This is a genomic window from Acinetobacter sp. CIP 53.82 (assembly GCF_000369465.1).
In the GTDB taxonomy this organism is placed as follows: domain Bacteria; phylum Pseudomonadota; class Gammaproteobacteria; order Pseudomonadales; family Moraxellaceae; genus Acinetobacter; species Acinetobacter indicus.
In genome coordinates this window covers 536446-594116 of sequence record NZ_KB850046.1, presented here as the reverse complement: position 1 = coordinate 594116, position 57671 = coordinate 536446, and the positions used below count along the sequence as shown (strand labels likewise).

Below are 57671 nucleotides of genomic sequence, written 5' to 3'. Positions count from 1 at the left end.
AGTGCCTGGGTACAACCAGATGGCCAGATCATGTTCATCTTGATTCTGACGCTGGCTGCGGCAGAGGCGTGTATCGGTCTTGCGATCGTCCTTCAGTTCTATCATCGCTTCCATCACCTGGATGTGGATGCTGCTAGTGAGATGCGCGGATGAGTTATTTATATTTAACAATTTTGTTCCCGCTAATCGGTTTTATTTTATTAGCGGCAGGGCGTCACAATCTTCCTGAGAAAGTTGCGGCGATTATCGGGGTAGGGGCAGTTGGTCTATCGGCATTATTTGCCCTGATTGCCGGCCTTGACTTTGTCAATAACGGTAAAGAACTTTACGTTCAGCATTTGTGGACGTGGTTTAGCGTGGGTGATTTTGCCCCAGGCATCAGTTTGCAGCTTGACGGCTTATCGTTGCTGATGATGGGCATGATTACCGGTGTTGGTTTCCTGATTCATATCTTCGCATCTTGGTATATGCGTGGTGAGGAAGACTTTGCACGTTTCTTCTCTTACTTCAACCTGTTCGTGGCCAGCATGTTACTGCTGGTACTGGGCGATAACCTAGCGTTATTGTTCCTGGGTTGGGAAGGTGTAGGTCTGTGTTCTTACCTGTTAATCGGTTATTACTACCAGAACCCGGCCAACGGTTTTGCTGCCATTAAAGCATTTACCGTAACGCGTGTGGGTGACGTATTCCTGCTGATTGCACTGTTCTTGCTGTACCAACAGTTCGGTACCCTGAATACACAGTATATCGTTGAGAATGCTGCTGCGGTTATGACCCAAAGCTCATCAATTACCATCTGGACTGCCTTAATGTTGTTCTTGGGTGCTGCTGGTAAATCTGCGCAAATCCCGTTACAAACCTGGTTGGCAGATGCGATGGCAGGTCCGACGCCAGTATCTGCGTTAATCCACGCGGCAACCATGGTGACTGCGGGTGTTTATCTATGCTGCCGTATGTTCAGCGTATTTGAACTTGCACCAGAAGTGATGATCTTCATTTCTATTACCGGTGCGGTAACCTTGCTGGTGGCTGGTTTTGCAGCGCTGGTTCAAACCGACATCAAACGTATTCTGGCTTACTCAACCATGAGTCAGCTCGGTTATATGTTTATGGCCGTAGGTGCTGAAGCGTACCAGGCGGGTCTGTTCCACATGCTGACTCACGCATTCTTCAAGGCATTATTATTCTTGTCTTCAGGTGCGGTGATTCTGGCTTACCATCATGAACAAAACATCTTCAAGATGGGTGGTCTGTTCTACAAGAACAAATTCCTGTTTGCATGTTTCGCGATTGGTGGCGGTGCCTTGGCAGCCATTCCATTCCTGACCATCGGCTTCTTCTCTAAAGATGCGATTCTGGCCGCGGTGTGGACACAAAGCCATTTAGCTGGCGTACCAGTCTTCAATACACTGTATTGGGTGGGTGTTGCAGGTGCGTTCTTAACGTCTATTTATACTTTCCGTTTAATCTGGGTAGTATTCTTCGGCAAAGAAAACACGCCTTATCATGAAATCAAAGGCATTACTTACTGGGCTCCACTGGCAATTCTGGCAGTGCTTTCAACGGGTCTGGCGATTGTGCTGAAAGCACCAGTGATGAGCATTCTGGATGCTGCACAAATTCCAGCCTTCATTATTCCTGAAGCGCTTGAAGCCGGTGCACATGGTGCTGAATACATCGCGATTGGGGTTGCTTTGGCAGGTCTTGCTGTTGGCGTGGTGCTGTTTGCGTTTGCTTACAATGCCGTAAAAGGCTTTGCTCAGACTTCTCTGGGTTCAGGTCTGGCCAATATCTGCCGTAATGCACTTGGTTTCGATGCGTTGTATGACATCGTATTCGTGAAGCCTTACCTGCTTATCGCTAAAATTTTAGGTCGCGATCCGATTGATGGCTTGTGGCTGGTGCTTCCTGCAATTGTTAAAGCAGGCAACAGCTTTACCAGTTCACGTCAAACCGGTTCATTGCGCGAATACGCCTCTAGTATGGCCCTCGGTGTTGTTGTTTTACTGCTGGTCGTGGTCGTGACTCAGGTCGTGGGGAAATAAGATGGAAGCTCCAAACAATATCATTTTACCCGCACTGATCCTCGTTCCGTTCATTGCAGGTTTTATTTGTTGGATCGTCGACAAGCTCGACGACAAACTGCCGCGCTATATTGCGCTGGTGGGTATGCTGGTAACGCTGGGTCTGACCCTGGCGTTATGGCAATCAGGTACGTATCAATATGAATTGGGTGCACAGGTTCCAAGCTGGGCTGCCCAATTCCAGTTGCCTTGGATTCAAACCCTGGGCATTAACATTCACTTGGCGGTAGATGGCTTATCATTACTCATGGTTGGCCTGACAGCGCTGCTGGGTATTTTGGCCGTCGGCTGTTCTTGGGGTGAAATCCAGAAGAACGTGGGCTTCTTCCACCTGAACCTGTTATGGTCTTTAGGTGGCGTAATTGGTGTATTCCTGGCGATTGACCTGTTCCTGTTCTTCTTCTTCTGGGAGATGATGCTGGTTCCAATCTACTTCCTGATTGCGCTTTGGGGGCATAAAGGGGCAGATGGTAAATCGCGTGTTTACGCAGCAACCAAGTTCTTCATCTATACACAGGTTGCAGGTCTGATCATGCTGATCGGTATCCTGGGGCTGGTGATTTACGGTTACATGCTGTCAGGTACCATCTCGTTCAACTACCACTATCTGTTAGCGGTGGCGAATACGCTTGATGCACAGTTACCAGCAGTGGCTTATGCCTTCATGATCTGTATGTTCATCGGCTTTGCGGTAAAACTTCCAGTTTTCCCGTTACACGGCTGGTTACCAGATGCCCACGCACAGGCACCAACAGCAGGTTCTGTTGACCTTGCAGGTATCTTGATTAAGACTGCAGCGTACGGTTTACTCCGTTTTGTGATTCCATTCTTCCCGGCGGCTTCTGCACAGTTTGCAGACATCGCGATTATTTTCGGTTTAATTGGTATTTTCTACGGCGCTTGGTGTGCCTTCCAGCAAACCGATATGAAACGCCTGTTGGCTTATACCTCTATTTCGCACATGGGCTTTGTGTTACTGGCGATTTACGCAGGTAATATCCTGACTTACCAAGGCTTAATGATCATGATGCTGGCACATGGCTTGTCATCTGCTGCATTGTTCATTATGTGTGGTCAGGTCTATGAACGTGTGCATACCCGTGACATGCGTCTGATGGGTGGTATTCGTGGTCAATTCCCGTATCTGGCCTTCTTCCTGATGTTCTTCGTGGCAGCATTGGTCGGTATCCCGGGTCTGGGTAACTTTATTGGTGAATTCCTGATTCTGATGGGTTCATTCAACCAGTTCCCTGTATTTACAATCATTGCTGCAGTGAGTCTGGTGTTTGCAGGTCTTTATGGTCTGATCCTGATTCACAAAGCATTATTTGGTACACCAAACGAAGAGCAAAAACAGCATTACAGCAATCCGTTAAAAGATCTGGATGTGCGTGAAATTGTGATTCTGTTAATTTGTGCCGTTGGTCTGTTATGGCTTGGTCTGTATCCACAAAGCTTCCTTGATATTTCCAATTCAAGCATGGCGTGGTTAGCAAACAGCTACATTCCAGTTCAAGAGCTAGTTGAAGTGACCGAACAGGTAAGCACTCAACTCGAAAATGTGGAGATCCAATAAGTCATGAACTTCACAATGTCATTTTCCGAGCTTATGCCATTAGCTCCTGTGATGATCGTGGCTTTAACTGCGATCGTCGTGATGATTCTCACCGCAATCAAGCGTAACCATAACCTGATTGCGACAGCATCTGTAGTGGGCTTAAACCTTGCTGCAGCGTATATTCTGCTCTCATTATTCGGTGGTGCTTTTGCACCAGCGAATGTCATGGGCATGTTTATGATTGATCAGTTCACACTGGTTTATCAGTTACTGATCCTGGTTGCTGCACTGGCTTGCTGTACCTTGTCACATGCTTATATTGAAAGCTATAAAGACAATCGTGAAGAGCTGTACATTCTGATGTTGTCCTCAGTTGCAGGCGCAATGCTCATGGTGGCAAGCTCGCACTATGCTTCATTCTTCATCAGCCTGGAATTGATGTCGATTCCGGTATATGGCTTGTTGGCCTATACACATCAGCGTTCGAAGTCTTTAGAAGCAGGGGTGAAATACCTGGTACTTTCAGCAACCGCATCTGCGATGTTGCTGATGGGTATGGCGTATATTTATGCCTACACTGGTTCACTGTCATTCTATGACTCTGTACAGGCGCTTATGCAGAACCTGCACCAGCCACTGGTCATTTTAGGTATTGCCTTAATTATCTTTGCGGTTGCATTCAAACTGTCTTTGGCACCATTCCACAAATGGACACCAGATGTGTATGCGGGTGCTCCAGCACCAATCGCGACCTTCCTGGCAACGGCTGCCAAAGTGGCGACCATTGGTTTGTTCGTACGTTACTTGCTGACTTCAGGTGCCATCCTGCAAGAATCAGTTATTACACTGCTGACCATTATTGCCGTACTGTCGATTGTGGTCGGTAACTTCCTGGCGGTACGCCAAGTGAACTTGAAGCGTGTCCTGGCATACTCTTCAATCGCACACTTCGGTTATCTGCTGATTGGTCTGATCAGTCTGACTTATGCCAGCTTGGGTAATGTGACTGTTTATGTAATTACCTATGTATTAACCACGATTGGTGCTTTCGGTGCCGTAGCGTTAATGTCGAGTCCATATAACAACACTTCAGAAGCAGAAAGTCTGGCTGAATACCGTGGTCTGTTCTGGCGTCGTCCAGTGCTGACTGCTGTATTAACCGTGATGATGCTGTCTCTGGCCGGTATTCCACTGACTGCAGGCTTTATTGGTAAGTTCCTGATTGTCATGGCTGCGGTAACAACCCAGCACTGGTTCCTGGCAGCGATGATTATTGTCGGTTCGGGTATTGGTCTGTATTACTATTTACGTGTGATGGTGGTGATGTATATGACTCCGCCAGAAACACCAAAAATGGATGCAGTCGATCACTGGGGTCAACGTGTTGGCGGGATCATGGTTCTGCTGGCTGCACTGGCGGTATTGGTGATTGGTGTTTATCCGGATCCAATTATCCAGATGGCGCTTGAAGCCGAGATTTTATCTCCAATTCACTTCATGCTGTCTCAGCAATAATCTTGAAAAAGAGAATTGTCTAGCAAAAAGCCCTCAATATTTGAGGGCTTTTTTGTTTTTATCAGGGTCAAAAAATGATTATAATAGACGGAATTTTATCTTAACCTTTTAGGTGTTCTCCCGTGGCTATCCATGAAATTCGTCATCCGCTCATTCGTCATAAACTCGGTTTACTGCGTCGTGCAGATATCAGCACTAAAAACTTCCGCGAGCTGGCGCAAGAAGTGACCATGCTGTTGACCTATGAGGCGACCAAAGATTTGCCAATGGTCGAGCATGAAATTGACGGCTGGAATGGTGCGGTCACGGTAGACCGTATTGCCGGTAAAAAAATTACGGTGGTACCAATTTTACGTGCTGGTATTGGCATGCTGGATGGTTTCCTGAACCTGATTCCAAGTGCCAAAGTTTCTGTACTGGGCTTAGAACGTGATGAAGAAACGCTGGAAGCGCGTACCTACTATAAAAAACTGGTGCCAGATGTACAAAACCGTATTGCCATGATCATTGATCCAATGCTGGCCACCGGTTCATCTTTAGTGGCGGCGATTGATGTGTTAAAAGCCAGCGGCTGTAAAGATATTCGCGTGATGGTGCTGGTGGCTGCGCCAGAAGGCATTCAGCGTGTAGAGGAAGCGCACCCGGATGTGGTAATTTTCACTGCCTCTGTTGATCAGGGCCTGAATGAAAATGGCTATATCGTACCGGGCCTGGGTGATGCCGGTGACAAAATTTTCGGTTCCGTGCAAAAAGACTGATTTTGCCAGTGAACAGAGAAGGGGCTTTTATAGCCTCTTTTTTATATACTAAGCTTGAAGCGCAAATGGGGGACAGGTCGATGAGCAACGAACAATATCAGGGTAAAGTTAAGCAATACAACGCAGACAAGGGTTACGGCTTTATTGCCTGTCCGGAAGGCGAAGTGTTTTTTCATATTTCCGATTTCCCGGCCGATGGGATAGAACCGAAGCGAAATGACCGGGTGAAATTTAATGTGGTCAAAAACGGCAACAAGTTTAAAGCAGTGAAAATTGAGCGGGTTGAAGACCAGTCGGCCAAAGCCAAAAAATCCAAAGTGGCCGCCCATAACCAGTCGATTACTTCTTCCCTGCTGTCCAATTTCCGACGTTAATCCATCAAACCGTATTTTCATCCTCGATACAGGATTTGTATCGTAGAGCATAAAAAGCGCCTATTGGCGCTTTTTATAGTTGAAATTGCAGCCTTATTTGCTGTCACAGAATTTCATAAAGGCTTTCAGACCCGGGCCCTGGTATTTTTGACGATGCACCAGCATAAATAAAGGCCGCGCCAGTTGCCAGAATGGAGTGTCTAAAATCACCAGCTGGCCTTTTTCGCGTAAAGGTTCAATGGCCAGTTTTGAAATACAGGACATGCCTAAGCCGCCGGCCACAATTTTCAGAATCGCTTCATTATGACCCAGGGTTAAACGGATTTTGGCATCTGGCACATCTTTTAAAATGGCGTTATCAAATACTTCACGGGTGCCTGAACCTTCTTCACGTAAAATCCATTCCACCTGTTTAAAGTCTTCTGCGGTTAAGGCACGGTCTAGCTGCGCCAGCGGATGATTCGGTGAACAGCAGACCGCCAGTTCATCATCACGCCAGTGGATACATTGCAGCTGCGGCAAATGACAGGAACCTTCAATCAGGGCTAAATCGAGCTGGAACTGGTTGACTGCTTCAATCATTTGACGGGTATTGCCGACCTGCAGCTGTAAATGCGCCTGTGGCTGAATTTGTAGGAAGTTGGCCATTAAATCTGGCATCAGATAATCGGAAATGGTCAGGGTCGCGCCCAGGCGCAAATCAATGCTTTGCAGCTCGCCTTTGGCGGCCTGTTCAAAGGCTTCACAGCGGCCTAGAATTTCAAGCGCCTGCGGGAGTAAAAAACGGCCCAGATCATTCAATTGCAGGCGTTTACCTAAACGGTCAAACAGGGGTGCGCCTAAACCATCTTCCAGATCTGCTAAAGCCATACTCGCCGCACTTTGCGTCAGTTTGACGGCATCACTGGCCTTGGTTACTGTGCCTTCTTGAGCGACTGCTACAAAAACAGCCAATTGGCGTAAAGTCATGCGCATGAATATAGCCTTAACATTTAAAAAATATTAATAAATTATGCTGCCATGCTACCATGAGCGCAGTCTTTCATGCCACGTACAAATTATGTCAATTGAAAAATTTAGCCTAGAAACGGTGTTATCTGTACATCGCTGGACCGATACCTTGTTCAGCTTTACCATGACGCGTCCAGCCCACTTTAAATTTACTGCCGGGCAATTTGCGCGTATTGGCCTTAAAGTCGGCGATGAACTGGTGGTGCGGGCCTATTCAGTGGTGTCCTCACCTTTTGATGAAACCCTGGAATTCTTTTCAATTGTCGTACCCGATGGGGCCTTTACTTCCAATCTGCAACATCTGCAGGTTGGCGATGAGCTGTATTTGGAAAAAGTACCGTATGGCTTTTTAACCTTGGCGCGCTATCAGTTGCCTTTGCCACAAGACTTATGGCTTTTGGGTACCGGCACCGGACTGGCGCCATTCCTGTCGATGCTGCAAGATTTTGACACCTGGAATAAATACCAGCATATTCATCTGGTCTATAGTGTCCGGACTGCAGCGGAACTGGCCTATGTCGAGCGGATTGAAGAAATTGCAGCGACTTTTGGCGAAGGACATACAGGTTTTAAATTTGTGCCAATTATTACCCGTGATCCGAACGCACCTTTGCATGACCGTCTGCCGGTGTTAATCGCCAATGGCGAGCTGGAAAAAGCCGTGGGCCTGTCTTTTAATCCGGACAGCAGTCATGTGATGCTATGTGGTAACCCGCAAATGGTGGAAGATACCAAAGAAGCCCTAAAAGCGCGTGGCCTGAGCATGAATCGCCGTGGAGAAGGCAATATTGCAGTAGAAAACTACTGGTAAGCTTGAGTGCTACAGGCTTACTTCAATGGTCTGCTGTTCTCAGCCTGGTTTATTGTTCTGTGAGGATGTGATGCAAGTGTTTCAATCCATGCTTATGGCCAGCGTCGCGCTGGTGGCCGCAACTACGCTGCAGGCAAATATCACAGGCACGGAAACAGAAGTGACGGTACAAGAAAATGTGCTGATCTATGCTGGCCCGCTCAGCCAAGATGCCAATACCCGTGCAGCTGCTTTGTTAAAGCAGTTCCCGCAAGTACAGACCCTGAAAATCACCAGTCAAGGGGGTGAAATTGGTCTGGGAATGGATTTGGGTGATCTGGTCTATGCGCATCAGCTGAATGTAGAAGTCGGGCAATACTGTTTTTCCTCCTGCGCCAATTATGTGTTTCCGGCCGGAAATATCAAATATCTGAACTGGCGCAGTCAGCTGGGCTGGCATGGCGGCGCCATGTAACCAATGCAGTTTGATGATGCAGACATGGAGCAGGCCTATCAGCAGTATATTGGCCCGATGCGCGCCAGAGAAACCGCGTTTTTCCAGAAAATTCAGGTCCAGCAGGCATCGACTACAGCAGGGCAAGCGCCTGAATATGCGCGCTATCAAGATTGTATTGGCTGGCGCTATACACGCCAGAAAATGCAAAGTCTGGGAATAGATCAGGTGCGCTATAAACAGCTGATCTGGCTACCCAAATCCAGTTTTAAGCAGCAGTGTATTTTTACCATTCGCTAGCGGATTAAATGAAACGTATATTCTATTAAAAAACCTCATCTGTATGATTCAGATGAGGTTTTTTTGATGAAGTGTCAGTGCCGCTTGAATATACTTAATGCACAAACATATCCATAAAATGACGGATTTCCTGAATCGCTGTTTCTGTATCAGTAGTCAGCCAAGTTGGTTCAAAAAAGCCGGCATAGTGTTCGACACGGTCTGCAGGGACCACCAGACGCACTGGACATTCTTCTTCCAGTAAGCGCCATGGAATAATCGGCACTTCATTATCGAGCCAGGCCGCGACATTACGCACATCAATCACCATGGCATTAATGCAGTCTGGAAACGGCATCACTGAAAACTCTTCAGTACGACGGCGGAAATATTCCAGATCGCCCCATTTCAGAAGAAAGCTCGGTTTACTGAACTCAATAATCCCGATTAAATGCTGATCACGCGTGTAGTGCAAAGCACATTGATGTGTGACGTCAGTGTCAAGATCAAGCGTTACACTTTGTTGACGATACGCCATAAAATTCTGGAGCATGAAAAAAAGAGTGACATATTATAGCGCATTTGTATGCGTTAAGGCAGCGCTTGTGGTGGGCGAGCTGAAGCAAATTGTTACCTGGCATTTTGCTGTATCAAGCAAGGAGGGGCTGATCAGCACTGGAGAATGCTCAGGCTGCTGAATTTTTTCTCTCATCTAGGCGATTCTATATTCCTTTTCATGTGCTTATTCTTCTAATTTTGCATCAGTTATTCATCTGCTTATTGCGACTAAAAAGTATACAAGTCCTGTCAGCTGCTAAATCCAGTTTACGTCAAAATTTTGAATAAAATGAAAGCAGTAAAAAACTTCATTTTTTGTAATTACATTTTTCACCATCTCACAATGCTTTGTCACACAACACAACAATGCTTCTTGTTAGTATAAAAATTCGACAAGCGAATAGAAAAGAAGTGAGGGAAACATGAGCCATGATTTTAACAAGCCACCTCATGTCACAAGCGCAGAAGAAGTACAAAAGAAAAAACGTATGCCAGTTTTTATCTTGATTGCTGTGGGTGTTTTTCTGCTGGCACTGGTGGTGTACATGTTTGCGGATCGTGATCCTAAACCGAGTGAGGCACCACCTGGGCATCCGAATGCCAATGTAGAACAGGCTACACCCAATAACAGTACGCCTGCAATGGCTGAAGAAGGTGTGGCGACCACAGGTGTGGATGGCGATATTGGCACCGCTGTAGATGGTGATTCAGCCACTGCCACTGATGGCGATACCGCTACGGCCACTGCTCAATAAGTCTGAAGATTGCATAAACCCTGACCATCAGTTCAGGGTTTTTTGCGATAGCCGTGCATTTTTACACGCTTGGTACTTCATAAAAACACGGTACTTAAAAACACAAAGTACTTAAACCTTTCATTTTTACCATGATCAAGATGCGCATCTTTTGCCATGAACAACGAATGTAGAAAGTCATAACAAGAGGGCAAGACATATGAATGATTATTTTGATGGAAACCCGAGAGGTGCAGGCTTCGATGCCATGTACTACTGGGAACAGTTTCATCCCATTTTATCGGCGATTGCCATACTTATTATTGGTTGGATTATTGCATTAATTGTCGGTGCAGCCATTAAAAAAGGCTTAGAAAAGCTGGGCATCAACCAGAAGCTGTCGCATGCCACCGGGCACCGTCCCAATGTAGAAAGTATTCTGTCCAGAGTTGCCTTCTGGATCATCATGATTATCGCGATTATCGCGGCGCTGAATGTGCTGAATCTGACCAGTGTCAGTGGGCCGTTTAGCAATATGATTCAAAGCTTCCTGGTCTTTATTCCCCAGTTGTTGGCAGCCATTGCGGTCGGTTTTATTGCCTGGATTGTCGCAACGCTGGTCAAAATGGGCCTGCAGCGCGTACTGAATCGTACCCAGCTGGATGAAAAGCTCAGTGCCGATGTCGGGGTTAGCCCGATTAGCCGCAATATCAGTGATATTGTGTACTGGTTAATCCTGCTACTGTTCTTGCCAATTGTGCTGTCGATTCTGGGCTTAAACGGCCTGTTGTATCCAGTACAAAACATGGTGACTGAAGCCATTTCTTATCTGCCGAATATCTTTATTGCCGGCGTGATTATTTTTGTCGGTTATATTCTGGCTAAAATTGTCCGTGGTATTGTCGAAGGTTTAATTGGCAGTCTGAATCTGCAACAGCAGGCGCAAAAAATTGGCCTGTTCAAGAACTCTAACTTGCCGAAGCTGGTCGGTTCTTTTATTTTTGCCCTGATCATCATTACTGCATTAATCATTGCATTTGAAGCCTTGGGTATTGAGGCGATTTCTCAGCCGGCAACCGCCATGCTGCATGAAATCATGTATGCAATTCCGCATATTATTGCCGCCGGTTTAATCCTGATCATTGCCTATGTGGTGTCACGTTTCGTGGCCAATCTGGTGGTTGAAATTATTTCAGGTACGGGTGTCGATGAAATTCCGGCCAAACTGGGCGTACAACGTTTCCTCGGTACCACCAAAGTATCGACCATGGTTGGTTGTCTGATCGTGTTCTTTACCATGCTGTTTGCCGTGTCTGAAGCGGCCAATCGTCTTGGTTTCGAGCAGGTAAGTGGTCTGATTTCGATGTTCATTTACTTCGGTGCCAATATTCTGCTGGGCGCGGTCATTCTGGTGGTCGGTTTCTGGCTGGCGAATGTGGTGGCCAAAGTGGTCGAGCGTGGTGAATACAACAGTTCACGCTGGTTAGCGACGCTGGTACGCGTACTGATTATGGGTCTGGTCGTAGCAATGGGCTTACGTGCCATGGGCATTGCCGATTCTATTGTGAACCTGGCCTTCGGTCTAACCTTGGGTGCAGTTGCGGTGGCCTTTGCTCTGGCCTTTGGTCTGGGTGGCCGTCAACCGGCAGAACGTGTTTTAACCGATCTGATTGATAAAGCCAAACGCGAAGCCAAGCAGCCGAATCCGTTGAAACAGGAGCAGGACAGTGCGGCCAATAGTGGCTTTACGACCCCAGGAGTGAATCCAATGAACAAACAGGACCCGTCACAAGGGACAAATACCCCCATGACTACGGATTTGTCGAATACCACACCGGCAACGCTGACCACTGCACCACAGGAAGATGAAGCATCCGGTGCAGATCAGGTTACACCTGATACGCTGAAGGTAGACCCGGCGCATCCGGCCAGCAATAATCCGTTTGGTTCAACTGGTGAAAAAGAACCGGATGTCGATGCACATCAACCACGAAAAGATGATCCGAAATAACCTGTCATCTATCTACAAGGTCGATCAAACTGAGTGTTGATCGACCTCGTTTTTTGTTGAAAACTGGAGAAGCAGAGTGACGAAAAAGAAAGCGCCTTCCAATCTTTTTGCACCCGTAGTGATTGCAGGGATTACCCTTGGCTTTTTGGCCAGCGCCTATAAATTTATTTTTGCCAAAACTCAAAACCAAAATCAAAACCAACCCGCCCAGAGCGCTGATGATTCGGGCGATACCGGGCAAGCTGCGACCAAAGTCGATGATGTTGTATAAATGAACAATTTTTTGTTATAGTAAAGCTTCATAAAAAAGGAATAAATATTTCATATATTTTAGATGCTTATATTTAATCTGTATGAAATATTCAGGGAATAAAATCGACGAAAGTCTATTTGGGGAAGACCTTATGTTAAAAATTAGCTTAAAACAATCAGAACAGCCGGCAGTACTACCAAAGCATGTTCAGTGCGCCGTGGTGAAAATGCAGCAGACTATTTTACGTGTACAACGCCAGAATCATCTGTGCTTATTGCGCACAGATTATCTGGAATAATTCATCCACCAGTTTTATAAACCATCAGACATATTGGGCGGCGGCATGCGCTGACGCCCAGGCCCACTGGAAGTTATAGCCACCTAAATGGCCCGTCACATCCAGCACCTCACCGACAAAATACAAGCCTTTCTGCTTTTTACTTTCCATGGTTTTGGAAGAAACTTCAGTGGTATCGACGCCACCTAAAGTCACTTCTGCGGTACGGTAGCCTTCGGTCCCTGACGGTTTGACTTCAAAGCTGTGCAGGCGCGCTGCAATCTGCTCCAGTTTTTCATCACTCAGCTGTCCGATGGCGCTTTCCGCCTGTTCCGGCCAGATCAGCTGTTGCAGCTCTGCCACCACACTTTTCGGTAAATGTTCGGCCAGTAAGGTACGTAACAGCACTTTCGGCTGGCTGGATTTTTTGGCTTTAAAAAACTCGGCTAAATCCACGGCCGGCAGGAAGTCGATATGAAAACTTTGGCCGACATCCCAGTAATTGGACAGCTGCAGCGAACTTGGTCCGCTTAAACCGCGGTGAGTAAACAGCAAAGCTTCGGTAAAGCTGTTTAGCGTATTGGAAAGTGTGGCCTCTACGGCATTACCACTGAGGCGGGTAGTGACTTCTTTAAAACTGTCGGAAAAGGTAAACGGCACCAAGCCAGCACGGGTTGGATAGACATGATGACCAAACTGCTTGGCAATTTCATAACCGATTCCGGAACCCCCTAGCGTCGGAATGGACAGGCCGCCACTGGCGACGACCACAGATTCCGCCTGAAAATAACCTAAAGTGGTTGCGACCTGAAAACCCAAATCATCTATGGCGGTCATGGCTTTGACTTCACAGCTGGTTTTAATCTCGACCAGACCGGTTTTGTCACACTCGGCCAGCAGCATATTCAGAATGTCTTTGGCGCCATTTAAGGTAAACAGCTGCCCATGTTTACGTTCTTCATAGTCAATGCCATATTCGCAGACCAGCCCGATAAAATCCCAATTGGTATAGCGGCTGAGCGCGGAAATCACAAAATGCGGATTATGTGAAATATAGTTGCTTGGCTCGACATAGAGGTTGGTGAAATTGCATTTACCACCGCCCGACATCAGGATTTTCTTGCCAACTTTATTGGCTTTTTCCAGCACCAATACTTTGCGTCCGCGCTGGGCAGCCATATAGGCGGTCATTAAACCAGACGCACCGGCACCCAAAACTAGAACATCGTATTGATTTGCTGTTGCCATGTTGCACCGAGAGAAAATGAAAGCGGACTATTATAGACTTTATCGTTTGATGATGCCGCATTTTCCAGATTGAAATGTGCGCAGAATATTTACTTTTCCTATAAAGCAGGAATGGTCTATCAATAAACCAAATCATCGTTAGCAAGGCCACATTTTACTGTTTCAAGGTGATTTTTTACGCGGCAAAGTCGTGTTTATTTGATCTGGTTTTATTTTAAAGTAGTTTTAAATCAATAGTTTAATATTTATTAAAGGGGCATTGTTGTTCAGAATAAATAGCAATTTTTAGACATATTTTTTATGTCATGACTTTGTCTCTTGGGGAACACAATGAATAAAACATTATTAAGCCTGGCGGTAATTTTGAGTATGGCTCTCACTGGCTGCGGTGGCGGCGGTGGCAGTGACAGCAATACGGCAGCATCTTCAAATCCATCTGCACCGGCTCCTGTGACGCCAACTTCACCTGGTTCAACACCTGATACCACGCCTGTCACTGCCAGCTTGATCAATGACGTTCGCTTTGCAGATCTGGCCACCGAATTTAGTGCCCAGACTTTTGGTCTGGACAGCTGGAATCCGAAAGCGATGGTGGTGCATCAGGATATTTTGTATGTGGCCAATGACAGCGCCGAGGCAAGCATTTTGAGTTATGACCTGAAAGCCAAGCGAGTCTTGAGTTCGATCCATGCCCAGAATATTTCCGGCATTGGTCGGCCGTGGAATCGGCTGTTTGATTTAAGTGTACATAACGACCGCTTATATGCGGCTTCTTATTCGTCTAACCGGGTCGATGTCTTTGATTTAGGCTCAGGCGAACCACAATTTCTGATGTCGTTGGGAACCGGCAGTTGGTCGGGTGATCAGCACAATACCGTGGTGGTGCATCCCATGTCGGTGGCAGCGAATGATCAATATGTATTTGCCACAGATACGCATAGCCGGATTAATGTCTGGAAGCAAAGTGAGATCAGTAGCACCAATCATTTAAAAGCCAAAAAATATGCACGTTTGTCCTTGCCGAACTGTGGTTATAACTGTAGTGCGCGTTTGGAAGCTGTCGGTAATTTGCTGTATGCCAGTTTTAATAATGGCATGAGCTATGTATATGACCTGACTCATCTTGAAGAAGGCGCAACAAACGTGGCGGCGACACGACAGGAAAATGTGGGAACACGGGTATTTCATGCCGCGGATGACCAGCGTTTTTATGCAGCCCATACTTCAGGCCGGATCGACAGTTCAGCTTTACCAAATACGCAAAATCTACAGAATATTTTTCCAGCCGTAGAAGAAAGTTTTTATAAATATCGTACGGCAGGGGCGAGTACCGATCAGCAACTGGCCGGTGCCTTAGATATTCAGGTTAGTCAGGAACATTTATTCAGCCTGTTTAACGGCAAAATTGTCATGATGCCGCTTAAGCGATTGCAGCAGTTCCAGTCCAATACTGCTGCCACAGTCACGGCATTCAAGCAGCAGCAGGCCCAAAGCCGCAGTTATGTGCTGCAAGATGGGGAAAGCTGGGAAACCCTGACCAATGAAAACCTGCGCCATTTTTATATGGATAATATTTTATCGGCAAATTTACAGCATCAGCTTCTGGCCTTGCAAAGCTATAGTGCGGCACCGGTCCGTGATCTGGAAATTCACGCCAGACTGAAAGATACCGAGCAATGGTTTGTGTTGGCCCGCTTGGACCATCTGGATGCTTTTAGCCAGGTCAAACTCAAACTGAATATCAATGAAAATATGCATTTCCCATTGCTGCAGGGCACAGGTTCGGTTCAGCTAAGAAATTTAGGCAACTTCCAGCAGTTACCGGCAGATTTACTCGAGTTAAAAATCAGCTCCGCAACCGATCCGCATGTACAAAAGCTCATGAGTTTAAAGCCGAAATGGAAAATTCATTTTGGCAACTTTGCCCCTGAAACGCATGGCAATTGGGGCAAAATTACTCCAGCCTATGCGCGTGAATGGGTGATTATGATTACCAATTTTGCCTATCTGGTGAATAGCCCTGAGTTTAAACACATTTGGTTTAACCATAAAGCGGTCATGGGGCATGACTTCTTTGGCAACAAGGGCCAAGTGGTCGGAGATGGCGGTTACTTTACCGCAGCGGAGTATCAAAAATATTATGATGAGATTATGAACCGTGGCAAAGTGACGCTCGGGGTGACCACCGTGGGCGGCGGTTTAGGCGGACGAAATGTGCTGGGAGTCGATACCTGGCTGTTCTATGCGCATTATTTCAATACCAGTATTGGCATTGTGGGCCATGAGTTCGGCCATCACTGGGGCAGCCACGACAGCGCCTGGGCCAAAGGTGGCTATGGTTTACAGGAAATTAATCAGCAATTGCATCAATATTTACAGCGTAAACAGCGCTTGCCGTATATGGACCCAGAGCTGAATAAATTCCACTTAACGCCACGGGCTGAGCTCTATAACGGGGTCGCAGAAAATATGCGCCGGCCACGTCCGGATTCACATGTGAATCATCTGGAGCGCTATTTTGCCGCCAATCCATTGCCAGAGACCAATCAGCCTTAAGTTTTGATTTTCCTTCCATCCAGTTGAAACTGTATCCGCTGGATGGAAGCCCGATTGAGGACGTCACAACAGATGAACTTTGAATTTCACAGCACATACAGATCATCAACAAAACTTTCATCAGACTTTTTTATGATCTGTTTATATTAAGGTGTCGAGCTTCAACTTGACGCAGTTACACTTTGATTGGCTTAACAATAAACAGAAATGTCGGCTAGGCATCTACATCTGGTATCGGACTTTATAAAAAAGGAAAAAATCAATGAATCAAACCGCGGGGCTGGATCAGCTCAAACAATACAACCTGATCACCTATATTCTGTATATCGCCGGCTTTTTTGTCGGTGTTACGCCAATTATTGCCATTATCATGAATTATTTAAAACGTGCAGAAATGCGTGGCACCTGGCTGGAAAGTCATGTGAACTGGCAAATCAAAACTTTTTGGGTGACGCTGATTGCCTATCTGGTCGGTGCGGTTCTGACCACCATTCTGATTGGTTTTATTGTGCTGTTGCTGGCCTTTATCTGGCATATCTACCGTTTGGTGAAAGGCCTGATGGCGCTAAACAATAACCAGTCGGTATCATAAATAGACTGCACTTGAAGCTGATGCTTTAAAACGCACGTCCCTGTAGCCCGCCAGTATGGATCAGTAAAATTTTCTGGTCTGGTCCAATTTTATCTTGGTCAATCAGATCAAAGATGCCGCGCAGCATTTTGCCGGTATAAACCTGCTCCAGCGGAATATTATAACGCTGCTCAAACGTCTGAATAAACTGGATTAATTCGGGTGTGGTTTTGGCATAACCGCCACAGCAATAATTATCCAGAATACGCCAGTTGCGTTTGGACGTGAGCTGCGCGACCTCATGAGTTAAAAAATCACCTTTTAAGGCCGAAAATCCCAGCAATTGCTGATGTTGCTGGCTGGCCTCAATCAACCCGGCAAACGTGCCACCCGTACCGACGGCACAGCAGATTAGATCGAATTGCGCATCTTCCGCTGTCAGAATTTCCCGACAACCTTGAATAGCCAGCGCATTGGTGCCACCTTCCGGAATCAGATAAAAATCGGGATATTGCTGTTGCAGGTGCTGCAAAAAATCGGGCTGATCTTTCTGGCGATAGGCATTGCGGGAGATAAACTCCAGCTGCATGCCAAATTGCTGCGCCGTAGCCAAGGTTGGGTTTAGAGGACGCTGCGCCAGTTCTTCACCGCGAATCATCCCTAAGCTCTGAAAACCAAACTTATGCGAGGCAAAAGCGGTTGCAGCAATATGATTGGAATAGGCTCCGCCAAAGGTCAGCACTTTTTCAAACCCCTGTTGCCGGGCGGCCAGCAGGTTGTATTTCAGTTTAAAAAACTTGTTGCCCGAAATCTGCGGATGAATCAGATCCAGCCGCTTGATGCTGATGCGCTGGTGGCGATATTCAATGTGCTGATAAGGCACTTGCTGGGCAATAGAATCAAACATAGACAGAACGGAACGTTTTTGACAATTCTAACTGAAAACGGGGCGCGGTCAGTAAAGACATTTAAATAATCTCTCACGATAAAAGCCGGATCGGGCTTGCATAAAAATAGTAACTGTGTAAAAAATAAACATATAGACCTTGCAGAAAGGGAGAATAATGATGAAAAGAATCATCTTCCTGCTTATTTTAATCCAGGGCGCTTTACTGGCGGCTTGTGACCCGACCAAAGATTTAAACCAGCCCAAAACGGAAGAAACACGCAGCATGATTATTGGCGGTGTGCCGGTGCATGATCAGGATTATCTGCTGCCCAAGCAAGAAGCGAGTGTGAGGCCAGAGCAGACCGATCCATCACAGATTTATTAATATTGTATTTAATTGATGATCTTGAAAAGCGCTCAGGCCATGCTGGTATCTGGGCGCTTTTTTATGGCAAGCAAATTTCAGCAGATTGATTAAAATACGGAGTGAATTTTATAAGGTCAGTATAAAGATCTATAGTGAAAAATATCGTGAAAATCAAAACAACTGGTAAAAAATAGGAAGATATTCAAAGCACTTGCTTGTAAAATGCCGGCAGATCATTGTATTGGATAGGACTGTGGAATCCGTTTTTATTTTGGGATCAATTGCGCTGGCATTGATGTTGGGGGCCATGAGTCCGGGGCCAACATCAATTTATGTGGCGAAAAACTCGATTGCGATTTCACGTCAGCATGGTCTGTTTACCGCGCTGGGCACCGGTTTGGGCGCAGCCATCTTTGGTTTGCTTGCGGTGCTGGGCTTACAGGCCTTTTTACTGGCTGTGCCATCGGCTTATCTGGCCTTAAAAATTTGTGGCGGTTTATACCTGCTGTGGCTGGCATTTAAAATTATTAAACATGCCAAAGACCCAATTCAGGCTGAGCATGCTGCTGGTACGCAAATGTCCTTACGCCGTGCTTTTATGACCGGTCTGATTACTCAATTGTCGAATCCTAAAATTGCTATTGTGCTGGCCAGTATTTTTACCGCGCTATTACCCAAAGAGATTCCACTGTATTTTTATTTTGTCCTGCCTATTCTGTGTTTCTTTATTGATGCCGGCTGGTGTTCCTTGCTGGCGGTGGCACTATCGGCGGAAAAACCGCGCGCAGTCTATTTAAAGTTTAAAAAAGTATTTGATCGTGCGGCCGGTGTGGTGATGACGGTGCTGGGTCTAAAACTGATTTTTGGTATGAAATAGATGGCTTAAATTGTGTTGATCGTTGATTAACATATCTCAAAAAAGCCTCCGTTTTGTCGGAGGCTTTTTTATCTTAGAACATATTTTCTTCAGAATTGGCAGAAATCCGGTGAATGGATAAATCCGCGCCATTAAATTCTTCTTCCTGACTTAAACGGATCCCCATCAGCAGTTTCAGTACGCCGTAAATCAGGAAACCACCGGCCAGTGCAATCAGAATCGCCAGCGCTGTGCCGAATAGCTGGGAGATCAGGGATACGCCCCCCATACCACCGAGCCATTGCTGCCCAAAGATACCGACTGCCAGTCCACCAAAAGCACCACATACGCCATGCAAGGGCCAGACACCAAGCACATCATCAATCTTGAGTTTATTCTGGGTATAGGTGAAGAGTTTGACAAACATAATCCCGGCGATGCCGCCAATCACAAAGGCACCGAGTGGATGTACCACATCGGAGCCGGCGCAGATGGCCACCAGACCGGCAAGTGGACCATTATGTAAAAAGCCCGGGTCATCTTTGCCTGCAATTTTAGCGGCTATTGTGCCCCCGACCATCGCCATTAAAGAATTGATTGCCACCAGTCCGGAAATGGCATCCAGACGCTGTGCGCTCATGACATTAAAGCCAAACCAGCCGACAATTAAAATCCAGGAACCCAAAGCCAGAAAAGGAATCGACGAAGGCGGATGCGCACTGATACGACCATCTTTTTTATAGCGCCCATAACGCGCGCCCAGCAGAATCACCGCGGCCAGTGCAATCCAGCCCCCCATGGCATGTACCACCACCGAACCGGCAAAATCATGGAAACTGGCACCAAAGCTGTGTGCTAGCCAGAGTTGCAGACCAAAGTTGCCATTCCAGATCATCCCTTCAAAAAATGGATAAATCAGCGCCACCAGAAATAAGGTCGCCAAGGCCTGCGAACGCATTTTGGCACGTTCGGCAATCCCACCAGAAATAATGGCCGGAATCGCCGCTGCAAAGGTCAGCAGGAAAAAACAGCGCATCAGGTTATAGCCATGATCGGCCGCCAGAGTGGTCGAGCTATGGAAAAAATGCTGGCCATAGGCAATGTAATAGCCCACCAGAAAATAGGCCACTGCAGAAATAGCAAAGTCTGTGAGAATCTTGCTTAGGGCATTGACCTGATTTTTATGCCGAACGGTGCCGAGCTCTAAAAATGCAAATCCGGCATGCATGGCCAGCACCAGCACTGCACCAAGAAGGAGAAATAATAAGTCGATATTTGGCATTGTGCGTTCCAATTGAGTGCACGGGATCAGGAAAAGAAACTCAGTATATCGAGGCGAATAGATTGTAAAAGAGGGGCAGACTGCGGAAATTTTGATGAAGAATTTCGTGAAATGAATAAGACTCGATATAAAGCACAGTGCGGTTTTTTGCACCAAATCCAGTCTTTTTTGAACGCTGTAAAATTCAATATTATTGGCTATTTTTGAAGGATTTAAATTGATTGATACAAAGATGTGCAGCAGTTTGTATGTTTACGGTGCATTTTGAAACAGGCTGGACTGTTTAGAAAATTTTAAAAATTAAGGCGAAAATTGCTGCGAGGGCTAATGTGGTTGCGTGTAGGAACAGAAAAAGTGCGAAAGAATAGCAAGGAATACTGGATGTAAAACAGCAGAACCCCATTAGCGGGGTTCTGTTTATAAAACTGACTTAGCTCAAGAGAACTGAGTTAATCGGTAAAATGCACAGGGATCCATTGATAGGTGTCATCATCTTCTGCATAGATATGACCAAGACCAGGGTAAGGTAAATGTGGTGCCGCAATTAGTTGTCCGTTTTGGGCATATTCAGCAAAGTGTTTTAGACGAGTTTGTACTGCTGTTGCAGGATCAAAATCGAACTCAACGGCTGTTTCTGGTTCATCAAACTGCAAAGTATGTGAATGGACAATATCACCTATAAAGACAACCTCTTGACCATTGGTTTTCAGCTTAAAGCTGTAATGACCAGGGGTATGACCAAAAGATGGTTTGAATTCGATATCGCCAAAACGCAATGATTTATCTGAAAAGACTTTAACTTGCTTAGCTTTTTCATAAGGGGCAAGCGCAGCTTTAATTTTCTCGACTGTACCTAAAAATGCGGCTTGTTTATCTTTCGGTAATTTTTTAACTGTGTTTGGACTTAGCCAATAATCGTATTCCGTTTTTGAAATATGTAATGTCGCATTTGGATAATTTGCTACCCCATTATTAGAAATACCGCAGACATGGTCTGGGTGTAAGTGTGTCAGGAAAATACCATTCACTTGGGTAGGTTCATATCCTGATGCTTTTAGATTGTTATAGATTGAGCCTAAGTGTGTGCCAAAACAGCTTGCAGCGCCGCTATCGACCATGAGCAGTTGGTTGCCTGTATTAATAACAAAGGCATTGACTGAGGTTTGAATGCCTTTTTCATTAATGGCTGCATATTTCTTTAAAATTTCAGTTTTTTGACTGTCGCTTAAGCTTTTAAATAAAGATGGATTTAAGTAGTTTGTGCCATCAAGTAGGGCGGTGATTTGGGTATTGCCGATTTGGTGGTGGTAGTAGCCAGCGACTTGTTTTTGTTGGGCAATAGTCGGTTCAGTAGCGTAAGTGGTGATGGTTGTGGTGCTGAGAGCGAATGCGAGTAGTATAGGTTTTAAAGTTTTCATAGGGTTCTTTTAGGTTTTAAAGGATTCGTACTTTTTTATCATATTTATTAAACAAGTTTAAAATTAATTGGAAGCTCGTTCTCCCTCTGGGAGAAGGTTGGGATGAGGGCTATGACCACTATTTTTTTATCCGTCTTACTTTTGTCGGGGCAAAAGTAACAAAACCCCTTTGTTCGTTAGAGGGCACGTCCGTGTGCCCCTAACGAACGGGCGACATCCATGTCGCCCTTCTTGAGGTGTAATACTTTTAATTAATATTCGTCCTCTTCAAATTTGATAGATGGAAAGTAATGTTTTGGGTCATATCCATCACAATATTCAAATGGAATATTTTTGATAAAATCATATTTATTAATGAAATCACTTTGGAGCCATTTTTTTCCAAAGCGTGATAGCACATTGAAAAAAATTACATAAAGCTCAGGATTTGAGAGTTGAGCACGGTAGATTTTGATTAATTCATATTTTTCAAAATCATTTAGAATTTTTGATTCATCCACCATTTTTATAGCATTGTACATATTTCTGAAATAAGAGCTTAGATATGTTTGATTTGCTCTTAAGAATTTATTGGTTCCATTTGATTTGGTCTTTAGCTCACTTTGAATATCTTTGATTATTTCTAAAGTTAGAGTGTTATATCTACCTAATTTATTATGAATAAAATTAGTCCAAGAACCTTCGAGTCCGTAATAAAAAATAATATAGCTAATATCTGCTAACTCTTGTTCTGAAAATTCTAAAGTATGCTTTGAAAATATATAATTTACTGTTTCTAGGATTTTTTTAAATTGAATTTTAAATTGTATGAAAGCTCTTTTACCTTCCACCATACCTTTTTCAGGATTAAGGTGAGGAATACAGATGTAGTTTAAATGCTGATTATGACAATCAAGCATCTTAAAAAAATTATTCTCTAAATTGTTTTTTTGAGATTCAATTTTTTGTTGAAATATTGTATAGATTAAAAGGAAAACACTTGATGCACTAAGTATAGTGCCAATGAGTCCCCCATATAGATTTCCAAATTGTGCTGATAAATTAGCGTCTATTATCTTAGAGCTACCAATATTAAAAGTCTGATTTGAGAAAATAAATATGCTTCCTACAAAACTAAGTATAATAAGTATTAAAGGAACATATAAGCCTAAGTATTTAATAAATTTATTCATATTGTTAAGTTTTGAAATTTAATAAAAATATACCAATTTTTTGATTTGTTGTCTAAAGAGTAGGTGAATTAAAACAATAAAAAAGCCCCTACAATGTAGAGGCTTTTTCTTATCTCAATTCAAAAATTAAGACACTTTATCACCCGGTTTAGCACCAGTTTCAGGTGAAATCACCCAAACACCGTCGCCATTACCCGCAGCCAAAACCATACCGTTAGAAATACCAAAACGCATCTTACGTGGTGCAAGGTTCGCCACCATCACCACCAATTTGCCTTTTAGGTCTTCAGGCTGGTAGAACTCACGAATACCGCTAAATACGTTACGTGGTTCAGCTTCACCGACATTTAAAGTCAATTGAAGAAGTTTATCTGAACCTTCAACCGTTGCAGCGTCTAAAACTTCCGCTACACGCAAATCAACTTTCATAAAGTCGTCAATGCCAATGATCTCAGCTTCACCGACTTTAGGTTCAGGTTTCTTTTCAGCCTTCTTCTCTTTTTTCTTTTCCGCTTTTGGTGCTTCTGCAGGTGCAGATAAAGAATCTTTAGATGCATCGACCATTGCAGCAACCGCTTTCGGGTCAACACGTTGCATTAAAGGTTGGAACAATGCAATTTCATGACCCACTAATACTTGCTTACGAGATTCAAAGTTAAAGCTGTCGAGTTGTAAGAACGCTTGAACTTGCTCTGCCAATGTTGGTAATACAGGTGCAAGGTAAATCGCCAATTGACGGAACAGGTTGATCCCGACAGAACACACATCATGCACTTGCTGTTCTTCGCCTTCAATTTTCGCAAGCGCCCAAGGCTTTTTCTCATCAATGTATTGATTGGCTTTATCAGCAAGCGCCATGATTTCACGAATCGCTGTTGAGAATTCACGTGCTTCGTATGCTTGCGCGATTGAATCACCAGCGTCAATAAAGCTTTGCACCAGTTCAGGCTCGGCACAGGTTGCGCTTAATGTATTATCAAACTTGGTGTTAATAAATTTGGCACAACGGCTGGCAATATTCACTACTTTACCCACCAAGTCAGAGTTTACTTTCTGCACGAAATCATCCAGATTCAAATCAGAATCTTCAACTTTATCAGACAGTTTAGAGGCAAAGTAGTAACGTAAGTATTCCGGATTCAAGTGCTGTAAATACGTTTCCGCTTTAATAAACGTACCGCGAGATTTCGACATCTTCTGGCCGTTTACAGTCAAGAAACCGTTTACAAATAAACCGGTTGGGGTGCGGTAGTTGGCACCTTCCAACATTGCTGGCCAGAACAGCGCGTGGAAATAGACAATATCTTTACCAATGAAGTGATAGACCTCATTGTCAGAATCTTTTTTCCAGTAATCATCAAAATTCAGGTCTGGACGTTTGGTTTTGACGTAGTTTTCAAAGCTCGACATATAGCCGATAGGTGCATCGACCCAAACGTAGAAATATTTATTTGGCGCATCTGGAATTTCAAAGCCGAAGTAAGGTGCATCACGAGAGATGTCCCAATCGTTCAGGCCATTGTCAAACCATTCATCTAACTTGTTGGCAATTGATACCGGCAAACGGCCTTCATCACGGGTCCATTTTTGCAGGTATTCACCAAAGTTTGGCAATTTAAAGAAGTAGTGATCCGATGATTTTTCAATCGGCGTGGCACCGCTTAACGTCGATTTCGGATTTAACAGTTCAGTGGCGTTATACGTGGTTCCGCAGACTTCACATGAGTCGCCGTACTGATCTTCGGCTTTACATTTCGGGCAGGTGCCTTTAATGAAACGGTCCGACAGGAACATGCCTTTTTCCGGGTCGAACAGTTGTGTCACAGGACGAACGGCAATATTGCCAGCATCACGGTTCTTGAGATAAATTTCTTGCGCGCGCGCCTTGTTGGTGTCGCTATGGGTGGAATCATAATGATCAAAATCGACCTTAAAGCCGGCAAAATCACGCATATGTTCGGCCTGAACATTGGCAATCTGCTGTTCTGGTGAAATACCGTTGGCTTCAGCACGTAGCATGATGGCGGTACCGTGAGCATCATCCGCACAGACATAAGTCACTTCATGGCCCATTGCACGCATGGCACGAACCCAGATATCTGCCTGGATATAACCGAGTAAGTGGCCCATATGGATTGGACCATTGGCGTATGGAAGGGCGTTGGTGACTAAAATTTTACGCACGGATTAACTCTCTCATTCGTATTCATTATGCAATGTCCGCGATTTTACCTTAGATGATGCAGGCTTGCACAAGGGAATCGGTGAATTCTTTTCAGGACCGGATAAAATCTGCATTTCTGTGCCGAAAAAACAGAAAAAACCAAGTCTTTGACTAAGATTTATAATTCCTGTGGCTGTGCTGGCTTAACCTTCGTTTAAATACCCGTTAAACTAGGGCATTCGGTTGTATATCCAGATTTGGAGTAACTTTATGTCGTGGCTTTCTTCACTAAAATCGGTCTTTGCTCCTGCACAGGAGGTGAAAGAGGAAGAAATCCAGAAGGTACTGCAAAACTATGTACTTCCTGCTTCCCAAAACGCACTCAAAGAGCGTATTTCTCAGGTCAATGTACAGGGACAAATCCTGCAATTAACCATCAATACTTATCCGGAAGAAAAACAGTATTTGCAGCAGATTCATGATGAACTAGCCGATGCACTCGAGCAATGCGGCATCAAGGAACTGAATCTGCATGTGGTGCAGCAAAAAACCGGGGCGAAAAAAGAGGGCGGCTGTGGTCATAACCATGCCGAAGGTGAAAGCTGTTCCAGCAAGCCACAAGTTGCAGCAAAATCCAGTCTGCCACCTGTGGTCGATGCTTCGGCAAGTTCAGATGCGCTCAAGCAAGCCAATGCCAACTATCAACCCCAGCAAGAAGAAGCGCCAATTCAAAAAGCTGCACCGCAGCAGCGTGATGTGCCAAAACATCCACGTATTCAAAACGTAATTCTGGTGTCATCCGGTAAAGGTGGGGTTGGAAAATCAACCACTACCGTTAATCTGGCCTTGGCGATGCAACAGCTGGGTCTGAAAGTGGGTGTATTGGATGCCGATATTTATGGCCCGAGTATTCCAACCATGCTCGGCAATGCCGGCCAAACCCCGATGATTGAAGCCGAGCATTTTGTGCCTTTAGATGCTTATGGGATGGCGGTGCTGTCGATTGGTCATTTAACTGGTGATCATAATACCCCGGTGGCTTGGCGTGGACCAAAAGCTACGGGTGCCCTGATGCAGTTATTCAATCAGACCTTGTGGCCAGATTTAGATGTACTGGTGATTGATATGCCGCCGGGAACCGGTGATATCCAGTTAACCCTGGCGCAGCGTATTCCGGTCACGGGTGCCGTAATTGTCACTACACCGCAAAACGTAGCCTTAATGGATGCGACCAAAGGCATTGAGCTGTTTAACCGTGTACAGATTCCGGTGATAGGTGTGATTGAAAATATGTCGACGCACATCTGTTCTAACTGTGGTTTTGAAGAGCAAATTTTTGGGACCGGTGGTGGCGATCAACTGGCCGAGCAATACGATATTCCATTACTGGGCCGTTTGCCGCTGAATGTACAGATTCGTGAAAATGCCGATGCCGGTAAACCGTCTGTGATTGCCGAAGATGATGCAGCCGACAGCTATCGGGAAATTGCCCAGAAAATCATGGATAAACTGCCAAAAGCAGACAAAGACCAGAACCGGATTTTTTAATTCTGTAATGTAGTGAATAGAAAAAAGCCCAATCTTCAGATTGGGCTTTTGTTTTAGGCAGATGATGAACCGGATGGCGTCGATTTTTGCTTTCTGGCTTGCAGCACATTAACAGCCACTGCAATCACCACCATGATGGTACCGGCAATATCGGTATAGGTTTCCGGAATAATCATCATTAAGGCACCCACCCCCATGAAAATTCGCCAGAACCAGTTTAAACCGGTTTTGAAATAGCCCTCGACCGCCGCGCCCAAGGCTAGAATCCCAATAACCGAAGTCACGGTAATGCTGACAATGGTGGTCCAGGCCGGGAAGGCAAATTCACGCGCATTAACGGCCACATTGGTGGTATCAATCATCAGCATGGCCGGGTTATATACAAACAGGAACGGCACAATAAAACCGGCCAGTGACAGTTTCAGTGCCTGAAAACCGGTCCGCATCGGGTCGCCGCCAGCAATCCCGGCACCGGCAAAGGCGGCCAGCGCCACTGGCGGGGTGATATTGGCAAACAGACCAAAATAGAACACAAACATGTGCGCTACCAAGGTCGGAATATCAAAATGGGCCAAGGCTGGTGCAGCCATGGTCGCGGTAATGATGTAGGCCGGAATCGAAGGCAGGCCCATGCCCAGAATCATGGAGGCCAGCATGGTAAAGAACAGCGTCAGGAACAGGCTGCCCGCACCAATACTCATAATGGATGAAGTCATGACAGTACCAAAACTGGTCAGGCTGACCACCCCAATAATAATTCCGACCACCGCACAGGCCGCCATCACCGATAAGGACTGCCGGGCACCATCGGCCAGGGCATCCAGAATCTCCCGAATTCCCATGCGGGTAGATTTTCTAAAGGCTGCCACAATAACCGTAAGCACAATGGTATACACCGCGGCATAACTGACCGGAATTGACTGGAACAGGAAAAACACCAGCGCCACAATCGGAATCAGCAAATGCCCGCGCTCTTTCAGCACTTCTTTAACCCGGGGCAAATCTGCTTTGGGTACTCCTTTTAGGTTGTCTTTCCCGGCACGAAAATGGACTTGGGCCATCACGCCTAAATAATACAACAGCGCCGGCAGGGTCGCGGCTAGGGCGATGGTGCCATAACTGACGCCGGTAGTTTCCGCCATAATAAAGGCACTGGCGCCCATCACCGGCGGTAAAATCTGTCCACCGACCGAAGCACTGGCTTCCACCGCGCCGGCAAAATTTTTGTGATAGCCAATCTTTTTCATCAGCGGGATGGTAAAGGAACCGGTGCCGACCACATTCGCCACTGCTGTACCATTAATACTGCCCATAAAGCCACTGGAAATAACCGCCACCTTGGCCGGGCCACCCTGTTTATGTCCGGCCAGTGCCATGGCCAGATCATTAAATAATTTGCCCATCCCCGATTTGGCCAGAAAAGCGCCAAATAAAATAAACAGGAAAATGAAAGTCACCGATGCGCCAATCGCCGATGAATACAGGCCTTCGGTTTTCAGATACATCTGCCCGAAAATATCACTCACGGTATAAGGCCGGGTCAGTAGCCGTTCCGGCATCCAGTTAAAATGACTGATAAAAGGATAAGCTAGGAAAATCAGCCCGAGAATCGGCAGCATCCAGCCCATGACCCGTCGTGCTGCTTCCACTACCAGCACCACGGTCATAATTGAAAACACAATATCCAGTACATTGGGAATCCCGCCGCGGGTGGTCATAATGGCCTGATATTCTTTCCATAAATATAAAAATGAAGCGAGAGAGGCGAGGGCCAGAATCCAGTCGAACCAGACCACATGCTGGCGGGAACTGGACTGTCGTGCGGGATAAAGCAAAAATACCAGCACCAGACCAATGGCCACGTGCGCCGAGCGTTGTAGCAGCTCTGGAAGCGGGTTAAAGGTAATAAACAGATGAAACAGCGAATAGCTGATGGCAATCGCGGCAATAAACCAGCTGACCGATTTGCTGCGAGGCTGACGCGTGACCGATTCCCGGTCAAATTTTTCCAGCAGGGCCTGCTGTTCTTTTTCATCCAGCTGTTCAATGGTTACTTTTTCTTGTTGTGTCATACGCAGTCTCCTTGACCCCACCATTTCCAGAACGGTCGTTGCTGTACCGAAAAATGCACCACCGTGTAATCAGGAAAATCTTCGGCAATGGGCCAGCGTTTCTGATTGATCTGGAGCTGTCCTTGCATACGGCGTGAAATGGTCCAATGTAATTCTTTTAAATGATGATTGACCTGCATACGTACCTGGCCATTGGCTTGGCGCAGCACAGGATAATGATCCGGTGTACCGGCACCAAAGGACACCAGGTCGGTATGCGTTAAAATAAAATGCTGATCTTCACGCTGATAATGTTCCTGCCAGCGGGTTTTTTCTACCGAATGTTGCCACTGCAACTGAAACTGTTGCGGGCGAATCACACAGCTGGTGTTAGGACCTTTGTGACTCTCTTCAATCTTGACTAAGGTATAACTTTGCGGAAACCACAGGCCGAGCAGGATGACCAGCATCAACAGAAAAAGTGCAGCCCAAACTGCACTTTTGTAGCTGAACATTAAGGTGCTGCCACCTCATCATAATAACGTTTCGCCCCCGGATGCAGCGGTGCAACCAGACCTTGCTGGGCTTTTTCCAGAGTAATATCGGTAGCGGCCTGATGGGCATTGGCCAAATTGCCTAAATTATCAAAGAAGGTTTTGGTCAGCTTATACACATCATCTTCAGACAGGTCGGAACGTACCACCAAGGCATTCATAATGGCTGCGGTCTGCACATCTTCTGCATTGCCATAAGTGCCTTTTGGAATTGCCATTGGCAGGAAGTAAGACTGGTTCTGGGCAATCTGTTTGACTTTATCTGCATTAATACTCACCAGTTGCAGATCAAAACTCTGTTGTAGTTCCATCAATGATGAATTTGGAATACCACTGGTCAGGAAGGCCGCATCCAGTTTGCCACCTTTTAAGGCATCGGCGGCTTCGGCATAACCTAGGTAATCGACTTTGACATCGTCATAGCTAATCCCAAAACCATTCAGCAGGGTACGCGCATTAACTTCCACCCCGGAGTTTTGTGCACCCACGGCAATACGTTTGCCTTTTAAATCTTCAATAGAGCGAATCCCGGATTTTTTTGAAGCCACAATCTGCACATAGTTAGGATATAAAGCCGCAATTTGCTGCACATTGCCAATTTTATCTTTAAAGCTGCCTGTACCCTGAATGGCTTCGGTCAGACTATCACTCATCACAAAAGCCATTTCGACTTTATTCTGTTTTAGCAGGTTCAGGTTTTCAACCGAAGCGCCGGTGGTCTGGGTTTTGGAGTTAACGCCGTAGGTTTTGTTATACAGTTCGGCCAGACTGGTCCCGATCACGTTATAGGGACCGGAGGCGCCACCCGTGGCAATACTGACAAAACGGGTTTGCAGTTTGTCGGCAGCAGCGGCACTGCTTTGTGGATCGGCCTGGGTGTTGTTCTGGCCCGGATCATTGGAACAAGCACTTACACCAGCTAAGGCCAGCGTCAGTAAGGTCAGTTGCGTCCATTTTTTCATTGACTTCTCCTGTGATTATTATCGTCATCCATTGTTGAAATATTGAAAGATTTCAAACTTAAAGCTGGTTCTGGTTATTCTGATTAAGGCAGCTTGTTGAGTTAAAAATTAACCGAATAATTTGAACTTGAACAGTTTTTTTACGCATTTATACAATTAGAGGTGGGTAAAAATGGACTAAAAACTCTTGATTTATTGGAGATGAACGGCCCAGTTTTGATGACTGTTATATATTCTTTAATATGTTTTTAAGTTTATGATAATTAATAATAAATATATTGTAATTGACTGTGTTTTTAGTTGAGGAATTCCTCTGTTTTGCTGCACAATGAGGCCAGTTACAATTTATTTTTTGCCTATGCCTTGCAACTCCATTACATTTGCAGCATTCGCGCATGAGGCTGGCTATGATTTCATGGTTTTTTATTGGTTTGGTGATCACCATCTTGTTGACACCTGGTCCAACCAACACCTTGCTGGCCTCTTCCGGAATTCAGGTCGGCATCCGTAAATCTTTTCATTTAATTCCCGCTGAAGCCTTTGGTTATCTGATTTCCATTACTCTATGGGGCATGCTAATCGGGCAGGTGTCGAGCCAGTTACCGTTATTGCCCACTGTGCTAAAACTGTTTAGTGCGGTTTATATCATTTATCTGGCCATCAAGTTGTGGCGTACTGCCAATGTCGAACAGCAGTTTCAGCAGCCGACCATTCGTGCACGTGAACTGTTTGTGGCCACTTTACTAAATCCGAAGGCCTTGCTGTTTGCTTCTGCAATTTTTCCGGCCATCGCCTGGACCAGCGCCGCACATTATGTGGCACATATTCTGATGTTCCTGATCCTGATTATTCCCATTGCTTTTTTCTGGACCCTGATTGGTTCCTTTTTGGCCAGCAATAAAATCCGCTGGCTTAATCCGGCCAATCTGCAAAAAACAGCATCCTTGCTGCTGTTCAGCTTTTCAATTCCGTTAAGTTATTCGGCGCTTTTAAGGCTTTAAATGACCCATCTACAGCAGGCAGAAAAGTCGACTTCATGCCTGCTTATTTCCATTGGTGCCGATTTCAGTTAAAGTACAGCGCAGTAAAACATTCGCTTTTGGATAGAAATAAATGGCAATTAAGTCTGATCGTTGGATTCGCGAAATGAGCGAAAAACACGGCATGATTGAACCGTATGCACATAATCAGGTTCGATTTGATGAAAATGGCAACAAACTGATTTCCTATGGCGTTTCAAGTTATGGTTATGACGTCCGTTGTGCGCGTGAATTTAAAGTATTCACCAATGTCCATTCTGCCATTGTTGATCCAAAAAACTTTGATGAAAAAAGCTTTATTGATATTGAATCGGATGTCTGCATTATTCCACCAAACTCGTTTGCCTTGGCGCGTACAGTTGAATATTTCCGTATTCCACGTAATGTTTTAACCGTGTGTCTGGGCAAATCGACCTATGCGCGCTGCGGTATTATTGTCAATGTCACGCCGCTCGAACCAGAGTGGGAAGGGCATGTGACCTTGGAATTCTCTAATACCACCAACCTGCCTGCACGTATTTACGCGGGTGAAGGCGTTGCACAGATGCTGTTCTTTGAATCAGATGAAGTATGTGAAACCTCCTATAAAGATCGTGGTGGTAAATATCAGGGCCAAACCGGGGTAACCTTACCGAAAGCCTGATAGTGGAAACTTAAAATAAAAACAAGCGAGCCGTTGTGCTCGCTTGTTTTTTCTCCAATTCATTCATCGGAAAAACGGGCTTTTTGGCCCGTATTTTTTTGCAATTGATAAATTATTACGCATAATGAACAACAATTATGACTTGGTAATCGCATGTTTTTAAGGATAAAAACACATAAATAAATAGCCAAGTTCTGGATAAATAAAAGAATGATGCGGAGCATCTGGGAATAGGATGGTCGAGATGACTGAATATGGAATTGGCCTAAATTTTAGAAAAAGTTGCTTAGCTGCCTTGGTCGGGATGTTGCTAAATTCTCCTGCATATGCTTTACAGAATCTATCCGATGAACATCTGGCAAATACCACAGGTGAAGGGATTGCCTTGCTTCCTGAAAATTTCAAAATGGTATTTCAGCGCCCGAATGATGTGTCTGCGGCATCAAGTTATACCCGTAATCTTGATAATCCGGAACAATATGACACCGGTTTTATTCGCATCATTCCGGTAGGTGAAAATTACGATAATTTAACCCTCAGTCAGACTGATGCTGCCAATCAGAGAACCAAAGCGGATATTTTTATTTATGGTCTGGCGCTCTCTGAAACCAATAACAATATGAACCAGCGCTATAGTAATCAGGGGTTTGATTGGGGCAGTGCTGCGAATCCCTGGTTATTTCGCGCTGGTACAGCCGAAAATATCCGTCAATTTGACAGTACGAATGCAGCGGCCGATATCAGTTATATTTCTTTAGAAGCTCCTTTGGCCAAAGTGGATGCTGATGATCAGGACAATAATATTAAACTTGGGCTTTGGTTAGATGCTTTTTCACGCAGCTGGAACTCAAGTAACAAGGTGGACCCAATTACGGGGGCACCTGTCACGACCGATGCGGTCAATGATCCTGACTTATTAAAAAATCAGCGAATTCGTTTGCAATTGGTGGCCAATGGTCTAAGCCTGAGTGGTTCACAGGTTCGACTGTTTCAAACCATGCCTTCTACCAATGCGGTAGAAAGTCAGACTTTAGGTATGGCCAGTCTTATCCGTCTGAATACCAATGATAATCCTGAAGCTCTAATTTATGAAAATACCCAGGCCAATAAAGAACTGCTCAATGCCAGAGGTTTGCGTATAAGTACAGCAACCCTCAATGATGGTACCGCGGTTACGCCTGCACTCGACCGTTCTTTAGCCCCAATTTTCCATGCTGAAGAGGGTTTGTATTTGTATAGCCCTAACATCAATTTAGTGCTCGGCAATATGCACCAACCGTTTATTTTGGGCTCGGAAGGCCAGAATATTATTTTAGAAGTGACCCGCATTCCGAATGTCCCTGAAATTTATAAACAGATTTATACCTATTATGCCGATATTGATGGTGATAACACCGAGATCAACCCTGCTGACTATAAAGGCTCAACCTGTAATGTTGCTTATTGTGGCTCTAATATTTCCCAAGTACTTTCAGGGGCAGGAACCACCAACTATCAGGGAACCAATGCAACACATAGCAGTATTTCAATTGGTAGTGTGACACGTGATCCGACCACGAATCTGTTAAAAGTCAACACTGCGAGTAATTCTACCGGTGTGGTATTTAGAAGTCCGCATGCAACTACCGCACCTGTAAACTTGGGCTCGGTGGCAATTGATGGTGTGCTGATCCAGCACTTGAAGTTTAAGACCACGGGACTATAAGAGGGAATTTGAGATGCTGAAAAAAATCTGCTTTCCACTGGCTCTTTGTGTCAGCACATTCAGTTCTGCTCAACTGGTCAGTTTAAATCAAGATGAACTGTTAAATACGGTCGGGCAGGGCGGTGCCGATTTAAGCTGGACGCTTTCTTTAAACCATAAATATGCCAATGACATGAGTCTCAAGAATATTTCCGAACTCAGTAATGGTGAGGTCACTACGGCAAATTATCAGTATGAATGTAGCAATGATGTGTTATGCCGTTTTGCTTTTTCTCCCAATAATCATCGTGATGAAAATGGTCAGAAGTGGCTGGTGTTTAAACAGATTCAAGGCACGATTCAGATTGATAAATTCTCCTTGGAAGGCACCACCATTATTAATAAGGATAAAAATCCACAAACAGCGATGCTGCTTAAATTTTATGATCAGCATCCTCTGAAAATCAGGAATCTAGGTTTTGCGAGTCTGGCGGTTGAGTCAGGTAATGAAGGTTATTTAAACAATACCCGATATACCACCTATAACAATGGTTCTCAGGTTCCTTCATTTGATCAGGGACAGGAACAGGGATTTATGGGACTGAATGTTCATGGCAACTTGCATCTGTCAGGAGATATCAAAATTTTCAGTTATAACTGCTCAGGAGCTGCAACCAGCCGCTGTTAAGCGTTGGGATTTCAAAAGGACATTGAAATGAATAAAACAATAAAATTAAATGTACTTGCCTTATCTATCTGTTTAGCTCAGCAGGCATACGCACTACAGCCTATTTCTGATCATAGTCTCAGTCAGGTGACCGGGCAGGATGGTATTTCCATTACCCATGAAGTTTCGAAGGTGACAATTGATCAATTGAACTGGGTGGACTATCACAATACCGGCAGTATGAAACTGGGGATGCATGATGTTGAAGTGCTCAGCTCAGGGGGGCAGAATATTAAAAGTACCCTTGATGTTGACGTTGGTACCACAGCAAATGGTGTCGGCATGCATATTCAGGCGAGTATTTCACCATTTAAATCTACGGTTCAGAACATCATGCACATTTGTGAGCCGAACTGTGGTGATAACCAAACGGATCAGAACCTGGGGTCTTTAAGCTTTCATACTATTTCACCGCTACGTTTTAACCTAATTACCAGTAATGGATTATTTAACCGGAATGATCTGGCTCATTTAGATTTTGAGCTTAAAAATGCCAGTATTTCTTATGGTCTAAATGGCCAGAACCTGACCTTAAAAGATTTTAACTTTAACCTGTCTGCAGATGGGTATATGTATTTGGATCAGGATGAAGGGATTGTGCTGGCAACTAAAAACAGTCCTACTGGCCAAGACCATATTGTAAATTTAGGACGGGTAGAAGATCTGACTAATGTATCCGATAACCGGTCAGGAGCAACCAATCCAGGGGTGAATATCGATTTACGTTATGGTCCAGAGGGAAGCCAGAATAACCTGATTCGTATGGGAGCTTCTGGAGCAGTGACCAATGGTAAGCTCTTTATTAATGCCAACCAGGCTGGAATTGGGAAGTTTAATACGGTTAGTCGTAATTCAGGCGATTTGACTGAAACAACACGGCAAGCCGGTGGTTATGATATAGCCGGTCCGGGTGGTTTACATCTGGGTATGTCTGCCGAATTTACCCGAGAAGGCAACCCGCTACTCAATGGCAGGGCTCCGACTACACTCGAGATTGGGCATACAGGTACAGGCAGCTATGCAATTGAATTTTCTAACTTATCGCCACTTGCAGTACGTGATAGTAATAATGTTGATGACTTGACTAAACGAAACGCCTATATTGATTTTGGTGATATTTTTATTAATACCGTTCAGGCCAAATCTTTAAACTTTATTATTAATGAGAACATGCAAAAGGTGCTGGGCAGTAATACTCTAGAATTGATTTATAACATTAGCCCTGATCAGAATGCACAGAATTTAGCGCTTATTGCGGTGCGAGGCATGGACTTTCAGGCCATCGCGCGTAAGGCCAGATTCATTTCAGATAACTCGATTGATGCCATTACTGCAACTTCTGGTGAGTGGGGGATTGGTATTCCAATCTTTAACTTAAATACCAACCTGGCTTTGTATGCAAAAAATTATAGTCGTAATGGTGTTGACCGTTCTGGTTTAGGCTATAACCTGGCACTTTCGACGGAAGGCTATGGTATTGACCAGAAAACAGGCGCACCAAGTACAACCTCTATTCTGATTATTGATGGTGCGACCGGTAAATACAGTGGTGAAGAAGTCAACTATTATGCGGGCCTAAGAAATATAGATGCGTACCTGAAATCGGATGGGGTGATTGGTTTTGAAGAAGATGGCATTTATGTCAAGGCAGATAACTTGCTGCTGGCTGCAAAAGCTGAAATTGCAATTGGTCAGTTGCCAGGCTCTTTATATAACTGTGCTGAAGTAGAGTGTCAGAACCGAGTAGTTCCTATCGATAACTTTGCCAGAAAAGATGACATCTTGGCTTCTTTAGCCTTCAAGCTTGATGGTAAAGGTGAACTTATGATTATTCCTGGTCTTGAGTCCACGAATGCCACACCCGATACTAATTTTTTATCTTTAAAAGCAAATTTTGAATTTAATCCGATTGCAGAGGCAGATAAAGATAATCCAAGTGTTTTGGGCAGTTATATCAGCCTGATTAATGAAGACCGGAATGGCGTTGGGACTAAAACATCTAGTGTAAATTTAAACAAAATGCAAGGTCATGTTGGTTTAGATGCCCGTGTTCTAGTGAAACAAGATACGGTGGTCTTAGATAATCAGGTGAACTTTAATTATAAAGCGACAATGCAGTCTGGATTGGGACAAGCTTTTAAAGCAGAAATGGCGATGTCTCCATCTGGAACGATGCAAAAAATTGCTGATTTTGCCATTCCTGGTGGCAATATGCGTAGCACTTTAGGGATCACACCACGCTAAGTAGATGAAATTGGCTTAAGGATTTGAGTATGAAAAAAACAATAATGTGGGCTCTTATAGGTTCAGCTTTATCCATGACGAACACAAGTCATGCCTTATCTGTGCTTGAAGATGCTGAATTATCGGATGTGACAGGACAGGCTCTATTTTCTGTCGTGAAAGAAACAGATGCTAGTCAAGGTTTAGATTTTTTTAAACTGGGAATTGATGCTGAGTTATCACTAAATGCCAATATTAAATCCTTGCAACTTGGCTGTGGCGGTGAAAATGGTGCGGGTGCTTGTGATATTGATATCTCTGCATTGTCATTGGGCTGTGTGGTGGGCGCGAGTGGAAATTGTATTACCTTACCTACCAATATTGCAGGACAGCCCAAAGGCCAAGATTTTGATAACAGTTTAAGTAATCAAAAAGAGTTAAGAGATTTTGTCTTAACGAATCCCTTTTTCCAATTTGCGATCAAAGGAGGCGACCAAGCTGCAACTCGTGAAGTGGTCGGGGTAAGAGTGGGTGCGGATAAAGCCCAAGGCCCGATGAGCATTGGTGCTATGAATAATTTTAGTGGTTATTTAACCGGAATCAATAATTTATATATTCAGGCACAAACCAATGTGGCGGTTACCTGTAAGCAGGGAACAGCAAACTGTTCCGATGCAGATGCTTCAAAGTATTCTCAAGATTTCGTTGGTGATTATGGCCTTGCTGGTGGGGAAAAGCAACAATATGAAGCAAGTGCATATTTAGGGGTTAAAAATGCTGAAATCCTTAATCTTTTTTTTGGTGCTGTAACTGTGGAATATCGTGACCAGACGATTAATACAACAGCAGCTCAACGGGAAAACTTAGGTATTGTCGCAAACGGAAATCGTATGACCCAAGTACAAATCCATGGTTTGCAATTAGGAAGCTTGGTCGATGAAGTTGTACAAAATCTGACAATTAACCAAATGTGTACCGGTCATGATCCTGGCAAGTGTAGTGCTATTGGTACAGAAACGATTGGAAATACGTTATTGCCTTTATTACGTACAGGAATTCAAATTTATATGAAACAGGAAACATTAAAAGGTTTAAATCTTCCTGTTCCTGAGCAAGGTACTTTGGAGCTGGATGGTGCTTATAGTACTAAACTCACCAATTTATTAAATGCCTATGTCTTGCCTTATAATTTAGGCAATGTACATCAAATTGATGTTGACTCTAACTTGTTTGGTATTGCCTTAACTTCTTTAGGGAATGGTATTCGTTTCCCTGGTTTTGCTGAGGATGCAAAAGCAACCAAGGGATGGTCAATGTATTTAGAAGATGCTTTTACGATTAATATTAATCAGCCTTTAACTACCTTAATGTCCAATATTGTACAAACCGGTTTGGCTGCTCAAGGGAATATTACAATGCTTGAGCAACCATACCGTAATTGCTATGGCAGTATGAAATTCTGCTAAGCCTTAAAACTAAAAAATCCCGCCGAAGCGGGATTTTTTATATACCAAGACTTATTATTTTGCGAGCTTCGCCAATAACTCATCTTTGCTTAAGTTGGTTGATTCAGCATCACGGCGACCTTTATATTCAAAAGTACCCGCATCTAAGCCTTTTTCACCAATCACAATACGGTGTGGAATACCAGTTAACTCCAGATCAGAGAATTTCACTCCTGGGCGTTCATTACGGTCATCCAGTAGTACATCATAACCGGCAGCACTTAATTCTGCATATAAGGCTTCTGCAGCTTCTAATGTGCGCGGTGACTTGTGTGCATTCATTGGTACAATTGCGACTTCAAATGGAGCAATGGCAGCTGGCCAGATAATCCCTTTCTCATCGTAATTCTGTTCAATTGCAGAAGCCACGACACGGGTCACACCAATACCATAACAGCCCATGGTTACTACAAATGGTTTGCCATCTTCGCCTAACACTTTACAGTTCAGTGCTTCAGAATATTTTTGGCCCAGCTGGAAAATATGGCCCACTTCAATTCCGCGTTTAATTTGAAGTACACCTTTACCATCTGGAGATGGATCGCCTTCTACCACATTACGCAGGTCATAAACTTCAGTAAACTGAGCATCACGTTCCCAGTTCACACCTGTTGCGTGTTGATCTGCGGCGTTGGCACCTGCAACAAAATCAGACAAGACAGAAGCAGCACGATCGACAATCACGGTCATGCCTTTTTCAACCAAGCCTTGTGGACCTACAAAACCAGCGGTCAGACCAAGCGCAGCAATTTGCTCTTCAGTAGCGAAGGTTAATGGCGCTGCAATTAAAGGATGTTTTTCAGCTTTAATTTCATTCAGTTCATGGTCACCGCGCAGGAACAGGGCAATCACCGGAACAGTGCCATTTTCATCGGCAATGCCTTGTACCAGTAAAGCTTTAACAGAATGCGCAGGATCAGTACCGAGGAAGCTTGATACATCCGCGATGGTCTTTTGATTTGGAGTATCTACAACAGTTAAGGCTTGGCTTGGCGCTGCACGCTCACCGACCAGAATCGCTTCCGCCATTTCAATATTGGCTGCGTAATCTGATTCAGTCGAGAAGGCGATATCATCTTCACCGCTGTCTGCCAGAACGTGGAATTCATGGGAACCTGAACCACCAATTGAGCCGGTATCGGCCTGTACCGGACGGAAATCCAGACCAAGACGGCTAAAGATCCGGCAGTAGGTGTCATACATGACATCATAGGTTTCTTGCAAAGAAGCCTGATCAACGTGGAAAGAATAGGCATCTTTCATGATGAATTCACGTGAACGCATCACCCCGAAACGTGGACGGATTTCGTCACGGAATTTGGTCTGAATCTGGTAGAAGTTCATTGGCAGCTGTTTGTAACTTTTCAGTTCAGTGCGTGCCAGATCGGTAATCACTTCTTCATGGGTTGGGCCCAGCACAAATGGGTTGTTGTGACGGTCGGTAAAACGCAGTAATTCCGGACCATATTGCACATAACGGCCCGATTCTTCCCACAAAGATGCAGGTTGAGTCACTGGCATAAAGGTTTCTAAAGCGCCGGCGCGGTTCATTTCTTCACGGACAATCGCTTCGACTTTATTTAATACGCGTACCCCAATCGGCAACCAGGTATACAGACCTGAAGCCAATTTACGGATCATCCCCGCACGTAACATGAGCTGATGTGAAATCACTTCAGCATCATTTGGGGTTTCTCTTAACGTAGCAAACAAAAAGCGACTCGCGCGCATGGAAACTGTCCTGATAATTAATCGTGAAAGCAGAGATTATACGATAAAAAAATGAGGTGAACATTCGGAATGTCACCTCATTGTGTTTTCTTCTGACTCAAGACATCAGTTTGCGGCTTTGGCGCAGCATGAAATTCTTGAAATCATCCAGATAGGTGAAGATGACGGGCACCACCACCAGCGTGAGCAGGGTCGAGGTAATCACCCCGCCAATTACCGCATGGGCCATGGGGGCACTCTGTTCGCCGCCTTCACCCAGACCGAGTGCCAGCGGGACCATGCCCATTACCATGGCAGACGTGGTCATTAGAATCGGGCGTAAACGGGTTTTACCGGCCTGAATAATCGCCTCATAACGCGGCTCACCTCTGTCCATGGCCTTTTTAATAAAGTCGATCAGCAGGATGGCGTTCTTGGTGACCAGTCCCATCAGCATGATAATCCCGATAATCGAGAACAGGTTCATGGTGGAGTTCAGCAGGAACAGCGCCAAAAACACCCCAATCAGCGACAGTGGCAACGAGGCCATAATCGCGGCTGGGTGAATAAAGCTGTTAAATTGCGAGCCCAGCACAATGTAAATAAACACAATCGACAGGGTGATGGCGGTCAGTGCATAACCCGCAGATTCAGCCATATCGGCATTGGAACCTTGGGTATCGAAGCTGTAACCCGGCGGCAATTCAAAGTTATTTTGAATGGCTTCAATGTCCCGGCCAATATCACCAGCTGGGCGACCTGCGGTATTGGCTTCGACCAGAACCTCACGGGCCAGATCACGACGGTTAATCTGTGAAGCGCCGAGGTTTTCTTCAAAGCTGGCCACACTGGCCAACGGCACCAGAATGGCTTGACCATTGGCATCGGTTTTTTGTGAGGTCAGCGACATTTGCTGGACATCACCCGGCAGGCTGCGGCGGTCTTCAGTCAGACGGACATTTACATCATAGGTTTCGCCGTTTTCATCTTGCCAGGTGGTGACGTCATCGCCGGCAATCAGCGGACGAATCACGTTGGCAATCTGGTTCACAGAGAGGCCTAAATCACTGGCCAGTACCCGGTTGATTTGCACTTCCAGTGTTGGTTTCGGTTCTTTCAGGGAGCTTTCCAGATCGACAATACCGTCTACTTTGGCAATTTCCAGCATAAAGCGGTCGGAAATCTGTTGTAGCTGGTTTAAATCCGGCCCTTTAATCGAAATCATCACAGGTTTTTGCCCGCCTGATACGGTTTCATCCGCCGAGGCCACCGAAGTAACGCGAATGCCAGCCACGGTTTGCAGGCGTTCACGGAATTCATTGTTCAGCTCGGTCAGGGTTTGTTCACGCTCATTTCGCGGTGTAACCCGCACGCGTAAATTGACATGGTTTTTACCGCGGTCAGTCAGGCTGTTGACCGAACCATAGGTAGAAATGACCTGTGGATGCTGGCGAATAATCTGATCGACCTGTTTCAGTTTGGCTTGTGAATATTCCAGCGAGGCATCCACCGGAGTTTCAAACTTAATCCGGATTTCACCTTTGTCCGGTACCGGTACAAATTCGGTACCAATCAGTTTGGATAAACCGAGTGCGCCAAATAAAGAGGCCACCGCAATCAGTAGGGTAATCAGGCGGAAGCGTAAGGCCAGTTTCAGCAGCTTTTCATAGACATGACTGAGATTGTCCAGTTTGTTGGAAATCCAGTTCAGGAAACGTTTCACCCGGCCTGGCTGTTTGTTGGGGTTTTTACGCTCGGCCCAGTGTGCCGACAGCATCGGGTCCAGGGTAAAGCTGACAAACATGGAAATTAAAACTGCGGTACTGACCGTGACCCCAAACTGATAGAAGAAACGGCCAATAATCCCGCCCATAAAGGCCACGGGCAGGAATACCGCAACAATGGTCAGGGTGGTGGCCAGAACTGCCAGACCAATTTCTTTGGTACCATCCAGCGCTGCGGTAACGTGGTCTTTGCCCATATCGGCATGGCGGACAATATTTTCCCGCACCACAATCGCGTCATCAATTAGCAGACCAATACTTAAAGACAGGGCCAGTAAGGTCATCATGTTGATGGTAAAACCAAAGGCCCAGATAAAGGTCAGTGTGCCGAGCAGGGCAATTGGCAGGGTCAGGCCGGTAATGGCGGTGGAGCGGAACGAGCCTAAAAACAGCAGGACGATCAGAACCGCCAGTGCCGCACCTTCAATAATGGTCCGGGCCACATCACGGATACTGCCGCGAATGCCTTTGGAACTGTCGACCACCACTTTGGCTGTGGTGCCCTCAGGCAATTGTTGCTGAAGGTCATCCAACACTTTATAGGTATTATCGACCACCTCGATGACATTAGAATCTGAACTGCGCAGGATATCCACCGCAACTGCAGTTTTGCCATCCAAAAAGGCGCTGGACTCCAGTTCGGCCTGGCTGTCCTGAATGTCAGCGACCTGTTTCAGATAAATCGGTGCGCCATTTTTATTGGCAATAATCAGGTCCCCAAAGGCCAGCGGATGGATGACCTTGGAATTAATTTCAACCACTAGCTCGCTATTGGCCTGTTTCAGGGTGCCGCCCGGCACTTCAACATTTTCTGCTTTTAGGGTGTTGATGACCTGATCTACGCCAATCCCGAAACTTTGCAGTTTTTCTGGTTGTACTTCAATCCGGATCTGGCGCTGTGCATCACCGAGTAAATTGACTGTTCCCACTCCCGGTACGGTGCGCAGTTGCGGCACAATGCGCTGGTCCAGATAAGCACTTAAATCACGCAGTGACATCTGCTCGGATTCAAACACAATCGACATAATCGCGTTGGCCGTCGGGTCGTAGCGCTCCACCACCGGGTCCTGGATTTCATCGCGGAATTCGGCAGTGACACTGGCAATTTTATCGCGTACATCCTGCGCTGCTACGGCAGAAGATACATCCAGATTGAACTCGGCAATAATGGTGGAAAGGCCCTCACTGGACTGGGAAATCACCTGTTTGAGACCGGAAATGGTGTTGATCTGATCTTCCATTTTCTTGGTAATTTCAGATTCAACCGTTTCCGGCGAGGCGCCCGGATAGTTGGTATAGACCACCACAAACGGGAAATCGACATCCGGAAATTCTTCAACGCCCATACGCTGCCAGGAAGCCAGACCCAGCACCATCAGACACAGCATCATCATGACCGTAAAAACGGGATATTTGACACTAATTCGGGTAAACCACATAGTTTTCTATCCTGAGGCGTTTTCGGCGGTCTGGCTGATGCTGACCGGTTGCTGTTCATTCTGCGGACTAAACTTGACCCGACTCACTAAATCGCCGGCCTGCAATCCGCTTACAATGGCGGTATTGTCACTATAGCGCTGCTCGAGCACGTGAATATCGACCCGGACAATCTTGTTCTGGCGAATGGCCCAGACATAAGGTTTGTTTTGTATATCCTGAATGGTGTCTAAAGGAATCAGCTGACCAGAAATCGAGTTGGATGAAACAATATTGCCTTCAACAAAGGCACCGATGCTGAGCGAGTTGATGGATTCATTGGGTGTGGCAAAAAACTCGATCTGACGGCTGGCCAGATCGGCAATCGGGGATACCCGGCTTAAGGTGGCGGTCAGTTGGGCCGGATTGCCCTGAATTTTATATTCAATCTTTTGGCCGACCTTGAGTGCAGACTGCTGGTCACTTGGCAGTTTGGCCTGAATTTCCAGCCGGTCCGGATTGACTATTTCAAACAGGGTCTGGCCGGCAGAAACCGTCTGGCCAGGTTCGACCTGACGCTGGGTAATCACCCCGCTAATCGGGCTGAGAATGGTGCCATCGCGATCGGCTTTTTCGGCAATATCGACGTTGGCCTGCTGGGCACGGACATTTTCCAGCTGGGCACGATAATCGACCTGACTTTGTTCATATTCAACTTTGGAAATAAAGCCCTGATTCAGCAGGCGACGTTTACGCTCCATCATCACCCGGGCCTGATTGGCTTGTGCCTGCGTGGAGGCAAGGTTGGCGCGTGCTTGCGCCAGACGCGCGGCATTATCCTGATTGTTTAAACGGACCAGCACCTGACCTTTGCTAACCCGCTGACCCACTTGCGCATTGACTGCACTGGCGGTGGCAGTGACCTGTGCCTGAATGCTACTGTGTTGTACGGCACGAATAGTGCCGGTAAAGGCAGATTTGGACACCGAGTCGCCGGTTTGCACGGCCACCACATCATCCTGAATCAGTTCAATGGTTTCTGGTTCGCTACGGGCCTGTTCCGGTTCTGAGTTCTGGCAGGCGGTCAGCAGCAGGCACAGGCAAAGGGTACTGAGGCTCAGCAGGGGCGTGCGAAAACGGGTAGAAGTATGTGATATACGCGGTGCTGGTCGCATGCATATTTATCCTTATTTTTCTTGTCACATGACAATTCAATCAAAAACTTCACTTTATTCAAGTGCTTTTAAGCGAGTAATAATTCTGTCGTATTCTGCCTGTGTTTTTCGATAGCTCGTTTGTAACGATTGAATCTGCTGTCTTTTCTGATTTAAGTTGGTCAGGTTGTTGTTTAAATTATTTTTCAGCTGTTCCGGGACCGGTTTGACTTTGCGCAGATATTCCATTTCCTGACGTTTAAACACAATCCGGTCATTCTGTAATTGTTTTAACTGTTCCTGCTGAAAGGCAATCTGCTTTTTAATATGTGCCAGCGCATTGTCACGTTGCTGGGTAGCAATATGACTGTTGGTATAGGCCTGTTTTAGTTTTAAATCCTGCTCGCGCTGACGGGCCTGCGCGGCACGTTGTGGCGCCTGACGGGCATCGGTTTCGCTATTATAGGGACGCGCACGCTGAATCACCTGCATGTTGCGGTCCAGTGCTTCATAGCCATAGCGGATATGGTTTGGCGTAACATTGCTGCTGATATTGGCCACGCCGTTTTTATCGTAGTAGCGATACCACGCCGGCTTGTTGTCGGTATTGGCAGACAGCTGTCCTATCTGTAAAGCCAGCAGCAGGCCCAGCAACGATTTACTGAACAATGATGTATGCGCCCTTTTTGTGAGAGCTTTTTGAAAAAAAGTACGCACAAGCTTCCCCGAGATAAAGTTGACTAATTTACTTATTTTTAAGTCTTTAAACTGTTATATTAGACCAGAATCAGAAATTTAAAAAATACAATAGACAAAAAAAAATCAATGGTCATGGAAAAGTGTGAAGCAGTTATACAAAGTTTCTATAAAGTGTAGGTTTGGGCAAAAACTGTTCATTGAAACCTAAAGTAAAGATATGTTAAAAATAACCATAATTATGTAAATAAAATTCTACTACACCGAATTGCTTGTACAAACAAAATGGGAAGGGTCATTAAATGGACGATAAACTCCAAAATCTAAAAGTCATGGTGATTGATGATTCAAAAACCATTCGTCGTACAGCTGAAACTTTATTACAGCGTGAAGGCTATGAAGTGGTCACTGCCGTCGACGGTTTTGAAGCATTATCTAAAATTGCCGATGCAAATCCGGATATCGTTTTTGTTGACATCATGATGCCACGTCTAGATGGCTATCAAACCTGCGCATTAATTAAAAACTCGCAAAACTACCAGAATATTCCAGTCATCATGCTGTCCAGTAAAGATGGTCTGTTCGATCAGGCCAAAGGCCGCGTGGTGGGTTCAGATGAATATTTAACCAAACCTTTTAGTAAAGATGAGCTTTTAAACGCGATTCGTAATCACGTAAGCGCATAACTCGGGGAATATAAAGATGGCACGTATTTTAATTGTAGATGATTCTCCAACAGAAACATTCCGCTTCAAAGAAATTCTGACTAAGCATGGTTTTGAAGTGCTTGAAGCAGCCAATGGTGCAGACGGAGTGACCATGGCACAGGCCGAGCTTCCTGACTTGGTGCTGATGGATGTGGTGATGCCGGGTGTAAACGGTTTCCAGGCGACCCGTCAAATTGCCCGTGGGGATACCACCAAGCATATTCCAATTGTGATCGTGAGTACCAAAGACCAAGCCACTGACCGCGTTTGGGGGAAACGTCAGGGTGCCAGCGATTATCTGACTAAACCTGTAGATGAACAACAATTAATAGATGTTATTAATCAACACCTGAATGCAGGATAACTTATGGCCGCAAATGGATTTATCGAATTACTTCGGTTGTCTAAACGGGGAAATAAAAACTACGTTACAACTGAAAATGAAGTAAACCGATGGTCTGGCATTGCGTTTGAGATGATGGGGCAATATTTCGTTGCCCCGTTGGGGGAAGTCACTGAGGTTATCTATCCGCCAAAATATACGCCGGTACCTAACACCCAGAACTGGGTGATGGGACTGGCCAATATCCGGGGCCGATTACTCTCAGTTTCAGACTTGGCACATTATGTTTCTGGACATAGCAGTGCTTATTCACCGACTCAAAAAGTGATGTGTATTAGTCATCAAGACCATTATGTCGGTTTGGTTGTAGATCAAGTTTTGGGAATCCAACACTTTAATAAGAAAAGTTTCTTTTCTAAACACAATGATTTAGATAGTAATTTACAAGAATATTGTCAGGGGTATTTCCACCAGCATAACCAGCAATGGCATATTTTCTTATTTAGTCGTTTATTGCAAAACCCAAAATTTATGAACGCATCTATAAAATTTATAAATTAACTATCGCGTACGCATATATAAAGGCGAAAATCGGGGAGAAGCTGCATGGGCTTTAAACTTAAAAAGAAAAACTCAGGCGATGGAACCAACCGCAAAAGCGGTTCGGCATCAGTCGCAAAATTATAGACGCAAATTGACCAGTTTGCGCGTGTATTCGGTGATACCAATAAATCAAAGCCACTTATTTTCATTGCCGCAGTTGCGCTGTTGGTCTCGATTATCAGTCTTTTGTCTTTATTCTATAGCGTACCGCGTACCAACCAGTTAACCCAGAGTCTGGGTGAATTGCGTTTGTTATCGCAGACCATTTCACGTCAGGCCACTGAAGCCACTGCTTCAGGCACCAAAGAATCGATCCAGAAGCTGACCCAGTCACAACAAAGCTTTAAAGACAACCTGGAAACGGTAAAAGATATTGGCAGTAACTCGGCCGAGCTGCAAAAAGTCGAAGCCGACTGGGCCAAAGTTTCTCAGAATATTGATGCGATCAGCTCGCAACAGGCCATTATTAGCAAACTGTATGACACCAACATCGCGATCAGTGAAACCATTCCGGGGATTCAGGCCGAATATAACCTGATGGTTGACCAGATGGCACGTCAGGACATGCCAAGTAGCCAGGTGGTTATTGCCAAGAACCAGGTGTTTATTGCAGAACGTATCCTGCGTTCAATCAGCTCGGTATTAACCGGTTCAGAAAACTCGCGTGAATCTGCTGATGACTTCAGTGCCGATACCGAAACATTCGGTGCTTACTTAAATGCCCAGCTGAACGGTAGTGCAGAGCTCGGTGTACAGCGTATTGCTGACCCAGGCCTACGTGAAGCTTTAGAAGGCATCCAGTTTGAATATGATGACGTTTTAAAATCTGCATCGGCAACGGTATTAAATAACTCGGCGCAGATTGTACGTGTACGTCAGGCTGCATCGGACATTTTCAGTCAGTCAGATGAGCTGTTAAACCAGTTAAACAAATTATCCAGCGGTGCAGGCCCGGCAGTCATTATTCCGGCCGTACTGTTAATTGCCAGCTTATTGGTCTTCCTGGTACTGGTATTCAAATTACTGACGTTACGTGGTCAATCCGATAAACAACGTGTAACCCGTCTGCAAGACGAATATGACCGTAACCAGAACGCGATTTTACGTTTACTGGATGAAATTGCCGACCTGGCGGATGGTGACTTGCGTTCATACGCGACCGTATCGGAAGACTTTACCGGTGCGATTGCCGACTCGATTAACTTCGCAATTGACCAGTTACGTGACCTGGTATCGCGTATTCATGAAACTTCTCACGAAGTAGCGCGTTATACCGCCAATACTCAGGAAATTACCAACCAGCTGGCCGAAGCATCTGAACACCAGGCGCAGGAAATTGCCGGTGCATCTGCCGCGATTAACGAAATGGCGATGTCGATTGACCAGGTATCTGCCAACGCCGAAGAATCTGCAGCGGTTGCGGAACGTTCAGTACAAATTGCATCGAATGGTGCGGAAGTTGTAAACCGTTCAATTCAGGGTATGGATATCATTCGTGAGCAGATTCAGGAAACCTCGAAACGTATTAAACGTCTGGGTGAATCTTCGCAGGAAATTGGTAACATCGTTGCCCTGATTAACGATATTGCCGACCAGACTAACATTCTGGCCTTAAACGCAGCAATTCAGGCGTCGATGGCCGGTGAAGCAGGTCGTGGTTTCGCGGTCGTAGCCGACGAAGTACAGCGTCTTGCGGAACGTTCAGCATCTGCAACCAAGCAGATTGAAACCCTGGTTAAAACCATTCAGACCGATACCAACGAAGCGGTAATTTCGATGGAACAAACCACCTCTGAGGTTGTTCGTGGTGCGAACTTGACCAAGGATGCCGGTGTGGCACTGGATGAAATTCAGACTGTATCGAATAACCTGGCGAAACTGATTGCCAACATTTCTGACGCTGCGAAACTGCAGTCGGCTTCGGCGGGTCATATTGCGACCACGATGAACGTCGTACAGGAAATTACCTCGCAAACCACAACAGCAACCTTCGATACGGCACGTTCGGTTTCTGAACTGGCCAGCATGGCAGAATCATTACGTGAATCTGTAACCGACTTTAAACTTCCGGACTAAGGAAGCCACAGAGAGCTTCTTTCGGGAAGCTCTCTGTTTTACACAGATCAAGCCAAGCATCGACAAGATCAGCTTAACTTCAGGGTTAGGTTACACGTGATGGTTACAATTAAGTTTGAGTGCCGCTGGGCGCTGAAAACATAAGAAGCCTTAGCTATGAAAGAAATATTAAAAAATTTAGTTGAAACGACTGCGCTTCCTGAAGATAGTTATCTTGATCAAGATGCAGAAATTCTAGAAATTTTTGTTGAAGAAATTGAAGAAATCTTCGTTGAGCTAAAAGACCTGTTGGCTCAATGGGCCACGCAGCCTAACGATCAGGAAACGCTAACCACCATTCGCCGTCATTTTCATACCTTAAAAGGTTCGGGACGTATGGTTGGGGCCAAGTCGGCAGGGGAGCTGGCCTGGACGGTTGAAGATACCTTAAACCGGGTCATTTCCGGTAGCCTGACCCTGTCAGCGCAGGTGCAGCAGTTTGCAACCGCGGTGGCGAACGTCTTTGAATACAAACTTTATCCAAGCTTTAAACATGCCCAGCCGATGGCACTGGACCTGCGTCCATTGGTGCTATTAGGACAACAACTACAACAAAATTTAAGTCCTGAACCGGCCTTAGAAGAACTTCTACAACTGGCGAGCAGCCTAACATCCAGCGACAGTATTACTGGTCTGGAGTTTGATACAGCAAGCACTGATGAGCAGGTTGCTGTAGACACCGAGCTGGCTGTGGCTGATAGTATTGAAGAAGATCCGTTAGCGGCTGAAACACTGGCCATCTTTATTGAAGAAGCGGAAGAACACCTGTTAACAGTGGATCGCTTCCTGGCACATGATGAGCTGAAAACTCAAGATTACAATGGCCTGATTCGTGCCCTGCATACCTTGCGCGGCAGTTCATCCATGGCACACATCGAGCAGATTTTTGATGCCAGCTCCAAGGTCGAAAACCTGTTCAAGACCCTGTTGCAGGATGAAATTGAATCGACCTCTAAAGAAACCGCACTGTTATTGCAATATGCTGAATTTGTGCGGGATTATCTGCATCTGTTGCCGCAGAATGACAGTGCCGGCATGGACCGGATTTATCAGACTTTCAATACTGCATGGCAGAACTATGGCTTTAGCCTGGAAGATGTCGATGAGTCAGTGAATCCGCAAGGTTTGGTATCCAAGCTGATTGAACTGAATATTGATCAGTTACTCGATGCCGAGTTCGAATTTGACCAGCGTGCGCAGGCTGAATATCCGGAATATATCCAGACCCTGAGCCATCAGGCGAAGCTGCTGGTAGAGCGTACCGATAACCGCGCCTCTCAGGGTATTCATGATTTTACCCAGGAATTACAACTGGCCTATGCGGCCTTGCTGGACAAGCCAAGCCTGCTGCATAGCGATTATGCCTTTGAATTATTTGGACAGGCGCATCAGGAATTTATCCATCTGTTTGATACCCTGGCTGCCGGACAACGCGTCAGCTTAAGCGAAGATGCCCAGCAGATCATCAATAACCTGAGTGCCTTTGTACAGCAGGATATTGAAGCGCTAAGCTCAGAAACTGGCACCACAGAAGCTGTCACCGAAACGGCTGAAGCCGGTGCAGGGCTGAATCTGGCCGTATTGTCACAGCGTCTGGAAGCTGACCGTCAATACATGGACAGCGCTGAAGCCAATAAGGACTTTGACTCAGACCTGCTGGATATTTTCCTGGAAGAAGCCGAAGAGTTACTCGCGGGTATTGACCAGGATGTTAACAGCTGGAGCCAAGACTCGAGCAATACTGCTGCGCTGAACAATCTGATGCGCCATCTGCATACCTTAAAAGGTGGCGCCAACATGATTGCAGCCAGCCATATCGGTCTGATTGCGCACCATTTAGAAACCATTTATGAGCGCATCATTAACCGTCAAATGAATGCATCAACCGCATTGATTCAGATTATCCGTTTGGTTCAGGACAATATTGCGGACCGTATCCAGACCATCCGTGAACAGCAGGTCGATTATCCGGCGCAAGAATCACTGGCGATTCTGGAAAATATTAGCGAACTGGCCCAAGGTCAACTGGTTGAAGCTGAATCGCTGGCAGTGGCGGCTGAAGCAACCTCTAGCGCAGATGTACAACAGTCTGATGCATCTGCACTTGAGTTTGAACTGGAACAGCCAGCACCTGCAGAAACCGCCTATACTGCGCCTGAAGATGAGCAGCCAGACACCAGCAGCGAACCGGTACTGGAAGATGCACCGACCCTGGCTGAGCAAACCATCCCTACAGATGCGGTATCTACTACTGAAAATGACGGTGAAGACAATCTGCATTCGATTGTGGAAGAAACCTTCCTGGAAGAGGCTGAAGAGCTGCTCGACACCACGGAAAGCCTGTTAAAGCAGTGGTTTGACCATCGTAGTGACCGGAGCATTTTGCTGCAGTTACAACGTGCGGCGCACAGCCTGAAAGGCGGCGCGCGTATGGCTGAAATCGAGCCGGTGGCCGTGATTGCTTATCAGCTGGAAAATACCTTTGAACAGTTCGCGGTGCATCAGTTTAATTCCAATGCTTATGATGCCTTGCTCAACACCACTGTGGCCTGGTTAAAAGAAGCCATCTTCCAGCGCGATTACAGCAATTTTGACAGCCTGAAAGCCAGCCTGGAGTCGATTGAATACGTCAATGCAACGGCGCAGTTGCCAGAACGCTTTAATACCGCCGATTTGCTGGCGCCAAGCAAAACCTTCGAATTTGTGCAGGGTGATGGTGCCGAGCCGCCATCCATGCAGGGTGAATGGAGCGAAACCGCACAGCTGGATAACAGCAATGAGATGATCCGTATTTCGGCTGATCTGGTTGAGAAGATGATTGACCTGTCGGGTGAAAACGCGATTAACCGCTCGCGAATCGAGATGGAGCTGGGTCAGCTGGGCGGTACCCTGAATGAAATGGAACTGGCGATTAAACGTCTGGCCGATCAGTTACGCCGAATGGAAGGCGAGCTGGAAAGCCAGATTATTGCCAAACATGGCGATGAACATTCACGCTATACCGACTTCGACCCGCTGGAGATGGACCAGTATTCATCCTTGAACCAGCTGTCGAAATCGTTGGCAGAATCGGCGTCGGACTTGGTGGACTTTAAGACCACGCTGGCGGACAAGATTCGTGATGCTGAAGGTCTGTTACTGCAACAGTCGCGGATTCAGGCAGAAATTCAGGAAAGCCTGATGCGCACCCGTCTGGTACCGTTCTCGCGCATGTTGCCACGTTTACAGCGGATTGTGCGTCAGACTTCATCGACCTTAAACCGTCCTGCCGAGCTGGTGGTACACAATACCGAAGGCGAGCTGGACCGGACTATTCTGGAACGCCTGATTTCACCATTTGAACACATGCTGCGTAATGCGGTGGACCATGGTCTGGAAGATACCGCTGTACGTAAACAGGCTGCGAAGCCGGAAGTGGGCCAGATTGCGCTGAACATTGGCCGTCAGGGTACCGATGTACTGATTAGCTTTACCGATGATGGTAAGGGGATTGATGAAACCAAAATTCACGCCAAAGCCCTGAGCCTTGGCCTGATTCAGCCAGAGCAGCAGCTGGACAAGAAAGAAATCCTGCAGCTGATTTTCCATCCGGGCTTTAGTACCGCACAAGCCGTGACCCAAATTTCGGGTCGTGGCGTCGGTCTGGACGTGGTGCAAAGCGAAATTAAAGCGCTAGGTGGCCATGTCGAGGTCGATTCTGAACTCGGTAAAGGCACTACTTTCAGTATTCGCGTACCGACCACAGTGGCGGTATCCGATGCCTTGATGGTAAAAGTTGGCGATCAGCAGTTCGCAATTCCATTGGCGCAAATTGACCGTATTGTACGAATTTCACCTTCTGCGCTGGAAAGTTACTTCAGCAGCAAAGATGACTACTTCAAGATTGATCAGCAAAACTATAAGTTGCGCTATCTGTCCGAGTTTGTTGCCAATCAGCCATTGCCGCGTTTAAGCAATATCGCGCATTCATTGCCGGTGCTGCTGATTAAAGGCAATACTGGTCAGACCATTGCCTTACTGGTCGATCAGCTGATTGGTTCACGTGGCCAGATTGTGATGAAACCGATTGGGCAGCAGTTCTCCAGCGTGGGTTCGATTGCCGGCGCGACCATTCTCGGTGATGGTCAGGTCTGTCTGATTCTGGATGGTCAGAATATTGCCCGTCAGATTCAGGCAACCCAGCGCATCAAGCATGTGATGGAGCCGCGTGAAGTACAGCGTCGTGATACCCGTCGTCTGGTGATGATTGTGGATGACTCGGTGACCGTACGTAAGGTCACGTCACGTCTGCTCGAACGTCAGGGCTTTGATGTGGTCACGGCCAAAGACGGTGTCGATGCGATTGAGCAGCTGGAAAATGTTAAACCGGATCTGATGCTGCTGGATATTGAAATGCCGCGTATGGATGGCTTTGAGGTGACCAACCTGGTACGCCACCATGACATCCATCGTGACTTGCCAATTATCATGATTACCTCGCGTACCGGTGAAAAACACCGCGAACGTGCCTTTAGCTTGGGGGTAACGCACTATATGGGTAAACCGTTCCAGGAAGCAGAATTGCTTGCCAATATTGAAAACATTTTGCATAGCAGTGAGGCTAAAGCATGAGTCAAAGCAACAGCACCAGCAAAATCGACCAGATTAGCCAGCAGGAACTGCAACATCTGATTACCGTTTCGACCGGTTTTATTGATGCCTATATTGTGGAATGTCATGATCAGGAAGATATGCTGATTCCGCAGAATATTGTCCTGTCAGCGCTGGACAGTTCTACCGCAGTCGATCATGTCGAGTGGCATGATCTAAAACTGCCGGTGTACCGTGTTACCCATCCAGAGCAAAATCAGGGCGTTGCCTTGGTGATTGAAGGTGATGAAATTGACCAGCGCTTTGCCCTGATGTGCAATGCCATGCCAAAAACCATCCGTCTGCGTATTTCGGAAGTGGTCGATGATGAGCGTGAAGGCCAGCATCCGGCGGTATTCCAGTATGTACGTATGGGTGAGCAGGTATTCCATGTCCCGAATCTGGTGTATATTCAGGCCAGTCTGGGTTTGAATAGCTAATTTAACAGTCAGCAACAGACACAAAAAAAGGAACTCCGCGGAGTTCCTTTTTTATACAACAGCAAGAAATTAAGTCAGTAAACCTTCAAGAATCTGCTCATAAATTTCAGCCAGTGGCTCTAAATCATCAATATTCACGTGTTCATTGATCTGGTGAATGGTCGCGTTCAGCACACCGAGTTCCAGCACTTGTGCACCGGTTGGCGCGATAAAGCGGCCATCTGAGGTACCCCCCGAAGTAGACAGTTCAGTCTCAACACCAGTCACATTGCGAATCGCATTTTTGGCGGCATTGACCAGTTCACCGACTGGGGTCAGGAATGGTAAACCGGACAGTGTCCATTGAATGTCATAGTTCAGTTGATGACGGTCCAGAATTTCCAGTACCCGGGCTTTGAGCTGCTCAGCAGTCACTTCAGTCGAGTAACGGAAGTTAAAGGTCACGGTCATGGTGCCCGGTACCACGTTGGTTGCACCGGTACCGGCCTGAATATTCGACACCTGGAAAGAGGTGGCCGGGAAGTATTCGTTGCCATTGTCCCAAACGGTTTCGCACAGTTCAGCCAGCGCTTTAGAGGCAGTATGAATCGGGTTAATTGCCAGATGTGGATAAGCCACATGGCCCTGTTTGCCTTTCACGGTTAATACCGCATTTAATGAACCACGACGGCCATTTTTGACAATATCACCCAGACGATGGGTGCTTGATGGTTCACCGACCAGACACCAGTCCATTTTTTCATTACGTGCTTCCAGGGTTTCAACCACCTTTACGGTACCGTTAATGGATGGACCTTCTTCATCTGAGGTAATTAAGAACGCAATTGAGCCTTTATGATCTGGATGTTTGGCCACAAAGCGTTCTGAAGCCACCACCATGGCTGCCAATGCCGTTTTCATATCGGCACTACCGCGGCCATAGAGCTTGCCATCACGAATTTCTGGAGCAAACGGGTCAGAATGCCAGGCATCTAAACTACCGGTAGGGACCACATCGGTATGACCGGCAAAACAGAACACCGGGCCTTCTGTGCCTTTACGCGCCCAAAGATTATCGACATCTTCAAAACGCATTGATTCAATATTAAAGCCAATCTTTTTTAAGCGTTCCGCCATGATGTCTTGGCAGTTATGATCAACAGGTGTTACGGAAGGTTGACGTAATAACTGTAAGCTGAGCTCGAGCGTATCTGAGTGGTTCATGGCTTTGGAATCATGCAAAAAATTTGCCCCTATAATAGGGGAATCATGCCGAGAAGGGGAGTTTTTAATATAAAAAAACCTTATCAGGAGATAAGGTTTTTGCCGGGAATTTGCATTGAAATTTGATTATTGACGGATTTCATCCTGAGTTTTTTCAGCCGTATTACTTACCGCATTACCTGCTGAAGAGACATCTTCACCTAGACCTTTTACTGTATTACAACCAGTCAGAACAAACATCATTAGTAATGAAGTCGCTAGAATTTTTTTCATCATCATCTCCGTATCATTAAGCATAAATTATTCTGATGTGAAAATTAGAGTAAGAAATATACAGCCAAAAAAATATAGTGCTTTGATTGTGGTTGAGTAATTAAATGTTGTTCAAAGATAGGCTTTTAGTCCAATAGTGCTGATAACAGGCATCCATCAGCACCGGGTTACGATACATATAAAATGCAGACTGGTCCTGATTCAGATATAAGCCATTGCTCCAGAATGCGTTGGCTGAACTGCTTGGACTGGCATGTGGGCAAATCCATTCATGCCGTTGCAGTCGGTAAAAATCCTGATGATTTTTCGGCAAATGCTGGCCCCAGGTGCCAATTCTGCGCTCGGGATTGACCCAGTCAGGAAGAGCCTGTGCAGTGGTATGTTCAGGCAGATACAGCTGGCCTTTTAACACGGCAAAGCGCTGTTGAATGGTGTGACCTTGCGCCTGCTGAAACTGAAACTGCTTTTGGGTAAAGTGGGTTAACTTGCGCAATAAGGTGTCGCTGCGGTTCAGCCCATACCAGTAGGGTAGGCTCAAATCACGTTCGGCCAGATAATATTTGAGTGCTACTTCCCAATGTTCAACTTGCTGGTGATTATGGTTTAGCAGCAGAAAATCGAGTTCGCCCGTGGTGCGTGGTCCATCAATTATCTGAATACTATGCCCGAGCAATTCATAAGGATGATAGTCACGCTCGGTCAGCCAGAACCAGAGCAGCATTTCAAACCGCAGCCCTAGCCGGGTACTTTTGAGCTGGCTTAAAAAATCTTCCAGTGCAGCCGGATGCTGGTCTAAATGCTTCAGCCGGCTTTGATAATGATCAAAGTGCTGCAACCAGCAGTCTGTGGGATGAAAATCAAAGCCATAACGCTGCTCCAGTGCTGGTGGCAGCTGCTGTAAAATGTTGGGACTGGCCACGCTAAAGGCCAGTTGCCGCACCAGCGGATTGCGGAAATTTAACCAGGGTTCAGCAGAAATATCAGTAAAGGTGTTAGGCGACATCAGTAAATCCATGGTTAAACAGCAGAATTACAACGAAGAAAAGTTTAAAAACGCTTTATACTAGCGCAATTCGACGGGTAGGGTTGCGGTATGAGAGTATTGTTTTGGCGAAGTTTGGTGGTGATTTTTGTCATCCTCGGCTTCATTGGTGCAGTGTTGCCCGGTATGCCAACAACAGTCTTTCTGATTTTAGCGGCCTGGGCCGCGTCCAAAGGCTGGCCGCAAATGGATGCCTGGTTGCTGAACCATCCCAAATATGGCCAGACCTTAAGAGACTGGCGTGCCAATGGCACCGTACCGCGTAAAGCCAAATGGTTTGCCACCATCATGATGCTGATCAGTGCCTGCATCATGTTACTTACCACGGCTCCGCTGGCCGTCAAAATTTTTACCAACCTGACCATGTTTGTGGTAGCAATCTGGTTATGGCTACGTCCTGAACCTGTTGTTGTCACTCCACCAAAGGTAAAGCAAGAATGATCTATCCTCTACATGCTGCGGATATTCTGGTCGATTTATCTGAGCAGACCTTATATCTGCCAAAACACAATAAACTGTATGTGGTGTCTACCGGTGAAAAGGGCATTGGTGAAGCGGAAAATAGTGGCAAAACCCCGCGTGGCTGGCATCAGGTGGCCCTCAAGTTTGGTGCAGATGCGCCGGAAAATACCGTGTTTATTGCCCGTCAGCCGACGGGTGAAATTTATGATGATGAGCTGGCTGAACAGTTTCCTGAACGTGACTGGATTTTGTCCCGTATTTTATGGCTATCAGGGCTGGAGGATGGTTTTAACCAGGGCGCTGGCTGTGACACCTTTAAACGTTATATTTATTTGCATGGCACGCCAGATACCGAACCGATGGGCATTCCCAAGTCACATGGCTGTATCCGGATGCGCAATCGCGACATTATTGAGCTGTTCGAGCTGATTCCTGAACAGGCATTGGTGTATCTGTCTGAAGAGCGGCTGGATTTTAGCCCCTTGGCCATTGAACCACAGCCATAAGACTTAAGCCTGAATTTTGCTGGCATTTTTTACAGATAAAAAATAAAAATGTGCAGGCGAGCAGGGGGGTAATTGCAAGAAATTTCTTCTATTCCCTAGTGGGCTAAAAATAAAATTTTTTGAATAAAGTCAAATAACATACAGAATTTGTTTGTTTTTCTAGCGAATCACTTATTTTTTAATCACTCAGTCATAAAAAAGTGAAAACTGGCAGAAAAGCGTTTGACAGGCGGTAAAGATTCTCTATAATGCACCTCACAAACGATGAAGACGTTAAGGGCGCTTAGCTCAGTTGGTAGAGCGTCTGCCTTACAAGCAGAATGTCGGCGGTTCGATCCCGTCAGCGCCCACCAAGCCTTTACGTTAAAGATTCTTACGTGCAGCGGTAGTTCAGTTGGTTAGAATACCGGCCTGTCACGCCGGGGGTCGCGGGTTCGAGCCCCGTCCGCTGCGCCACTTAAGCTTCTTTAAT

The 57671-nt window shown here is 45.9% G+C and carries 49 protein-coding genes, 2 tRNA genes and 1 pseudogene (1 of these 52 running past the window's edge); 34 read left to right on the top strand and 18 right to left on the bottom strand.

The genetic code is table 11. From position 1 onward, the window contains the following. From nuoK to F905_RS08400, 6 genes are all read left to right on the top strand, one after another. Positions 1-153, top strand: partial view of an NADH-quinone oxidoreductase subunit NuoK gene (nuoK, locus tag F905_RS08425; protein WP_005179622.1) — the final stretch only. 156 nt of this gene lie to the left of the window's left edge; the window shows 153 of its 309 coding nt (coding positions 157-309); the start codon falls outside the window, past its left edge; the stop codon is at positions 151-153. After that, positions 150-2045 carry an NADH-quinone oxidoreductase subunit L gene (nuoL, locus tag F905_RS08420; RefSeq protein WP_005179621.1) on the top strand — a complete coding sequence of 632 codons (1896 nt, stop codon included), beginning with the start codon at positions 150-152 and terminating at the stop codon, positions 2043-2045. Before nuoK ends, nuoL begins: the two co-directional genes overlap by 4 nt. Before the next feature lies 1 nt (position 2046). Further along, the gene (nuoM, locus tag F905_RS08415; protein ID WP_005179620.1) at positions 2047-3660 is read left to right on the top strand and encodes an NADH-quinone oxidoreductase subunit M; all 1614 of its coding nucleotides are present in this window, start codon (positions 2047-2049) and stop codon (positions 3658-3660) included. A 3-nt stretch (positions 3661-3663) separates the two neighbouring features. Next, positions 3664-5157, top strand: a complete 1494-nt coding sequence (gene nuoN, locus F905_RS08410) for an NADH-quinone oxidoreductase subunit NuoN (RefSeq protein WP_005179615.1) — start codon at positions 3664-3666, stop codon at positions 5155-5157. Positions 5158-5279: 122 nt separating this feature from the next. Continuing rightward, the gene (upp, locus tag F905_RS08405) at positions 5280-5915 is read left to right on the top strand and encodes a uracil phosphoribosyltransferase (protein ID WP_005179614.1); all 636 of its coding nucleotides are present in this window, start codon (positions 5280-5282) and stop codon (positions 5913-5915) included. 80 nt (positions 5916-5995) lie between these two features. Then, entirely contained in the window at positions 5996-6289 is a 294-nt protein-coding gene (locus F905_RS08400; protein WP_005179613.1) for a cold-shock protein, read from the top strand. A 93-nt stretch (positions 6290-6382) separates the two neighbouring features. Here F905_RS08400 and gigC read toward each other — a convergent pair whose 3' ends face one another. After that, complete coding sequence (gene gigC, locus F905_RS08395) at positions 6383-7264, bottom strand: LysR family transcriptional regulator GigC (RefSeq protein ID WP_005179612.1); 882 nt, start codon at positions 7262-7264, stop codon at positions 6383-6385. An 85-nt stretch (positions 7265-7349) separates the two neighbouring features. On the opposite strand from gigC, the gene F905_RS08390 reads away from it, so the two are divergent. The 3 genes from F905_RS08390 to F905_RS08380 all read left to right on the top strand — a co-directional run bounded on the left by F905_RS08390 (position 7350) and on the right by F905_RS08380 (position 8844). Next, on the top strand, positions 7350-8111 hold the full coding sequence (locus tag F905_RS08390) for a ferredoxin--NADP reductase (RefSeq protein WP_034597870.1): 762 nt from the start codon (positions 7350-7352) through the stop codon (positions 8109-8111). Positions 8112-8181: 70 nt separating this feature from the next. Continuing rightward, complete coding sequence (locus F905_RS08385) at positions 8182-8565, top strand: hypothetical protein (RefSeq protein WP_005179607.1); 384 nt, start codon at positions 8182-8184, stop codon at positions 8563-8565. 3 nt (positions 8566-8568) lie between these two features. After that, on the top strand, positions 8569-8844 hold the full coding sequence (locus F905_RS08380; protein ID WP_005179605.1) for a hypothetical protein: 276 nt from the start codon (positions 8569-8571) through the stop codon (positions 8842-8844). Between the two features lie 94 nt (positions 8845-8938). Here the strand turns inward: F905_RS08380 and F905_RS08375 are convergent, their stop codons facing one another. Further along, a complete protein-coding gene (locus tag F905_RS08375; RefSeq protein WP_034598216.1) occupies positions 8939-9361 on the bottom strand; it encodes a hypothetical protein in 423 nt (140 codons plus the stop codon). Between the two features lie 442 nt (positions 9362-9803). Between F905_RS08375 and F905_RS08370 the strand changes: the two genes are divergently transcribed. From F905_RS08370 to F905_RS15515, 4 genes are all read left to right on the top strand, one after another. Continuing rightward, complete coding sequence (locus tag F905_RS08370) at positions 9804-10136, top strand: flagellar basal body-associated FliL family protein (protein WP_005179600.1); 333 nt, start codon at positions 9804-9806, stop codon at positions 10134-10136. Between the two features lie 199 nt (positions 10137-10335). Further along, entirely contained in the window at positions 10336-12126 is a 1791-nt protein-coding gene (locus F905_RS08365) for a mechanosensitive ion channel (RefSeq protein WP_005179598.1), read from the top strand. A 76-nt stretch (positions 12127-12202) separates the two neighbouring features. Continuing rightward, the gene (locus F905_RS08360) at positions 12203-12397 is read left to right on the top strand and encodes a hypothetical protein (protein ID WP_005179595.1); all 195 of its coding nucleotides are present in this window, start codon (positions 12203-12205) and stop codon (positions 12395-12397) included. A 133-nt stretch (positions 12398-12530) separates the two neighbouring features. Beyond that, the gene (locus F905_RS15515) at positions 12531-12677 is read left to right on the top strand and encodes a hypothetical protein (RefSeq protein ID WP_005179593.1); all 147 of its coding nucleotides are present in this window, start codon (positions 12531-12533) and stop codon (positions 12675-12677) included. A gap of 24 nt (positions 12678-12701) precedes the next feature. Here the strand turns inward: F905_RS15515 and F905_RS08355 are convergent, their stop codons facing one another. Next, on the bottom strand, positions 12702-13904 hold the full coding sequence (locus tag F905_RS08355; protein ID WP_005179591.1) for a BaiN/RdsA family NAD(P)/FAD-dependent oxidoreductase: 1203 nt from the start codon (positions 13902-13904) through the stop codon (positions 12702-12704). A 330-nt stretch (positions 13905-14234) separates the two neighbouring features. Between F905_RS08355 and F905_RS08350 the strand changes: the two genes are divergently transcribed. Both F905_RS08350 and F905_RS08345 read left to right on the top strand, forming a co-directional pair. Next, a complete protein-coding gene (locus F905_RS08350) occupies positions 14235-16460 on the top strand; it encodes a YncE family protein (protein ID WP_005179586.1) in 2226 nt (741 codons plus the stop codon). 262 nt (positions 16461-16722) lie between these two features. Beyond that, on the top strand, positions 16723-17052 hold the full coding sequence (locus tag F905_RS08345) for a DUF4870 family protein (protein WP_005179581.1): 330 nt from the start codon (positions 16723-16725) through the stop codon (positions 17050-17052). A gap of 25 nt (positions 17053-17077) precedes the next feature. On the opposite strand, the gene F905_RS08340 is transcribed toward F905_RS08345, so the two are convergent. Next, positions 17078-17938 (bottom strand): 1-aminocyclopropane-1-carboxylate deaminase/D-cysteine desulfhydrase, encoded by an 861-nt coding sequence (locus F905_RS08340; RefSeq protein ID WP_005179580.1) that lies wholly within the window; start codon positions 17936-17938, stop codon positions 17078-17080. A gap of 160 nt (positions 17939-18098) precedes the next feature. Between F905_RS08340 and F905_RS08335 the strand changes: the two genes are divergently transcribed. Both F905_RS08335 and F905_RS08330 read left to right on the top strand, forming a co-directional pair. Beyond that, positions 18099-18305 (top strand): NF038215 family lipoprotein, encoded by a 207-nt coding sequence (locus F905_RS08335; protein ID WP_005179579.1) that lies wholly within the window; start codon positions 18099-18101, stop codon positions 18303-18305. 235 nt (positions 18306-18540) lie between these two features. Next, entirely contained in the window at positions 18541-19164 is a 624-nt protein-coding gene (locus tag F905_RS08330; protein ID WP_005179578.1) for a LysE family translocator, read from the top strand. 73 nt (positions 19165-19237) lie between these two features. Here the strand turns inward: F905_RS08330 and F905_RS08325 are convergent, their stop codons facing one another. The 4 genes from F905_RS08325 to metG all read right to left on the bottom strand — a co-directional run bounded on the left by F905_RS08325 (position 19238) and on the right by metG (position 25199). Then, positions 19238-20425, bottom strand: coding sequence for an ammonium transporter (locus tag F905_RS08325; protein ID WP_005179574.1), 1188 nt, complete (start codon positions 20423-20425; stop codon positions 19238-19240). Positions 20426-20874: 449 nt separating this feature from the next. After that, complete coding sequence (locus tag F905_RS08320) at positions 20875-21843, bottom strand: MBL fold metallo-hydrolase (protein WP_005179573.1); 969 nt, start codon at positions 21841-21843, stop codon at positions 20875-20877. A 251-nt stretch (positions 21844-22094) separates the two neighbouring features. Beyond that, positions 22095-23015 carry a putative phage abortive infection protein gene (locus F905_RS08315; protein ID WP_005179571.1) on the bottom strand — a complete coding sequence of 307 codons (921 nt, stop codon included), beginning with the start codon at positions 23013-23015 and terminating at the stop codon, positions 22095-22097. A gap of 126 nt (positions 23016-23141) precedes the next feature. Beyond that, entirely contained in the window at positions 23142-25199 is a 2058-nt protein-coding gene (metG, locus tag F905_RS08310; RefSeq protein ID WP_005179569.1) for a methionine--tRNA ligase, read from the bottom strand. 250 nt (positions 25200-25449) lie between these two features. On the opposite strand from metG, the gene apbC reads away from it, so the two are divergent. Then, entirely contained in the window at positions 25450-26727 is a 1278-nt protein-coding gene (gene apbC, locus F905_RS08305) for an iron-sulfur cluster carrier protein ApbC (protein ID WP_005179565.1), read from the top strand. A 53-nt stretch (positions 26728-26780) separates the two neighbouring features. Here apbC and F905_RS08300 read toward each other — a convergent pair whose 3' ends face one another. From F905_RS08300 to F905_RS08290, 3 genes are read right to left on the bottom strand one after another with little or no spacing between them, the layout of a single operon-like run. Continuing rightward, entirely contained in the window at positions 26781-28799 is a 2019-nt protein-coding gene (locus F905_RS08300) for a TRAP transporter permease (protein ID WP_005179561.1), read from the bottom strand. Continuing rightward, positions 28796-29293: a DUF1850 domain-containing protein gene (locus F905_RS08295; protein WP_005179559.1), complete on the bottom strand. Its 498-nt coding sequence runs from the start codon at positions 29291-29293 to the stop codon at positions 28796-28798. The genes F905_RS08300 and F905_RS08295 overlap by 4 nt, the downstream gene beginning before the upstream one ends. Beyond that, complete coding sequence (locus F905_RS08290) at positions 29293-30294, bottom strand: TAXI family TRAP transporter solute-binding subunit (RefSeq protein WP_005179556.1); 1002 nt, start codon at positions 30292-30294, stop codon at positions 29293-29295. The genes F905_RS08295 and F905_RS08290 overlap by 1 nt, the downstream gene beginning before the upstream one ends. Positions 30295-30701: 407 nt before the next feature. Between F905_RS08290 and F905_RS08285 the strand changes: the two genes are divergently transcribed. From F905_RS08285 to F905_RS08260, 6 genes are all read left to right on the top strand, one after another. Beyond that, positions 30702-31295, top strand: a complete 594-nt coding sequence (locus F905_RS08285) for a LysE family translocator (RefSeq protein ID WP_005179555.1) — start codon at positions 30702-30704, stop codon at positions 31293-31295. A 112-nt stretch (positions 31296-31407) separates the two neighbouring features. Next, a complete protein-coding gene (gene dcd / locus F905_RS08280; RefSeq protein ID WP_005179553.1) occupies positions 31408-31977 on the top strand; it encodes a dCTP deaminase in 570 nt (189 codons plus the stop codon). 244 nt (positions 31978-32221) lie between these two features. After that, positions 32222-33682, top strand: coding sequence for a hypothetical protein (locus F905_RS08275; protein ID WP_005179551.1), 1461 nt, complete (start codon positions 32222-32224; stop codon positions 33680-33682). 13 nt (positions 33683-33695) lie between these two features. Further along, a complete protein-coding gene (locus F905_RS08270) occupies positions 33696-34349 on the top strand; it encodes a hypothetical protein (RefSeq protein WP_005179550.1) in 654 nt (217 codons plus the stop codon). Positions 34350-34376: 27 nt separating this feature from the next. Then, the gene (locus F905_RS08265; protein ID WP_005179547.1) at positions 34377-36632 is read left to right on the top strand and encodes a DUF6160 family protein; all 2256 of its coding nucleotides are present in this window, start codon (positions 34377-34379) and stop codon (positions 36630-36632) included. Positions 36633-36661: 29 nt separating this feature from the next. Next, on the top strand, positions 36662-38077 hold the full coding sequence (locus F905_RS08260; protein WP_005179546.1) for a hypothetical protein: 1416 nt from the start codon (positions 36662-36664) through the stop codon (positions 38075-38077). A 54-nt stretch (positions 38078-38131) separates the two neighbouring features. Here the strand turns inward: F905_RS08260 and F905_RS08255 are convergent, their stop codons facing one another. The 4 genes from F905_RS08255 to F905_RS08240 all read right to left on the bottom strand — a co-directional run bounded on the left by F905_RS08255 (position 38132) and on the right by F905_RS08240 (position 44849). Continuing rightward, complete coding sequence (locus F905_RS08255; protein ID WP_005179545.1) at positions 38132-39847, bottom strand: proline--tRNA ligase; 1716 nt, start codon at positions 39845-39847, stop codon at positions 38132-38134. 97 nt (positions 39848-39944) lie between these two features. Next, a complete protein-coding gene (locus tag F905_RS08250; RefSeq protein ID WP_005179544.1) occupies positions 39945-43049 on the bottom strand; it encodes an efflux RND transporter permease subunit in 3105 nt (1034 codons plus the stop codon). Positions 43050-43055: 6 nt separating this feature from the next. After that, positions 43056-44201: an efflux RND transporter periplasmic adaptor subunit gene (locus F905_RS08245; RefSeq protein ID WP_005179543.1), complete on the bottom strand. Its 1146-nt coding sequence runs from the start codon at positions 44199-44201 to the stop codon at positions 43056-43058. Between the two features lie 54 nt (positions 44202-44255). Continuing rightward, the gene (locus tag F905_RS08240) at positions 44256-44849 is read right to left on the bottom strand and encodes a hypothetical protein (RefSeq protein ID WP_171525083.1); all 594 of its coding nucleotides are present in this window, start codon (positions 44847-44849) and stop codon (positions 44256-44258) included. Positions 44850-45178: 329 nt separating this feature from the next. On the opposite strand from F905_RS08240, the gene pilG reads away from it, so the two are divergent. The 6 genes and pseudogenes from pilG (at position 45179) to F905_RS08210 (ending at position 53713) form a co-directional block, all read left to right on the top strand. Beyond that, positions 45179-45562: a twitching motility response regulator PilG gene (pilG, locus tag F905_RS08235; RefSeq protein ID WP_005179541.1), complete on the top strand. Its 384-nt coding sequence runs from the start codon at positions 45179-45181 to the stop codon at positions 45560-45562. A 16-nt stretch (positions 45563-45578) separates the two neighbouring features. Then, positions 45579-45947 (top strand): response regulator, encoded by a 369-nt coding sequence (locus F905_RS08230; protein WP_005179539.1) that lies wholly within the window; start codon positions 45579-45581, stop codon positions 45945-45947. A 3-nt stretch (positions 45948-45950) separates the two neighbouring features. Then, positions 45951-46487, top strand: coding sequence for a chemotaxis protein CheW (locus tag F905_RS08225; RefSeq protein WP_005179538.1), 537 nt, complete (start codon positions 45951-45953; stop codon positions 46485-46487). 45 nt (positions 46488-46532) lie between these two features. Continuing rightward, positions 46533-48605 (top strand): annotated as a pseudogene (locus tag F905_RS08220) (methyl-accepting chemotaxis protein). 156 nt (positions 48606-48761) lie between these two features. Then, on the top strand, positions 48762-53255 hold the full coding sequence (locus F905_RS08215) for a hybrid sensor histidine kinase/response regulator (RefSeq protein ID WP_005179536.1): 4494 nt from the start codon (positions 48762-48764) through the stop codon (positions 53253-53255). Next, positions 53252-53713 (top strand): hypothetical protein, encoded by a 462-nt coding sequence (locus F905_RS08210; protein ID WP_005179535.1) that lies wholly within the window; start codon positions 53252-53254, stop codon positions 53711-53713. Before F905_RS08215 ends, F905_RS08210 begins: the two co-directional genes overlap by 4 nt. A gap of 69 nt (positions 53714-53782) precedes the next feature. Here F905_RS08210 and dapE read toward each other — a convergent pair whose 3' ends face one another. The 3 genes from dapE to F905_RS08195 form a co-directional block, all read right to left on the bottom strand. Further along, a complete protein-coding gene (gene dapE / locus F905_RS08205) occupies positions 53783-54916 on the bottom strand; it encodes a succinyl-diaminopimelate desuccinylase (RefSeq protein ID WP_005179534.1) in 1134 nt (377 codons plus the stop codon). 126 nt (positions 54917-55042) lie between these two features. Beyond that, a complete protein-coding gene (locus F905_RS08200) occupies positions 55043-55189 on the bottom strand; it encodes an entericidin A/B family lipoprotein (RefSeq protein ID WP_005179532.1) in 147 nt (48 codons plus the stop codon). Positions 55190-55289: 100 nt separating this feature from the next. Then, positions 55290-56192: a DUF1853 family protein gene (locus tag F905_RS08195; protein WP_005179530.1), complete on the bottom strand. Its 903-nt coding sequence runs from the start codon at positions 56190-56192 to the stop codon at positions 55290-55292. 90 nt (positions 56193-56282) lie between these two features. Here F905_RS08195 and F905_RS08190 point away from each other — a divergent pair, with 90 nt between their 5' ends. From F905_RS08190 to F905_RS08175, 4 genes are all read left to right on the top strand, one after another. Then, the gene (locus F905_RS08190) at positions 56283-56672 is read left to right on the top strand and encodes a YbaN family protein (protein ID WP_005179527.1); all 390 of its coding nucleotides are present in this window, start codon (positions 56283-56285) and stop codon (positions 56670-56672) included. Further along, positions 56669-57199 (top strand): cell wall-recycling L,D-carboxypeptidase ElsL, encoded by a 531-nt coding sequence (gene elsL / locus F905_RS08185; protein ID WP_005179524.1) that lies wholly within the window; start codon positions 56669-56671, stop codon positions 57197-57199. The genes F905_RS08190 and elsL overlap by 4 nt, the downstream gene beginning before the upstream one ends. A gap of 277 nt (positions 57200-57476) precedes the next feature. Further along, positions 57477-57552, top strand: a tRNA-Val gene (locus F905_RS08180). Between the two features lie 26 nt (positions 57553-57578). After that, positions 57579-57655: transfer RNA gene (locus F905_RS08175), tRNA-Asp, on the top strand. Positions 57656-57671 lie beyond the last annotated feature (16 nt).

Bases quoted from the DNA above. Each gene is read 5' to 3' on its own strand.
- nuoL (WP_005179621.1), top strand. From the start codon at position 150: ATGAGTTATTTATATTTAACAATTTTGTTCCCGCTAATCGGTTTTATT.
- nuoM (WP_005179620.1), top strand. From the start codon at position 2,047: ATGGAAGCTCCAAACAATATCATTTTACCCGCACTGATCCTCGTTCCG.
- nuoN (WP_005179615.1), top strand. From the start codon at position 3,664: ATGAACTTCACAATGTCATTTTCCGAGCTTATGCCATTAGCTCCTGTG.
- F905_RS08400 (WP_005179613.1), top strand. From the start codon at position 5,996: ATGAGCAACGAACAATATCAGGGTAAAGTTAAGCAATACAACGCAGAC.
- gigC (WP_005179612.1), bottom strand. From the start codon at position 7,264: ATGCGCATGACTTTACGCCAATTGGCTGTTTTTGTAGCAGTCGCTCAA.
- F905_RS08390 (WP_034597870.1), top strand. From the start codon at position 7,350: ATGTCAATTGAAAAATTTAGCCTAGAAACGGTGTTATCTGTACATCGC.
- F905_RS08385 (WP_005179607.1), top strand. From the start codon at position 8,182: ATGCAAGTGTTTCAATCCATGCTTATGGCCAGCGTCGCGCTGGTGGCC.
- F905_RS08380 (WP_005179605.1), top strand. From the start codon at position 8,569: ATGCAGTTTGATGATGCAGACATGGAGCAGGCCTATCAGCAGTATATT.
- F905_RS08375 (WP_034598216.1), bottom strand. From the start codon at position 9,361: ATGGCGTATCGTCAACAAAGTGTAACGCTTGATCTTGACACTGACGTC.
- F905_RS08370 (WP_005179600.1), top strand. From the start codon at position 9,804: ATGAGCCATGATTTTAACAAGCCACCTCATGTCACAAGCGCAGAAGAA.
- F905_RS08365 (WP_005179598.1), top strand. From the start codon at position 10,336: ATGAATGATTATTTTGATGGAAACCCGAGAGGTGCAGGCTTCGATGCC.
- F905_RS15515 (WP_005179593.1), top strand. From the start codon at position 12,531: ATGTTAAAAATTAGCTTAAAACAATCAGAACAGCCGGCAGTACTACCA.
- F905_RS08355 (WP_005179591.1), bottom strand. From the start codon at position 13,904: ATGGCAACAGCAAATCAATACGATGTTCTAGTTTTGGGTGCCGGTGCG.
- F905_RS08350 (WP_005179586.1), top strand. From the start codon at position 14,235: ATGAATAAAACATTATTAAGCCTGGCGGTAATTTTGAGTATGGCTCTC.
- F905_RS08345 (WP_005179581.1), top strand. From the start codon at position 16,723: ATGAATCAAACCGCGGGGCTGGATCAGCTCAAACAATACAACCTGATC.
- F905_RS08340 (WP_005179580.1), bottom strand. From the start codon at position 17,938: ATGTTTGATTCTATTGCCCAGCAAGTGCCTTATCAGCACATTGAATAT.
- F905_RS08335 (WP_005179579.1), top strand. From the start codon at position 18,099: ATGAAAAGAATCATCTTCCTGCTTATTTTAATCCAGGGCGCTTTACTG.
- F905_RS08325 (WP_005179574.1), bottom strand. From the start codon at position 20,425: ATGCCAAATATCGACTTATTATTTCTCCTTCTTGGTGCAGTGCTGGTG.
- F905_RS08320 (WP_005179573.1), bottom strand. From the start codon at position 21,843: ATGAAAACTTTAAAACCTATACTACTCGCATTCGCTCTCAGCACCACA.
- F905_RS08315 (WP_005179571.1), bottom strand. From the start codon at position 23,015: ATGAATAAATTTATTAAATACTTAGGCTTATATGTTCCTTTAATACTT.
- apbC (WP_005179565.1), top strand. From the start codon at position 25,450: ATGTCGTGGCTTTCTTCACTAAAATCGGTCTTTGCTCCTGCACAGGAG.
- F905_RS08300 (WP_005179561.1), bottom strand. From the start codon at position 28,799: ATGACACAACAAGAAAAAGTAACCATTGAACAGCTGGATGAAAAAGAA.
- F905_RS08295 (WP_005179559.1), bottom strand. From the start codon at position 29,293: ATGTTCAGCTACAAAAGTGCAGTTTGGGCTGCACTTTTTCTGTTGATG.
- F905_RS08290 (WP_005179556.1), bottom strand. From the start codon at position 30,294: ATGAAAAAATGGACGCAACTGACCTTACTGACGCTGGCCTTAGCTGGT.
- F905_RS08285 (WP_005179555.1), top strand. From the start codon at position 30,702: ATGATTTCATGGTTTTTTATTGGTTTGGTGATCACCATCTTGTTGACA.
- dcd (WP_005179553.1), top strand. From the start codon at position 31,408: ATGGCAATTAAGTCTGATCGTTGGATTCGCGAAATGAGCGAAAAACAC.
- F905_RS08275 (WP_005179551.1), top strand. From the start codon at position 32,222: ATGACTGAATATGGAATTGGCCTAAATTTTAGAAAAAGTTGCTTAGCT.
- F905_RS08270 (WP_005179550.1), top strand. From the start codon at position 33,696: ATGCTGAAAAAAATCTGCTTTCCACTGGCTCTTTGTGTCAGCACATTC.
- F905_RS08265 (WP_005179547.1), top strand. From the start codon at position 34,377: ATGAATAAAACAATAAAATTAAATGTACTTGCCTTATCTATCTGTTTA.
- F905_RS08260 (WP_005179546.1), top strand. From the start codon at position 36,662: ATGAAAAAAACAATAATGTGGGCTCTTATAGGTTCAGCTTTATCCATG.
- F905_RS08255 (WP_005179545.1), bottom strand. From the start codon at position 39,847: ATGCGCGCGAGTCGCTTTTTGTTTGCTACGTTAAGAGAAACCCCAAAT.
- F905_RS08250 (WP_005179544.1), bottom strand. From the start codon at position 43,049: ATGTGGTTTACCCGAATTAGTGTCAAATATCCCGTTTTTACGGTCATG.
- F905_RS08245 (WP_005179543.1), bottom strand. From the start codon at position 44,201: ATGCGACCAGCACCGCGTATATCACATACTTCTACCCGTTTTCGCACG.
- pilG (WP_005179541.1), top strand. From the start codon at position 45,179: ATGGACGATAAACTCCAAAATCTAAAAGTCATGGTGATTGATGATTCA.
- F905_RS08230 (WP_005179539.1), top strand. From the start codon at position 45,579: ATGGCACGTATTTTAATTGTAGATGATTCTCCAACAGAAACATTCCGC.
- F905_RS08225 (WP_005179538.1), top strand. From the start codon at position 45,951: ATGGCCGCAAATGGATTTATCGAATTACTTCGGTTGTCTAAACGGGGA.
- F905_RS08215 (WP_005179536.1), top strand. From the start codon at position 48,762: ATGAAAGAAATATTAAAAAATTTAGTTGAAACGACTGCGCTTCCTGAA.
- F905_RS08210 (WP_005179535.1), top strand. From the start codon at position 53,252: ATGAGTCAAAGCAACAGCACCAGCAAAATCGACCAGATTAGCCAGCAG.
- dapE (WP_005179534.1), bottom strand. From the start codon at position 54,916: ATGAACCACTCAGATACGCTCGAGCTCAGCTTACAGTTATTACGTCAA.
- F905_RS08200 (WP_005179532.1), bottom strand. From the start codon at position 55,189: ATGAAAAAAATTCTAGCGACTTCATTACTAATGATGTTTGTTCTGACT.
- F905_RS08195 (WP_005179530.1), bottom strand. From the start codon at position 56,192: ATGTCGCCTAACACCTTTACTGATATTTCTGCTGAACCCTGGTTAAAT.
- F905_RS08190 (WP_005179527.1), top strand. From the start codon at position 56,283: ATGAGAGTATTGTTTTGGCGAAGTTTGGTGGTGATTTTTGTCATCCTC.
- elsL (WP_005179524.1), top strand. From the start codon at position 56,669: ATGATCTATCCTCTACATGCTGCGGATATTCTGGTCGATTTATCTGAG.